This window comes from Vibrio sp. OPT18, assembly GCF_015163615.1.
In the GTDB taxonomy this organism is placed as follows: Bacteria; Pseudomonadota; Gammaproteobacteria; order Enterobacterales; family Vibrionaceae; genus Vibrio; species Vibrio coralliirubri.
In genome coordinates, this window is sequence record NZ_JADDYK010000028.1 from 80,975 (window position 1) to 131,020 (window position 50,046).

A 50,046-nucleotide genomic window follows, 5' to 3' on the forward strand; every position below is an offset into this window, starting at 1 on the left:
TCACGGTGCACTAACACCATGGCGCTTTGTTATCGCGCAAGGTTCAGGCCTACAAAAGCTTTCAGACATCTTGGTGCGCGCCGCTGAAGCGGATGACAGCGAAGAAGCGGTTATCGAGAAAGTAAAAAAAGCGCCATTCCGAGCTCCTATGGTGATCACCGTGATTGCCAAAGTAACTGAGCACGAGAAAGTGCCTGCTATCGAACAACATCTGTCTGCGGGTTGTGCTGCACAGGCGATGCAAATGGCCGCAGTCGCACAAGGTTTCCAAGGCTTTTGGCGCTCAGGTAAATGGATGTTCCACCCAGAAGTACACCAAGCATTTGGCCTAGAAGGCGACGATGAAATTGTTGGTTTCCTTTATTTAGGTACTCCAGGCTGTACACCAATGAAAGTGCCAGAGCGCGACTTCTCTAAGTTTGTTGAGTTCTTATAAAGAGCACTACGTTGAAAATGACTTAGGTCTGTGGGGAATTGTGAACTTGTTGGTTATGAATTCTATTGAGTTGAATATTCAGTGCAGCACATCATTTTTAGAAAGAACCTTGCTAGACAGGACTTCATGAAAGCAAGCAGTGATACAGCCCACTAGGGGCTGATTCGATCACTAGACGGTTAGCGTACTTGTTAAGTCCAACATGATGAGTGGTATAAGCACAAGATAGTAGATTGTTCTTGCCACGTTGAGTAAAACAGTTGTTAACTCAATCAACTTCATAAACACCGCCTTTGTTATGCGATTGTCGAATGTTGTCTTTAGCGTGAACTTTGATATGATTATTAATGTAATACGTCATCGTACTCTCAGTTCAGAAGACTGCAATCTTCTTGCTAAAAACGTGTATGTGACTGATAAATCAGCCCGCCTTTGTGTGGGCTTTTTTATTGCTTAGATTCTTGCATCTTACCTCCCGTAATTCGATTTGTCCTTAGTACAACATGTTGTGTTCGTTTGTTTTTTTTGTCCTTTATTTTGTGTTACTTATCTGCTTTCTTGTGTCGTATTTAACGAGAACCACCAACTTTTAGTTTTGATTCAGATCAATAAAAAGAGAACGCTGAATAAGATCAATTCAATATTATTACGCTAGTTCTCTCTTTAGGAAAAAATAAATAAAACCAATAATATAGTGTAAAAATCGTTGCTTTTTCTAGAGCCATTATAGGCTGTGGCCGCATAGTCATTGGTAGATTCAAAACAAGGCAGCTAGTTACGAAAGTTTGTATAAGGCATGTTTTAAGTAGTGCATATTTGGTAGTCAGTAGTTTTTTGAATGCTAACTGTATAAACAACCAGTTTTTCTTGATTTATGGGGGCCACATTAGATAATGTGACCCTAATTGTTTGTAGCACCTGGAAATACATGTCTCGTCTTATCATTGCTGAAAAACCAAGCCTCGGCCGCGCGATCGCCGCTGCACTGCCTAATCCACAGAAGAAAGACCAAGGGTTTATCAAATGTGGCAATGGGGATGTGGTGACTTGGTGTATTGGACACTTATTGGAGCAGGTTGAGCCGGATGCTTATGATGACCGTTATAAGAAGTGGAACTTAGCCGATCTTCCTATCGTGCCGGAGCAATGGCAGCTAAGACCGCGTAAGACTTCAAGCAAACAGCTCACGGTGATCCGAAAGCTATTGAAGGACGCGACCCAAATTGTCCATGCGGGTGACCCGGATAGAGAAGGACAGTTGCTGGTTGATGAAGTGATCGATTATTGCAAGGTCTCTAAGGCCAAGAAAGAGTCGATGGACAGGCTACTGATCAGCGACTTGAACTTACCTGCCGTAAAACGTGCACTTTCTCAAATGCGTAGCAACCGTGACTTTATTCCACTGTCTATTTCTGCATTAGCACGCTCTAGAGCCGATTGGCTGTATGGCATGAACATGACTCGTGCTTATACTTTGCTTGGTCAAAAAGCCGGTTACCAAGGCGTATTGTCGGTTGGGCGTGTGCAAACGCCAGTACTCGGTTTGGTCGTAAGGCGCGATGAAGAGATCGAAAACTTTATTCCGAAAGATTACTTCACTTTGCATGCTTTGATCCCTTACCAAAACAACGGTCAGAGTTTTGATATTCGTGCTCGTTGGAAACCAAGTGAAGCGTGTAAGCCGTGGCAAGATGAAGAAGGGCGTGTGCTCAATCGAAAGCTGGTTGAGAATGTGGCTAACCGAATTGCGAATCAACCCGCGACGGTGACGGAATCAGAGCAAAAGCAGAGTAAACAAGCTGCGCCACTGCCTTACTCGCTGTCAGCTTTGCAGATTGATGCGTCTAAGCGTTTTGGTATGAGTGCTCAGCAGGTGTTAGACACTTGTCAGTCTTTGTACGAGAAGCACAAACTCATCACTTACCCGCGTTCTGATAGCCGCTATCTACCTAAAGAGCACTACTCGCAGCGAGAATCGATCGTTGATGCTATCGCTAATAATGCGAAAGAGCTACAAAGTGGCGCGCAGGGCACAGATCTCTCACTGAAATCAAAAGCATGGAACGACAGTAAGGTCGATGCTCACCATGCAATCATCCCAACACCGAAGAAATCATCGGTGAATGGTTTGTCTGCCAATGAGATGAAAATCTATCAACAAATCGCCCGCCAGTATCTGATGCAGTTCTACCCACCGGCTGTGTTTGCGGACGCTAAGTTAGTGTTTGATATTGCTGGTGGCGTGTTCATCGCAAAAGGACGTCAGCTTATCAACCCAGGTTGGAAAGTGTTGATGGGCAAAACGGACACCGAAGAGAAAGGTGATGGCACGGATACGGTTCCTCCATTGGATAAAGGGACTGTGCTCACCTGTCGTGAGGGTGTGATTGGCGATAAGAAAACAGAGCCGCCAAAGCACTTCACGGAAGCGACATTGCTCCAAGCGATGACAGGTATTGCGCGTTTTGTTGCGAACAAAGACCTCAAAGCCATTTTGAAAGAGACCGATGGCCTTGGCACAGAGGCAACCCGTGCAGGCATTCTAGATACCCTTTTCAAAAGACAACTGCTAACGCGTCAAGGTAAGAGTATACATAGTAGCCCTGCGGGTAGAGGCTTGATTCATGCTCTACCGGAGGACTCTACCTTTCCTGACATGACGGCACACTGGGAGCATCAGTTACAAGGCATGGCTGAACGAAATCAAGCATACCAACCTTTTATGCAAGCGTTGGAAAGCAAGATAGATGGCCTGATGGGTAAGGTAAAAACGGGAGAAGTTCCTGAATCACTCCGCCACCTTCCTAAAGTCGAAAGACCAGCGTTTAAACGTCGTAAAGGTGGTGGTGCTAAGAAGTCTTATGCCAAGAACGGTTCGTATGCCAACAAAGGTACGTATGCTAAGAAAGGCTCTTCCGCTAAAAAGGGCACTAAAAGCTAAGACTTATTGAGGTTAGGATTAACGTCCGACTTTACGCCCACAACGTTTAAACAGTTGCTGCCAATAGTCCACATGGCGGCGAGTTGATGCGCGAAAGGCTTGGTGCGTATCTTTGATGGGAAAATAATAGCTGTGAAGTTCTGGCTGAGCATCAAACATAACAAGCTGCGATGCTAACTGCTGATAGTAGCCATCCAGCTGAGCCATGTAAGGCTGAACCTTGCCAATATACTGTTGTTCGAAGACGTTGTTGAGATAACGAAATTTAGTGGTGTCTCGTTGCTTACCACAGATGATATTGTCATCAAAAGTTGTCAACTGTTTGGTGATGGTATCAAGTTCGGCCGAAGCTCGCGTGAGCGAGTAGTATAAATCCCCGAGCGTAGAGCTCTTTTCTAAGATTTCTTGAACCTCAGTGGTTTTGCCGGAAACGAGCGGAACGATTAACGCTTGATTGATATGTTGTAAGGCATCACTGGTTTGTCGTACCTGATCGCCGATATCAGCGCGTAACCACTGACTACCCCGCATTTGTGACTGCATCGCATCGCTAGCATAGATGAGATTCCATTGATGTAGTGGAAACTGTGCGAGTTTCTGTTGCTCAATTTCTCTTAGCAATTCTACGATCTCTGGGTCTAATTCATTACTGGATAAACACTTGCCCACGCCTTCAAGTAGCGCGACTTGATAATCGTAGTTACGAAACTCATCCGCTACCTTGCCTAGAACCGAATTTCTTTCTGCTATCAGATTGAACAATCCACACTGACGAAGCTGGTAGCTGTCGATGAGGCCGATAGAGAGTGAGGGCACGTCAAGCAGCAGTTCTCGTTTTCTAGGCAGGCTTTTAAATTCCCATTCATCTTTTATCTCGTCAGCATCTTGTACTCTGGCTATCTTGGTTTGATAGTCGTCAAACAAGCCGCCGGGGCCTTCACCAAAACAGCCAGCTAGCATCACTGTCAGACAAAACAGTGTTGAGTGCTTTACTAGGTTTGAGAGAGGACCATCATTCATCTGTGGATTACCAGTCTATTTCGCTGCCATCGAAATTGAAGAAGTGACCACTTACTTCGGTATTCGCTGACTCGATGACTTTTATAAGGCCAGAAGCTGAGGTGTCGGTGTCGATCAGAGCATTAGGGCCGCCCATTTCGGTCTGTACCCAACCTGGATGCAGTGCTAACACCGTAAAACCATTCTCGGTTAAGTCGTTGCTTAGGCTCTTCACCACGGAGTTTAGAGCGGCTTTAGAGGAGCGATAGATATAACCGCCGCCTGAGGTGTTCTCTGACATACTGCCGACCCTAGAGGACAAACAAGCGACCTTTTTGATATGGCTGTTTTCTAGTAGCGGCAATAGCGTTTCGACAAGCTTTAGTGGAGCGATGGTGTTGACTTCGAATACACGACGCCACTCTTCAACATCGGTATTACCCAGCCCATAGCCTTTAGGACCATAGTAGCCAGCGTTGTTGATCAAGATATCAATAGACTCTATTTGCGATGTGAGGTGGCTCACCGCTTGGTAATCGGTTATCTCTAATTGAATGCAGGTCAGATTGCTGTTGTGGTCTGCGAGAGAGAGCAGTTCTTTTGCTGAATTGGCATCACGATAAGTCGCGTACACCTTGTGGTTACCTTCCAAGTATTGTTGAGTCAGGCTTAAGCCAATGCCGCGGTTCGCCCCAGTAATAAAAATAACGCTCATGGTGATTCCTTTTCAGTTCAATTAGTTAAGTTTGATGGCTTAACACGAGAAAATCAACGCTCCACCAACTGGCCATTAGCATTCCTACAAAAATCATTACTGCTGCCGCTGAGCCGCAGATCACCCCAAAGATGAGTATTACGTTTTTCATTGTTGTCTCTTTTCTTTAATTGATAGTAACGATAATCATTATCATTAATTGGGGTTGTCGCCAAGTCTGAGACTGTTATGATTTTGAGAAAGATACGCAATTAGCCTGATTATGATTCCTTTAATTTACCACCCAATCTATTCACAATTACCTTTACCCGAAGGTCATCGTTACCCAATCAACAAATATCAGTTGTTGCATAGTGCTGTTGAGGCGCTGATGAATAGTGAACCTCGATGGAAGAGCAAATTTGAAGTGTGCCAACCAACGCCAGTTTCAGTTGAACAAGTAAAACAGGTACACGATAGCGAATATGTCGATTTGCTCGTGTCTGGTAATTTGCCTGCGGCTAAAATGAGACGCATCGGTTTCCCGTGGAGCGAGCAACTTATCGAAAGAACACTCTACTCAAGTGGTGGAACCTGCTTGGCCGCTGAAATGGCAATAGAGAGTGGTTTAGCGATTCATTTGAGTGGTGGTTATCATCACGCGCATCATGATTTTGGCAGTGGCTTTTGTTTGTTGAACGATTTGGTTTTAGCGGCAAAACACGCGCTGACCTTTGAACATATCGATAAAGTGCTGATCGTTGATAGCGACGTTCATCATGGTGATGGCACAGCAACTCTTTGCCAAGAGAACGACGACATCATTACTCTATCATTCCACTGCGACAAAAACTTTCCAGCACGAAAGCCGCTATCTGATTTAGATGTGCCGTTAAGTCGTGAAACAGAAGATGAAGAGTTCTTACGTTGTTTTGAACAAGTCACTAAGTTAGCGATTGCTCACCATCAACCTGATCTGATTATTTATGATGCGGGGATCGATATCCATCAAGACGATGAACTGGGTTATTTGAATGTCTCGACACAAGGGATATTTGAACGCGACTGTTTCATGATTGAATTAGCGAAATCAGAGTCTATTCCGATGGCATGCGTAGTCGGTGGCGGATATCGAACTCAGCACCAAGATCTGGTTCCAATTCACATGCAGCTGTTAAAAGCGGCTTATCATGTTCACGGTTAGCTTCCTAAATTAACGACTGATAGCTCATTAGAAATGATGGCGTTTACCAAGTGCTTCTTGCACCATAAAAGACACGGTTGCACCATTGTGATTCATATAAAGTACTTTTTTATTAATTAGTTACGTATTTGTGTGATTAATTGTGGTCTGTAAATTGCTTTACCCATGTGTATATAAAAACACAAGGGATAAAAATGAACCTGACGGACAAGGAACGTAGTTGGCTTAATTGGTTTGGCGCAACAGGAAAACTGGCTATGCGCAGAGCTTGTTTCCTCAATCGAAGTAGGACGGAGGAGCTTGAACAAGCTTTTGAAAGTATTGCTCACACGCGAGTTCAACTTCTGCATAACTGGGTCAAGAATCAATGGGGTTTTTTAGAAGACTCTGCGGTTTATTTAGCAAGTCGAACGGAAGAACAAGCTCAGGGGACGTTAGCTAGCCTTCTTAAACGAAGTACGGATTTTTCTGAGTTGGCGATCGTCGATGCTAAGGGGATAGCACAAGCATCGAGTTATCATGAGCATGTAGGGGTTACTCTTGGAGATAAGAAGGCTTTAGTTGAAGGAGCTTCAAAGCGTTATCTTCATGGGCCTTATATGGACCAACGCACGTTGAACGTAGGGGCGTCGAGTTCATCGTTTCATGACCAAGTGACGCTGATGTTTTATGTCCCCTTTTCTAGGAATGAAGGGGCGCAACAATTCCTATGTGGCCGAGTTCCAAATGATGTTATTGGTGACATTATTCAAAGAGAAGCGGGGCATATTTATAGCGAGTCAGGTGATAACTATATCTTTATGGTCGACCCCATTCATGATCCTCATACTCAACCGGGTGTTGCGCTCTCTCGTTCTCGCTTTGAAGATAGTACTTTTTCACACGGCGAGAACTTAAAGCAAGGGATTCATACTGATTGGGGAACGGTTAAGATCCAGCAGCACACCGAATTTGAGATTCGCTTTACGGACCCAGCCACTAATCAGCTTCACCCTGGCGTAAGAGAAACCATTAAAAATGGCAGTAACCTGTTTATAGATTATCCCGGGTATTCCGACTATCGCCACATACCTGTTATTGGCAAAGGTATCACCTTTCAATTGGATGGTTCACCAGATACCTTTGGCATGATGTGTGAGTCCGATTTAGAAGAGGTCTACAGAGACCGAAGCCTAAGTTATACCTTATCTAAGCACTTCATCAGCTGCATGTTACTGCCTCTATTTGTTCCATTACTGTTTGCCAACCTTTATACACTCACACCTTTTATGCAGAGTGGCATTATGTTCGCTTGCGCGTTGCTTTCATTGGGCTTATTCCGTTTAATTAGCGCCAAACCACTAGCGAAGAAGATTCACGAAATGACCGGGGTAATGCAGACATTAGCCGAAGGTGATGGCAACTTAAGTCGGAGACTTGATCCCACCACATTCAGTCATAATGAACTTGGCAACTTAGGGCGCTGGACTAACAGTTTTATCGACAATTTAGATAACACGGTGAGTGAGTTGATCCATGCGAGTCACGAAGTTAGAGAGGTTTCGGAATCGATGTTTCGTCGCAGCGTCGTAATGAAACAAACCAGTGATGATGCATCACAAGCGTTAAGCAATATGCTTCAGTTGAGTCAGTATCAACAGAGTGAAATTACTCATGCGAGTGTCTCAGCTACGCAAATGGACACGGTGATGAAGCAAGCCGTTCTGAGTGCGGAGAAGGAGTACAATCAGTCCGTCGAAGGCATGGAGATTGTTCGCAATATCGTAGAAAGCTCGGCGCATAGCGTGAATGAGGTCAATAATGAAATGACCAAGGTGTCTGACATTATAGATATCATTACTGACATTACCGCGCAGACTAACCTTTTGGCCTTGAATGCGGCCATTGAGTCGGCAAGAGCAGGTGAACACGGGAGAGGGTTCTCTGTCGTCGCTTCTGAAGTAAGAACTCTGGCTGACCGCACTTCACAAGCCGCTAACCATATTAGTGACCTAATGAAAGAGCTGCATAGTAAGTCTCGTAGTGCTGTTGAGTCCATGGAGCGAGGTGTGGAGAATGTGAGTAAAGGAAACTTAACAGTCGACTCAAACGCCCGCAGTGAACAAATTCAATCAGCGGTGAGTGACCTCTTTACCACGATGTCTAACTTAGATGAAAACAGTCAGAAAAATGGACAAACGGCAGATAAAGCCCAACGTTCAATATCTGACTTACAACTGTCTACTAAGCAACTCGCACGTCGAGTTTCTTTGATGGGCAATGCATTGAGCCGCTTAGACCAATTGATCGGGCGTTTTGAAGTGAGCCGAAAGGTGGCGTAGTAGAAACTACGTAAGTTCTTTACGTAAACGCCAGATACAAAAAAGCCGCTGATTTCTCAGCGGCTTTCTTTAATGTGGTGGAGGGATAGGGATTTGAACCCTAGAACCGCTATTAACGGTTGCCGGTTTTCAAGACCGGTGCTTTCGACCACTCAGCCATCCCTCCAATGGCGCGTATATTATAAGGGTGGCTTTCGCTTGTAAATACCCTTATTAACTGACTGCTTTTTTTATGAACGCTTTTTGGTGTTTTTGTTCTGAATGATTATTTATTGTTCGGTTTATTAAGAGGCAGACAAAATCTAATATTCAACAAGCCAAGTATTCCCAACTTTTGTTATACGTGAAGTGTTTCAGTGTCATTAAAAAAGAAAGTATCTAATTGGCTTGGAGGTAAAGTTATGAGGGGAGTGGCTTAGGAATAAGAGCTTTCAGCTAGGGACTTTTAACTAGGAACTTTTAGCTTAGAACTCTGAGCTTGGAATTTAAAACTAGGTATAAAGTGAATGAGTTTGAAACTGGGACTGTAGAGAGTTTTGTTAGCTGAGCTGTATATTTTAGATAAGCTTCAGATGCAAGAAAGCCGCTGATTTCTCAGCGGCTTTCTTTAATGTGGTGGAGGGATAGGGATTTGAACCCTAGAACCGCTATTAACGGTTGCCGGTTTTCAAGACCGGTGCTTTCGACCACTCAGCCATCCCTCCAGTGGCGTGAATAATATAAGGGGTGGAGGATCTTGTAAACCCTTAATTTTCATAATCTTGTTTTGTTGCTTGTTTTCTAATCATTCACGGCAATAAAAAAGGGAAGCCATTGGCTTCCCTTTTCTGTTTGCTGATTATTTAGTCATTTTTTGTGTAGAAACGCTGTAGCTCAGTCAGGCCTTGCATCAACACGGGTAAGCGAGGGCTTACATTTTTCAGGCGCTTATAATTCTGGTCGTACAATTTGTAGTTACCGAATTTATCTAACACCGTTGTTTGCTGATCAGTAACAAGCGCAAGTTCACGAGAGTCGCCCGCGAGAATCCACTTTCTGTTACGTTCATTAAACAGGCTGCGACCACTACTGAAATCCGTTGGGTTCGAAGATACGCCCAATAGCTCTTGCATCAGTGTTACTGACACGTCTAGGTGACTAGAACGGTGAGTGTATTCAGAAGCAGACTTACCAGGCCAGCTGATAAACAGTGGTACTTGTAACTGATAACGACTGTAGTTGGAGTTTGCACCCCAGCTGTTGGTTTTGGTTTCGTTAAACTCAGTACCGTGGTTAGAGGTAATGATAACCACCGTGTTGTCGGCAAGCTCTAAACGTTCCAGTTCAGCGTAGATAGTTGCTAGCTGAGCATCGGCCGCTGTCGCTGACTTTTGATAGTCTGCAGCAAAACGCTCTGCTGTCGTAAGCGTAGAGTCCGACTCTGAACTTGAATCGTAGCTGGCGAAGTTATCCAGTGTGGTCAATTCAATAAAGTTAAACCAAGGGCGTTTAGCTTGCGGTGATTGAATCCAGTCAGACCAAGCTTTTATGGCACTCTGGTCATCATAAGTTGCTTGCTCTGGCATCACATCACGGCCTCGGAAGATAATATCCGAGTACAGTGCATCGCTAAAGTTGTCGCCACTAAAAGCAGCAAATTTGTAATCGTGATTCTCTAAAACATCGAGCAATACTGAGCTTGACCCTTGAGCTTCAATGCTGCTTGCGTAGCTGCTCGGTAGGCCGTAGAACAAGCCAAAAATACCAAACATATCGTTACTTGAACTGTAGTGGTTGGTGAAGTTGATCGACTGTTGTGCGTAGGCATAGCTGTTTGGCATCGCTGTCGCATTAAGTGCGTCAGAGCGAAGGTTGTTCACACTCACCATCAGGATGTTAAGATCGTCACTGCGGCGGTTGTATTGAATTTTTTCTAGCGGGTAGCTAACTAGGTTTACGGTCTCTTTATTCGCTTCTAAACGCTCAAGGTACTCTTCACGGTCTAATAGACCATGTTTTTCCATAAAGCTTTTCGCTGTCATTGGGTAAGACAGTGGGAAGTTCGCTTTCTGGCTAGTAATTGGGTTATAGAAATACGCATCAGCCCACATGTAGGTCAAGTGGCTGCTGATGAAACACAAGAAGAAGACGGCAGTAATCGGACGGCCAATGTGTTTATGAGACAGTTTACGCTGCTTACGCCAAACCCACTCAGACAGACCAAGCTGTAGTAAGAAGATAAATGGCATAACAATGAAGAGGTGCTGCAAATCAGACGTGAATGCAGATTCCTCTCCACTGAATAAAACCTCCCACACGACAGGCGTCAGGTGGAGGTTTATATTTTGATACGTTTGGGTATCAATCAACAGGACAGTTAAACCTATGGTCGCGAAGATAACGGCAACCAAACGTAATAACTTCCTCGACGGAAGAATAAAAGTGAGCGGGAACAGCACTAATAGATAGAGCGCGAACACTAAAAAGCCAAAATGACCAACCCACGATGCAGCCAAATAGAATTGGCCTAGCAAGGTTTCTGGCCAAGCAGATTGAGTAATATAACGAGTACCAATCAACATCGCAGCAATGATGTTGAAAAATGCAAACCAGTGACCCCAACCAACCAGTCGAGATACACGATCGCTATATGAGTTTGCGCTGTCTACCATTTATAATTCTTTTATCCGTCAATCAAATTTAGTGAGACTTTTTATCTTCAAGAGAAGAAATTAAAGCCTCGGCAAATTTTTCAGCAATTCCTTTGCGTTGTGAAGCAGCAACATTCTGATTTAAGACATTGGTTGCGATATTTCCAGCGATCATCAGTGAAAGTTCTGGCGAAGCTTTGTGCTTAGTTAGTACAGCACCTACTTCAGCTAGGATTTTTTCAACTTGATCATCTGTGTATTTAGATATAATCGGCATAAGGACTCTAATAATGATAGTAAAAGCGGCTTATGATAACCTACTATGCACGACAACTGAAACCTGAACGGTAATATTTTCACTATGAGCCTTCACCTTTCCAACGTAATTTTACACCAGCTGAGCAAGAACGATCAGGATGAGCTGATTGTTAACTATCGTGCTGAATCTCTAGAAAACGATGCTTCATCTGAAAGCCTAGTTGCTGAACTTCACCGTGTTTTTAATTCAAAAGCAGGCAAAGGATTTGGTTCTTTCAAATCTGACAGCGAATTCCAGCAGTGGTTGCATCAACTTCGTGCTGGTGAGACAAACTTTTACGATTTTTCTCAAAAGAGTGCGCAACGTCTAAAAGACGAACTATCAAAGTACCCATTCGCTGACGAAGGTATCTTGGTAATGGCTGAATATCAGTCACTTGCAACAGATTACCTTTTCATTGGTTTATTGCCTTCAAACCAAAGCCTAAAGGTAACTGAAGGGCTTGATATTAGTGCGACTGACTACCTTGATATCTCAAAAATGGATATCGCGGCTCGCCTAGACCTTTCAACTTATGAGACTGATAAAGAGTCAAACCGTTACTTAACTTATATTAAAGGACGTGTTGGCCGTAAAGTCGCGGATTTCTTCTTAGATTTCTTACAAGCTGAAGTTGGTTTGGATGCGAAACAGCAGAACCAAGTACTGATGCAAGCGGTAGAAGACTTCGTTTCTGACTCCAAATTAGAGAAAGAAGAAGCGATCAGCTACAAAAAGCAGGTTGCGGATTACTGTAACGAGCAGCTTAAAGCGGGCGATGAAGTGCAAGTTCGTGAACTTTCTGGTGAGTTGCCAGCAAGCACAGATGGCACAAGCTTCTTTGACTATACTAGTGAGCAAGGCTACGAGTTAGAAGACAGCTTCCCAGCCGATCGCGCAACTATGCGTAAACTAACAAAATTTGTTGGTGCTGGTGGCGGTTTGAATGTTAGTTTTGATAGTCTGCTTCTAGGCGAACGTATCTTTTACGATCCGGAGACAGACACGCTAACGATTAAAGGCACTCCACCGAACTTACGTGACCAACTGACTCGCAATAAGTCATAGTCCGAAGTTAACGGATAAAAGCGGCAGCAGGACGTTGTCGCTTATTTTGTGCTTAATCTTTTAGCTACGGTCATGGCTTCAAGTTAACACGCACAAGGAATATAGATGGAACAATCAGTAGCAAAGCCCAAACGCTTTAAAAAACCAGCCACTTTCTTGGTTGTGCTCTTGGCTCTGTGGCTACTTCCTTCATTGGCTCTTCTTAATCTAAGCCGTTCCTACACCAATTCTCTAGCTCAAATCGAAGAGCTCGGTATTCGAGTCAACGAATTGAGGCAATCGCTTTATTTCTCAGAACCGCTTCGAGTCTCTCGTATCAATGAACTGGCACTCGATGCTCAGTTGGTTTATTCGATCCGACTGCAGATTGAATCTGATTTCCAACACGCCTTGTTTCGACCCGATGTGAACCAACTGTTGTACGTAGCTGATCAGTTCCTAGAAAAGTTTGATGAGTTCATTCCGATAGAAAGCCAAGTTCAAGACATCGTTGATAACATTAAGATCTTGCGTGCTGATAAAGAGCTTTCCCCTAAGCTAAAACCACTACTCAACGAATTCGGCGTTGTGGTATTTGAAGCCATGTATTCTGACAATCAAAGTTCGTCAGCGACTTATCGCGCCTTTGATTCCATTCTGGACAAATCTTATTCGCTAGAAACCGAAGAGCAAGATGCGCTCCAGCAGTTACTGGCTGATGCGTCAGCGTTGTTGAGTGATTATGCTCAGCTTAACTATTTGGTTGATAAAATTAAGAAAAACTCAGTGAATGAGCAGATCATAAAACTCGAAGCTGAGTTCCATGACCGTCAATTCAACCTATTGTTGGTGATGCTGGGCTTAAGCTTGGTAGCGATGAGCGGGATAGTGTTTTGGGGCGTTAGGTCCACAAAAACGATGAAAGAAGCAGACCAAGAACTCAGCTCTGAACTAGAAATTAATTCAAGTAAGGAAGACGCTTCTTCTAGCGATGTTGTTTCCTCAGCAGTGAAACAAGCAGATAGCGACGCTTATGTATCCGAGAACAAGTCAACGAGCCAGTATTCCGCCTCTCAACCTATGCAGAGCGTTAACGTTACAAGCCAACCAGTTGTACCGCAAGACTCTATTCAGCAAGCCTCTGAGCAGGCACCAGTAGTCGAGAAACATGTTGCCAGTGTCACAGATTCAAAGCCTGCGATTGATATCGAAGACATGTTAGAAACGCTCGATGGTGATGCTGAATCTGTCGAACTCTTGCTTGGTGTGTTTGTACAAGACCACGCAGGTGACTACGAGAAGTTTAAGTCTTTGCTGACCAAAGATGAAACCTCCGCGGCTCGCATTGTACATAGCTTAAAAGGCGTGGCTGGCAGTATTAAAGCGTCTCGGTTAGCCATCATTGCCGCAAGTATTGAAATGACAATGAAGCAGTCCAGAGCGATCAGTGAACATGATTTGGCTGAATTAGAGCAGGCCATAAAAGCCTCTGTGGATTCTGCTCATGAATATTTAGACAGTCAGCGTTAACTTTTACAGGATTTTTGACAATACTCTGACGAAGCGCTCATACAATCCGCGCCCTTAGTCTTTGTCAGAGGTTTATATGTTACGAGTTTCGAGTCGAAGTTGGATGGTGTTGGTGCTTAGCATTGTGCTAAGTGGTTGTTCTCTCTTAGAAGTTAAGTTAGATAGTCAAACGACGCCTCTCACTCAACAAGAGTTAAATGCTCGGATCATGACGCGTGAATACGCCAAGATGTTCTTTACACGAGTAGAAGATTCGGCCGATCTCATCGCGCAATCTTACCCTGCTGATGACACCTTGCATCAATCTTATGTGTTGCTTTGGAAGATCCATGCAGAGCAGGGCTTACAACAAGCGGCTTACCAAACTTCCCCAATGTCTGCGTTAATTGACTCGTGGGTTTTCACTGCCCAAATGAATCAGTTTTATAGCCAAGGCGACGGCGCGGATCTGTTCGTGACGGATGATGCGGTAGAGACTGGTCGTTTTCTTGACCAAGAAGCCGAGAAACTGGCAAAGGGTGTATTGAGCTCGAGTGATTTCAAAAGCAGCAAAGCGTTCGTTGCTCAGTTTGCTGCTAGCCACCCATTTAAAGACCTCACATTCAGAAGCACACCTGCTTACCGTGAATGGCTAAGTTACCTTGGTAAAGACGAATCGCAAATCGTTCAGAGCTTAGGCACCATGCCAGAAGCAATGAGTGACGCATCTGATCGGTTAAGCCTTATGGCTGACCAGACACCGAAACTGATGTCGTGGAAGGCGGAGCTGGTCGCATTGAATAGCTCGCTAACGGGTGAAGACCTGTCTATGACATTAGAAAGTCTTCGTCAAACGTCAGCAAGCATGCAAGACTTCATTGAGAACAACCCGGAATACATGCAAACACTGGCTTCTATTATGTCGACAGAAATGCAACCATTGTTAAATGACCTTAGCGATAAAACCGACCAAAAATTAGCGATGCTGAGTGATGAACGTGTGGCGTTAGAAAAAATGGTGACACGTGAGAGAGAAGCTCTGGTAGAGATGATTGCGAAAGAGCGCATCGAGATTGCCGGCATTGTGACTTCAGAAAGAGAACTGTTCACACAAGACCTTGATCGCGTCTCTCAAGAGGTGGTGGTACTGGCGATTGATAAGCTAATGGAGTTAATCAAAGGTGTGATTATTTACTTCATCCTGTTTATCTTAGTGGTGTTCTTTGCACCGTTAGGCATCGGTTACTGGTTGGGTAAACGAACCGCCAATAAATAGATAAATAAGTAAATCAGCAGATCAAAAAAGAGCGCTCTAGGGCGCTCTTTTTGCATTTATCCATTAACGTTTTGAGTTACGTTCGAAAGCGTTAGCTCCTGAACTTAAGCTTGTTGCTTGCTTAACTCTGTCGCTTCTTCAGCTTCAAACGCTGGTGCTGTTGGTTCACACTTATCAACGAACCAACCCATGTAAGATGTCACGATAGTCACGATGATACAGATGAAGCTTAACCACATGAAGGGTGCGTAAGACAGCGTCGCAACACCAAGAATACTCGCCATGTAGATGCCGTTATCACTCCACGGAACCATACCCGACGTTAGCGTGCCACCAAACTCAGCATTACGAGATAGGTTCTTACGTTTGTAGCCTAGACGGTCGTAGTTTTTCGCACAGATTTTTGGCGTAAGGATTAACGATACGTACATTGCAGAACCGAACACGTTACCCATGAAGGCCGTACCAATTGTGCTCGTCGCTAGTGAACCTGCGCTGTTTACGCGGCGCTCAAACACCTTAGCGATTGTCTCTAGTACGCCCACTTTATCCAGTAAGCCACCGAAACCTAGACCAAATACGATAACCGCAACCGAACCCAGCATTGAAGACATGCCGCCACGGTTAAGAATCGAATCAATAAACTCGACGCCAGATGAGATTGAGAACGGTGCCCAAGCAGTGTTGAATGCTGTTAGGAAGTCGATATCTTGGATCATGACTGCCCAGATAATACCCAGCAGAGAACCAAAGCTGATAACCGGGAATGAAGGCATACGGAAAGCCAACAGACCAAGCACGATAAGCACCGGAACGAATGAGTAAGGCGTAATGTAGAACTGAACTTCCATCGCTTTGATGACAGAATCTACTTGGCTCATGTCAACGTTGCCCGCGTAGTGGAAACCAAACGCAGTAAACATGATGCCTGTAATCACGTAGCTGATTAACGCAACTGGCAACATGCCCTTGATGTGTTCAACCACTTCAACACCAGACATTGAAGAAGCTAGAATCACTGAATCAGAAAGAGGAGACATCTTGTCACCGAAGTAACAGCCTGACAGCACGGCACCTGCAGTAATCGGTGCTGGAACACCTAGGCCTTGGCCTATACCCATCATCGCGATACCTGCTGTACCCGCAGCACCCCAAGAAGTACCGGTCGCCAATGCAGTTAGAGAACAGATGATCATGGTCGCTAAAAGGAAGATAGAAGGGTGGATAGCTTTCAGACCGTAGTAAATGATAGTAGGTACGATCCCGCCTGAGATCCAAGTACCAACAAGAGCGCCAACGGCTAAAAGTATTAAAACCGCGCCTAAGCCATTGGATATTCCTTTGAGTGCTGCTTTTTCTAAGTCTTTGTATTGGTGTCCAAGACGAATACCAAGAACCATGATAATGAACCAGCCAATATACAAGGCAAGTTGAATTGGAAGGTCAAGCTTTGCAGTAAAGGAAAAAGCAAGGGATAGAAATAGTCCTAACGCGATGAATACCTGCAATAGGTTCGGTAGGCGAGTTTTACTCTGCTTCATAAAAGCCTCTTGTGATTTCGAGCATTTATAGTGCTTCGTTATAGTGTGTGGTGCAAAACGGACACTACAGTAATTAGTTTATTATATCGAAAAAATACGTCCAAGTTGTGATATTTGACTGTTAACTCAATCAATTGTGGTTTCATAATCTAAATTTTTGTTAAATTCATGATTGTTACATGTTGAAATCTGTCGCACGTTGTTTTCGTTTTGTAAAATAAAACTCTGATTAACTTTGGTTTAAAAGAGGGATTTACTGTTTGTGATGAGCGTCGATTGAATCGATTTTGGCGATGTAAATGTTTGAATTTGACGATAATGAGCGCTTAATCAATGAGGTGGAGATGGAATGTCGATACAGAGATAACTGCACGATTCATTACGTTCACTTAAAAGAAACGAAAAAGTTACACTTTTTGACAAAAAGCACTTGAGTTCTGTTTCTGAAAAACTTATAGATGGGGGAGAGCAATTTTTAATTTATACATGGAGAGTGAGCGATGAGAGTAGGTCTAGTTGGTTGGCGCGGTATGGTTGGTTCTGTACTGATGCAACGTATGGTTGAAGAGAAAGACTTCGACTTGATTGAGCCTGTTTATTACAGCACATCTCAGATTGGCATTCCTGCCCCTGTTCTAGGTGGTAAAGATGCGGGTCTACTTCAAGACGCTTTTGATATTGATAGCCTAAAACAGCTTGATGCTGTGATTACCTGTCAAGGCGGCGATTACACATCAAAAGTATACCCAGCACTGCGTCAAGCCGGTTGGAAAGGTTACTGGATTGATGCAGCTTCTACTCTGCGTATGGACGCTGATTCAATCATCACTCTTGATCCTGTTAACTTGGCTCAAATTCAGCAAGGCATTCACAGCGGCACCAACACTTTCGTTGGCGGTAACTGTACTGTGAGCTTAATGCTTATGGCTCTAGGTGGCCTATACGAGAAAGGCATGGTTGAGTGGATGAGTGCCATGACTTATCAAGCGGCTTCGGGTGCGGGTGCTAAGAACATGCGTGAGCTGATCTCACAAATGGGTGTGATCAACGACAGCGTAAGTTCTGAGTTAGCAAACCCTTCAAGTTCAATTCTTGATATCGATAAGAAAGTGGCTGATACGATTCGTTCATCTTCATTCCCAACAGACCAATTTGGTGCTCCGCTTGCGGGCTCACTGATTCCTTGGATCGATGTGAAGCGTGAAAACGGTCAGAGTAAAGAAGAGTGGAAAGCCGGTGTTGAAGCGAACAAGATTCTTGGTCTAGATGGTCAGCCAATCCCAATTGATGGTACTTGTGTACGAATCGGTGCAATGCGTTGTCACGCTCAAGCACTAACGATCAAGCTTAAGCAAGACGTGCCAATGGACGAGATCGAAGAGATCATCGCAACGCACAATGATTGGGTTAAAGTGATTCCTAATGACCGCGACGTCACGGCACAGGAGCTAACACCAACGAAAGTAACAGGTACAATGTCTGTACCAGTAGGTCGTCTGCGTAAGATGTCGATGGGTAACGATTTCCTAAACGCCTTCACTGTTGGTGACCAACTGCTTTGGGGTGCTGCAGAACCACTACGTCGTACTCTGCGCATTATCCTTGCTGAGAAAGCGTAACTGCCTCATTTTTGAGAATAATTAACGAAGAAGCGCCTTAGGGCGCTTTTTTTGTTTCTGATGACAGAAGCCTGACTTTAAAACCTTACCTTTCGTGCGTCTTAAAGTTGGAGCTAGAAAATGAAAGCAAACCTTAAAGGTTTTACTCTTATCGAGTTGATTGTTGTTATCGTCATTATTGGTGTTTTAGCCGTTGTCGCAGCACCTAGGTTTTTAAACATACAACATGATGCTAGGGCTTCGGTTATGGAAGGGTTAGGAGCATCTGTCCATACTGCGGCTGATTTGGCGTTTGAAAAAGCCGCCGTGGAAGGTATGGAAGACCAAGAATCATATTTGATTCCTGAGTATGGGCGAGTGAAGTTTGGTTACCCCGCGGTTGAAAAAGGGGGAATGGAAAACTTTTTAGCGATTGATTCAGGGTTTCATGACCTGACGACTGAATGGACATGGGCAGCGCATAATAATGGCCCAGTGAGTGACCCAGACCTGTGGCTGATTACCCGATCGGAGTATTTGTCGGAGGTTCTTCCTAATGACTTCAATACCGCTATCGAGAAGACCCAATGCTATGTGAAATACACGGCTGCAATGGAAGCCAATGATGACTACCAAGTGGAAGTTTTCACAGACGGCTGTTAGTTGCTTTAGTTAGATAGTTAAGAAAACAAAAAGAGCTCTTAGGAGCTCTTTTTTTTGGTTTTTATTCGGTCTCGTCGGTGACGACCCGCTTGTCTGGATCTGCTAATTCGCTAGCACAGTGCTTGCAATACATCGCGTCCGAATCATGGCCCGCTCGGTTGCAGTTAGGACACTTAACCAACTCTTTGTGCGAGTTCATCTCATTACTGAGTTCTGCAGTAATGATCCCGGTCGGCACCGCTAAGATAGAGTAACCCAATAGCATGGTTAGTGATGCTATGGCTTTACCAAGCGTGGTCTGCGGCACCATGTCACCATAACCTACCGTAGTGATAGTCACGATGGCCCAATAGATACTGTGAGGGATACTGGTGAAGCCATTGTCAGGACCTTCAATAACAAAGATCAGTGCGCCAAAGATAACCACCAAGATGCCGACGGTGCTAAAGAAGATCAGTATCTTTCGTCGTGCCATTAATAGTGAGCGCAACAGAATATTGGAATCTTGCAGGTAGCGAACCAGCTTTAGGATTCGGAAGATACGCATTACACGCAGCAGTCTCACCACACCCATAAATGAAGCGCCTGGGAAGATGATCGCTAGGTAGGTCGGAAGAATCGCCAATAGGTCAACGACACCATAAAAGCTGGTGGCGTAAGATTTTGGTTTTGGAGAGCAATAGAGCCTTAACAAATACTCAAGAGTGAAGAGTGCAGTAAAGGTGTATTCGATATAACGCAGCTGTTGTGACCATTCGGTCATCACATTAGGGATAGATTCTAAGATCAGAACCAACAGCGAAGCCAAGATTGCAACGATCAGAGATATATCAAATGCACGTCCGGCTGGCGTGTGAGTACCAAAGATAATGACGTACAAATGATGCTTGAGTGGCTTGCGTGACATAAGGAGAGGTTCGTCTTCTGTTAAATGCATTAACAGTCATTATACAAGCTTCATAATAACGAGGCGAGTGAAAGCCCAATTGCTTTACCCGCCTCATCTATATTTCAATATTGTTGCCCTTTATAAAGCAACCGAAATGCCGTTAAACGTTATGCCAAACCTGGGAACAGATTACGTAGGCCATTGGCGATAAACTCGATGCCCAATGCACCAAGAATCAGGCCCATGATACGAGTGATCACGTTGATACCCGTTTGACCTAAAAAGCGAACGATAACCGGCGCTGAACGGAACAAAAGCCAAGAGCATGTTGCGAATGCGATGATACTAATGCCGATACCGACCGTATCAATAGCAGCAGGGTAGCGAGACCCGTAAACAATCGTCGAGCTGATTGCACCCGGACCTGCCATTAGCGGCATAGCAAGTGGGACAACGCCGATTTGCTCTTTGCTGATGTATTCAGATTTCTCTTGTTTGTTCTGCTTATCTTCACCGAGTTTACCGCTCATCATCGAGAACGCGATGCTCAGTAATAACAAACCACCTGCTACACGAAATGAGTCTAGTGAAATGCTGAACATATCAAGCAGCATTTGCCCCGCAACAAGTGACACAATCAAGATCACGGCAACAGCAATGTTTGCTTGTAAGGCTGTCCTGTTCCTCTCTTCTGGCGGCATATGAGCAGTAAGAGAAACAAAAACAGGCATGATGCCGATAGGGTTTACGGCAGCAACAAGCCCAAGGAAGAATTGCATAAAGATAGCGAGTTCTAAGCCTTGCATGAGAGCGATCTCCAGTTAGCGTACTTTAAGGTTGAAGGGTTGATCTGTGAATAGTCTAGGCGCGTAATGTAAGGGACAAACTACATTTTCACGAATGAAAAAAACTAACTTGAAATGGGTGATTCTTTTTAGAAAAACTAATTGAATCTCACTTTTGTTTTAAGCCTGTTGCAAGCTAGTTGGTAGTGTTTCATTTTGTAATTTATTATTGAGTAACTGTTAACCGACGCACGAAATTAATAAAAATTATGTCAGAATCTAGCCCGTGCAACGGTATGGATATACTCTCAGTAGCACGAATATAGCTGTATACATGTAATTTAACGGACTAAAAATGAAACTTTTTTACAGTTTATTACGCTATGTAGAAAAAAGTTGTCTGTTTGCTTGTTTTTTGCGCGAACGAAAAGTGTGAGTTTAATCTATATAAATCATGCTCTTAAGTTCATTTTTGCGATTGCCTTACTACTTTCTGGTTAATTCTTTTTGGGTAACTGATCTGGGTCAATTTTTTTCACACTGTGAAATAATATACTCAGCCCTGAAAGCAATTTACTAAGAACGCTGATGTTTAAGGTTAAAGGCAAGCAGCGAATTTAATAAAAAGTTTTTAATATTTATTATTTTAGGAGATCCACCATGCCTGTAACTAACTTAGCGGAACTTGATGCTCTAGTAGCTCGCGTTAAAGCAGCACAAGAAGAGTTTGCAACATTCTCTCAAGAGAAAGTAGACGCAATCTTCCGCGCAGCTTCTCTTGCTGCTAACCACGCTCGTATTCCACTTGCTCAACAAGCAGTTGCTGAATCTGGAATGGGTATTGTTGAAGATAAGGTTATCAAAAACCACTTTGCATCTGAATTTATCTACAACAAATACAAAGACGAAAAAACATGTGGCATCTTAGAAGAAGATGACAACCTAGGCACAATGACTATCGCTGAGCCTGTAGGTATCATCTGTGGTATCGTTCCAACAACGAACCCAACTTCTACAGCAATCTTCAAATCTCTAATTTCTCTTAAGACACGTAACGGCATCATCTTCTCGCCACACCCACGTGCAAAGAACTCAACTAACGACGCAGCGAAACTAGTTCTAGACGCAGCTGTTGCAGCTGGTGCTCCAAGAGACATCATCGGTTGGATCGACCAACCATCTGTAGAGCTTTCTAACGCGCTTATGAAGCACGACGGTATCGCACTTATCCTTGCTACTGGTGGTCCAGGCATGGTTAAAGCAGCATACTCTTCTGGTAAGCCTGCTATCGGTGTTGGTGCTGGTAACGTTCCTGTAGTTATCGATGAAACAGCTGACATCAAACGTGCTGTAGCATCTATCCTTATGTCTAAGACTTTCGATAACGGCGTAGTATGTGCTTCTGAGCAAGCTGCAATCGTAGTTGGTGAAGTATACGACGAAGTGAAAGAGCGTTTCGCTTCTCACAAAGCTCACGTTCTATCTAAAGCTGACGCTGATAAAGTACGTAAAGTTCTGCTTATCGACGGCAACCTAAACGCTAAAATCGTAGGTCAACCTGCTCCAGCAATCGCTGAAATGGCTGGTGTTAAAGTTCCTGCTGATACAAAAGTACTTGTAGGTGAAGGTCTTGGTAAAGTTTCTTACGATGACGAATTCGCTCACGAGAAACTATCTCCAACTCTAGGTCTATTCCGCGCAGACGACTTCGAAGACGCAGTTGCTCAAGCGGTAACTATGGTTGAAATCGGTGGTATCGGTCACACATCTGGTCTTTACACTAACCAAGATACTAACGCAGACCGCATCCGTTACTTCGGTGACAAGATGAAGACTGCTCGTATCCTAATCAACATCCCGACTACTCACGGTGGTATCGGTGACCTGTACAACTTCAACGTTGCACCTTCTCTAACTCTAGGTTGTGGTTCATGGGGTGGTAACTCTATCTCTGAGAACGTAGGTCCTAAGCACCTTATCAACAAGAAAACTGTAGCGAAGCGAGCTGAAAACATGTTGTGGCACAAACTACCTAAGTCTATCTACTTCCGTCGTGGTAGCCTTCCAATCGCAATGAGCGACCTAGAAGGTAAGAAACGCGCATTCCTAGTAACTGACCGTTTCCTATTCAACAACGGTTACGCAGATGACGTAGTTAGCCTGCTTAAAGCACAAGGCATCGAAGTTCAAACTTTCTTCGACGTAGAAGCGGATCCAACGCTATCTGTTGTTGAGAAAGGCGCTGAAGCAATGAAGAGCTTCCAACCTGACGTAATCCTTGCTCTAGGTGGCGGTTCTCCAATGGATGCTGCTAAGATCATGTGGGTTATGTACGAGCACCCAGAAACTCACTTCGAAGAACTAGCAATGCGCTTTATGGACATCCGTAAACGTATCTACAAGTTCCCTAAAATGGGTCAAAAAGCTGAGCTTGTATGTATCACTACAACTTCAGGTACAGGTTCAGAGGTTACTCCATTCGCTGTTGTTACAGACGACAAGACTGGTGCTAAATACCCACTAGCTGATTACGAAATCACGCCAAACATGGCTATCGTTGATGCGAACCTAGTAATGAACATGCCTAAGTCTCTAACAGCGTTCGGTGGTTACGATGCAGTAACTCACGCTCTTGAAGCTTACGTATCTGTTCTAGCGAACGAGTACTCAGACGGTCAAGCTCTTCAAGCACTTAAGATGCTTAAAGAATACCTACCATCTAGCTACAAAAATGGTGCGGCTGACCCAATCGCTCGTGAGAAAGTACACAACGCAGCAACTATCGCTGGTGTAGCATTTGCGAACGCGTTCCTAGGTGTGTGTCACTCAATGGCTCACAAAATTGGTGCTGAGTTCCACCTACCACACGGTCTTGCTAACGCATTACTTATCTCAAACGTTGTACGTTACAACGCGAACGATAACCCAACTAAGCAGACTGCATTCTCTCAGTACGACCGTCCACAAGCACGTCGTCGTTACGCTGAAGTTGCTGACCACCTAGGCCTAAGCCAAGCTGGTGACCGTACTGCTCAGAAGATTGAACGTCTACTGACTTGGTTAGAAGAGCTTAAAGTTGACCTAGACATCCCACTATCTATCCAAGCTGCGGGTGTTAACGAGTCTGACTTCATCGCTAAACTAGACGAGCTAGCTGTTGAAGCGTTCGATGACCAGTGTACAGGTGCTAACCCACGTTACCCTCTAATCACTGAGCTAAAAGAAGTGCTAACAACTTCTTACTTCGGCCAACCATACGTTGAAGGCGAAACTTTCGAAGGTACTACAGTTATCCTTAAGAAAGCAGACCAAAAGCCAGCTGAAGCGAAAGCGCCAAAAGCTAAAAAAGAAAAAGCTAACGCATAATAAGTAAGCATTAGTTTTGAGATAAGTTTTCGCTAGCACGATACTTATCTATCGGGAAAAGATGAAAGCCCCAGTCGAGAGACTGGGGCTTTTTTTATGTTTGGTTCGTTTGTAAAACGGATTGAGAGGCAATAGCTCTGCTACTCAATATGAGCTGAGCCAGTCATGTTCAATTGGAATAGGGAGTTAAACCTCAGCTGCGACAACTCGCCCACTGAAGTAGTCATTCGAGACAATGTATTCAGTGGTTCGGGTCAGCTCGTCTTGCAGCTGAGCCCAGTGACATCGGTTGAGCTTGCCATCGGAGTTATGAACGGCGGGAACAACACCACCGACTCGAATACCAAAGGGAGTCAGCTCTTTCGCCCAACTATGGGTAAAGCCTGTGATCATTGAGTTTGCGCTCTCTAAGCCGGACACATCGTGAAAGTCATCATGAGATATCACATTCACAATCACGCCTTCTTTATCTTCTTCTCGCAATCTCTCAGCACTGATTTGCCCAAATGCGAACAGGGTCGATGCCATCGACGAGAGATCATTAATAAAGCTACTCACAGGTTGATCGCCAATCAGACTTGGCATTGGGGAGCTTATCCAATTATTGACCAGCACATCGGGTGTCGTGTTGAAGGTGGTTTGAATAAAATCATACACGCTGAGAATCGCTTGGCTGTCATTGCCTTTGAGCGTGTAGTGGTAAACCGAGTCGGAAAAGCGGGCACACTGTAGATACGTAGCCTGAAGTGCTTCCGTGTCTTTATCACAAAGGATGACGGTGGCTCCAAGGTTAACAAAGTGGTTCGCTATCGTCCCTCCTAGTCGCGAGCCGGCAGATGTCACCAATATGATTGAGCTTTTTATTTCCATCCCAGTACCTAAACAAATCGTCCATGTCGGATAAGGATGGGTTAAATTTCATACAATGGGTGTGAATTGGTTCAAACTAAGGTGCGCCAATTAATAAGTTTTTATGAACTTAGTGGCACGTCACATTTTGTAGTAACTTCAAGCGGTAACCGACATCTGGTGTTTTTAGGTTGCCTAAGGCTAGTGGTTCATATCATTCGTGTGAATGCTTTGAAGTGTGCGAGTTAGTCGAAGAATAGCTATGGATAGACAGCGAAAAAGGGAAAGTTAGGTGACCACTATACTTGAGCTTGAATTTGATACTGACGTTGCGCGGTGGTTAGCTCATTATAGAGCGTGGCATGTGGCAAATCAGGTAAATGCTTGTTTGCGAGTTTGCGTCGGTCATGACCAGAAAGGTTTTGGTAAACCTCTTCGGGTAAGTCGCTCGTATCTTCAGGCATGAAGGCAAGCGCTTCAGGTTTTAAGTAATGGCTAAGCTTGGCGCTGGCAAGGCTAGCTTGATGAAAATGATTAGATTGCTGAGCTGAAATCTCATACGAAGATTGGTTTGAACGCAGTTGCTGAGGTTCTGCTACGCCAAACTGTTTGCGCAGGCGATCTTCATTTGTCTCTGTGATTTCAATGGTGTCAATTGGCGTGCAATCACGGACATCATTAGAAAACATAGATAACAGCAACGCGAAATCTGCACGGCGACCTTGCTCAACCGCTTGGCTGATCCCGATGCCGAACTTCAGTTCGTTGATGATTCCTGCTTTGTCTAAAGTATGTATTTGCATGCTGCCTCTCATTGGATACACCTTTAACGGCATGGAGTCGGCAAACTTTAGTGTTTAATTACAGGCAAATAGAGAATTTATGTAGGGTTGGGAAGAACGCTATCAATAGTTCGAGAAGTAAGCGCTATTGGCGGGTTTATTACGAAATGTCTAGATTTTGTGGAATACGACAGATACAAAAAAGCTCACGCCGGGGCATGAGCTTTCAATAGATAACTCGCTATAAATAGCGCAGCGTAAGCAATAATTACTTAGCTAGGTTCTCTTCTACGAAAGACCAGTTTACTAGGTTCCAGAATGCAGCCATGTAGTCAGGGCGAACATTGCGGAAATCGATGTAGTAAGCGTGTTCCCATAGGTCAACAGTTAGAAGTGGAGTAACACCTTCTTCTGTTAGAGGAGTAGCAGCGTTAGAAGTGTTAACGATGTCTAGAGAACCGTCAGCTTTCTTAACTAACCAAGTCCAAGAAGAACCGAAGTTGTTGATTGCTGAATCAGTGAATTTCGCTTTGAATTCTTCGAAAGAACCGAATGCAGCGTTGATAGCTTCTGCAACAGCGCCAGTTGGTTCGCCGCCTGCTTTAGGAGCAAGACAGTGCCAGTAGAACGTGTGGTTCCAGATTTGAGCAGCGTTATTGAAAACACCACCAGTAGAAGTCTTAACGATCTCTTCTAGTGTTTTGCCTTCAAACTCAGTACCTGGGATAAGACCGTTTAGCTTAACAACGTAAGTGTTGTGGTGCTTACCGTGGTGGAAATCTAGCGTTTCTGCTGAGATGTGTGGTTCTAGCGCGTCTTTCGCGTAAGGAAGAGCCGGTAGTTCAAATGCCATTGCTCAATTCTCCATTGATATGAAAGAGTTAACTCTTTCGATTGCTTCCAGTGATATTATTATTCATGGCTCGCTATACTGCCAACCATGGTCAATTTGCTGACTTGCGATATAGTTTAGCAAGTTTTTACTTTATTAAAAGCTTATTTCATTACTTTTGTGTGAATTGTTAGCTTAGCTTGTTAACCGCTTTTTTTATATGGTTTTTATTCTTTTAGTTTGGGGTAGAATAAAGGCAATAAAAGCCGTAATCCATTAACGAGGAAGCAATGGAAACTATCGATAAAATCAAACAGCAAATTGAAGAAAACACTATTCTACTGTACATGAAAGGTTCTCCTAAGCTACCTAGCTGTGGTTTCTCTTCTCAAGCGTCTCAAGCTCTAATGGCATGTGGCGAAAAATTTGCTTACGTAGATATCCTACAAAACCCTGATATCCGTGCAGAGCTTCCTGCTTACGCACAATGGCCAACTTTCCCACAACTTTGGGTTGAAGGTGAGCTAATCGGTGGTTGTGACATCATTCTTGAGATGTTCCAAAAAGGCGAACTTCAGCCAATCATCAAAGAAGCAGCGGCTAAAGTTGCTGGCGATGACGCTGAATAAGTTCTAGCCTTTGCGCTGAATAGTTAAAATGAGGGGCCTTAATTAGGCTCCTTTTTTGTTTGAATTGATCGAATCATTGACTCGATAAGGAATGAACAATGAACGTAAAACTTCATTATGTGCATGATCCAATGTGCAGCTGGTGTTGGGGTTACAAGCCAACACTTGAGTTATTGAAACAACAATTGCCTGCGAGCATTGAGTTTAACTATGTAGTGGGTGGTTTGGCCCCGGATTCTGATGAACCAATGTCAGAAGAGATGAAAGGCAAGCTGCAAGCGATTTGGAAGCAGATCGAAGCTAAGCTAGGTACTGAGTTTAACCATGAGTTTTGGACTGAGTGCCAACCCGTCCGCAGTACTTACCCTGCGTGCCGTGCTGTGATTGCCGCTGGTTTTCAAGACCACTACGAGGCGATGCTTGAAGCGATTCAACATGCTTACTACCTTCGTGCGATGCTGCCTCATAGCCAAGACACACATTTGCAGTTGGCTGAAGAGCTAGGCATGAATGTTCAACAGTTCGAAAATGACCTTTCTAGCAAGTTATTGGAAAGTGAGTTAGATGACCAGCTAGGCTTTAAAGAAGCGATGGGTGTATTTTCTTACCCAACCTTAATGCTTGAAGTGAACGGCATCTTTAGTGAAGTTGAATTGGATTACCATTCAACGGAAGGGACGCTTAAGTCTATTCGCGAAATTCTCGTGAGTAATGCTCCCGCTGCGTAATTCAGCGAGAGTCATCTGTATTCGCAATGATTTCTAAGGTTTACTCATCAGAGTAAGCCTTTTTTGTTTGGTGTCGCTAGTTCAATGAGAGTGAGCGGAAGGAAGAGTAGAATGAATCTCAGAGACAAAAAAGACCGCACGAGGCGGTCTTTATAAAAGTGAGCGTAGGACTGTTTAACTAGAGAACCTAATTACAGAACCATGGCTGCAATCCAACCGAATACGATCAGTGGGATGTTGTAGTGTAGGAACGTCGGTACTACGGTTTCCCATACGTGTTCGTGTTGACCATCAGCATTAAGACCAGATGTTGGACCTAAGGTCGAGTCAGAAGCAGGAGAACCCGCATCACCAAGTGCTGCAGCTGTACCTACTAGAGCGATTGTTGCCATAGGCGAGAAGCCAAATGCTGCTGCTAGTGGAACGTAGATAGTTGCAAGGATTGGAATCGTAGAGAACGAAGAACCAATACCCATAGTTACCAGTAGACCAACAATTAGCATAAGTAGTGCTGCTAGAGGTTTGTTGTCGCCGATGCTTGTTGAAAGTGCTTCAACCAAAGATTCAACGCCGCCAGTTTGCTTCATTACTGCTGCGAAACCTGCTGCTGCAATCATGATGAAACCGATCATTGCCATCATGTGAACGCCCTTGGTGAAGACATCTTGTGTCTCTTTCCAAGCAATAACGCCACCGAAGGTAAATACCATGAAACCCGCTAGAGCACCGATGATCATAGAGCCAGTCGACAGTTGAACTGTTAGCGCTGCTACGATACCAGCTGCTGCAACTAGGATGTGCTTCTTATTGATCTCTTTCACTTCTGTTGAAACAACAGTGTGAGAGGTTTCTTTGTATTGGCGAGGCTTACGGTAAGTAAAGAATACTGCAGTAAGAAGACCGAAGATCATGCCTGCTGCTGGTAACAACATTGCCATAGGTACTTGGCTAGCTACAACGTTTTCAAGACCATTGTCGTGAAGGTTTTTAAGCAAGATGTTGTTTAGGAAGATGCCGCCAAAACCAATTGGTAACACCATGTAAGGCGTAATCAGACCAAAAGTAAGTACACACGCAACTAGACGACGGTCTAGGTTCATTTTTGCGAATACGCCTAGTAGAGGTGGGATTAAGATTGGGATGAAGGCGATATGTACCGGAATCACGTTTTGCGAAGACATGGTCACTAAGATCAACGACACAAGCATGCCGTATTTAAGACCAGTCGATGCTGCACTGTTCTCTTTGCCGTGAATGCGTTTGATAACACTTTGAGCAAGGAGATCTGTGATACCAGAACGTGAGATAGCAACAGCGAATGTACCAAGCATAGCGTAGCTAAGTGCAATCGTTGCACCGCCGCCTAATCCACTTTCGAAAGCCGCGACTGCGTCGTTCAAGCTCATACCAGAGGCTACGCCACCGATAATTGCACTGAACGTCAGAGCAACGACTACGTTTACACGCATCAAAGCTAAAACAAGCATGATGCAAACTGAAATTACAACAGGATTCATATTATTCTCGGGATGTTGTGTTTTTTATGAAGGCAATACGAAAAAACGTTTACCGACTCTATTTTTTATTCTTCGTCAACAAGAGGCCAACCACCAAGGGCTTTCCATTTGTTTACAATGCCGCAAAATAACTCTGTGGTTTTTTGCGTATCATACAAAGCAGAGTGTGCTTCTTTGTTGTCAAATTCCATCCCTGCAGTGCGGCAAGCTTTAGCCAAAACGGTTTGACCGTAGGCAAGACCACTAAGAGCTGCAGTGTCAAAAGTAGCAAATGGATGGAAAGGGACGCGTTTAAGCTTACAGCGCTCACTTGCCGCATTAACGAAGTTCAAATCGAATGTAGCGTTGTGAGCAACCATGATTGCGCGACTGCAATCTGAAGCTTTTTGTTCTTTTCTCACTAGCTTGTAGATTTCTTTAAGGGCTTCTTGTTCCGACACAGCACCACGTAATGGGCTAAATGGGTCTTTAATTCCGTTAAAGTCTAATGCTGCCTGCTCTATATTTGCGCCTTCAAAAGGCTCAATGTGAAAATGAAGCGTTGATGCAGGGTGCAGATCTCCGTTCTCATCCATTTTTAATGTAATGGCACAGATTTCTAATAATGCATCGGTTTCAGCGTTAAACCCTGCGGTTTCCACGTCGATGACCACTGGAAAATAGCCGCGAAAGCGTTTTTTTAGGGTCAGAGCTTCGTTTTCTACAGTCATGTTAGCCCAAATAAGTGTGATTAAGGCTGCATTATTGCAGATAATAGCAGTGATAAAAACTAGGGAAGGGCAATAAATCTTAAATTACCTAACCCATTGCGGCTTGATAATTGCATATTTAAACGTGAGAGAAAAATGCGGCAATTGGCTGCATTGTTAAACGAATTGCTTAAGAGATACTCCACTTTATGAAGAAACAACTCATAACAGGTTCAATGCTATTTTCGCTACTTGTGTCATCATCGGTCATGGCACAAGAAAAGCGTTACGGAGCATCTCCTCAACAGTCGACATGGGAGATGGTGGCCAACACGCCACTTGAATGTCGCTTGGTCCACCCAATTCCAAACTTTGGTGATGCTGAGTTCTCATCTCGCGCGAGCAAAAAAATCATTTTGGACTTTGAGCTTAAAATGCGCCGCCCAATGGGTGCAACGCGTAATGTAAGCTTGATCTCTATGCCGCCACCTTGGCGTCCGGGTGAAAGTGCTGATCGCATGACAACCATTAAGTTCTTCCAGCAATTTGACGGCTATGTCGGCGGTCAAACAGCTTGGGGCATCTTGAGTGAGTTAGAGAAAGGGCGTTATCCGACATTCAGCTACCAAGAGTGGCAGAGCCGAGATCAACGTATCGAAGTGTCGTTGTCGTCGGTGTTGTTCCAAGAAAAATATAATGTGTTCAGTGACTGTGTTGCTAACCTGCTGCCTTACAGCTTTGAAGATATCTCTTTCACTATTTTGCATTACGACCGCAACAGCGATCAGCTGAATAAATCGTCGCGTAAAAGGCTGAGCCAGATTGCCGATTACGTTCGCTACAACCAAGACATCGACCTTGTGCTGGTGGCAACGTACACCGACTCTGTCGACAGCAAAGGTATTAGCCAAAACCTTTCAGAGCGCAGAGCGGAATCGTTAAGAGAGTACTTCAAATCTCTAGGCCTGCCAGAAGATCGTATCCAAGTTCAGGGCTATGGTAAACGTCGCCCGATTGCAGACAACAATTCGCCAATTGGTAAAGACAAGAACCGACGCGTTGTGATCTCTTTAGGTAGAACACAGGTTTAAGCTAAACAATAGCTCGTTTTGAAATGACAAAGCCCGTCTTGATGACGGGCTTTTTTATGTTTTAGATTTGGAGTCCTTGTTTGGACGTAACTTGTTTAATTCAAGCGGAAGCGGGCGATCATTTCACAGTTGGTCGCGGTATCGATCTTTTCCACCATAGAGGCAATTTTAGGGTTTGGGTGGCGCTTCATGAAATCGATCAGCGCTTTCTTACAGCAACCAATAGAATCGATAAAGCTTGAACATTGAGTATTAGGGCACTGAGGGATTAGTGTGAGTACCTTTTCGGAAGCCAGTTGAAGATACTTGAGCTCGTATTCAGTGTCGCCAGCCCAACGCCAGAATTGAGCAAGATTGTGGCAAGAAATCACCGAAATCAGTAAGCGTTCATCGGCTTGAATATCGGTGCGTTCTGTAATTTCTTCACTTAAGTTCAAAGCCTGCTGATAATGAAGAATACTTCGTACAGGATCGTCGAGCTGCAATGCCGTATCGGCAAGTAACGTGTGTTTTTCCCATTCGCTAATCATTGTATTACCTCATTAATCAATAGGTGGTTAATTTAAATGATAATCATTATCATGTAAAGTTTCATCAATGTGATTGTTAATAATAATTGGTGAAGCATATCGATTATGGGGAGAGTGATAAAAAGAAGCGAGCATAGTGCTCGCTTCTTTTTTATTTCATCAGGCGTTCAAACTCAACTTCTCAAAGAGGTTAAGGAATTAACCTTCTAGACCTGCGCTTGCTTGTTTGTTCTGAATCAGCTCAATCATGTAGCCATCAGGATCTTTAACGAACGCAATGTGTGTAGAGCCGCCTTTAACCGGACCCGCTTCTCGCGTTACGTTGCCGCCAGCGGCTTTAATCGCATCACACGTTGTGTAGATGTCATCAACACCGATAGCAACGTGACCAAAAGCAGAGCCAAGGTCGTATTCCGTGGTGCCCCAGTTGTAAGTCAGCTCAATCACAGCGCCTTGAGATTCGTCGCCAAAGCCAACGAAAGCCAGTGTGTATTCGTATTCTTTGTTTTCGTTCTTACGTAATAGCTGCATGCCCATTACATTGGTGTAGAACTCGATAGACTTGTCTAGATCACCCACGCGTAGCATGGTGTGTAAAATACGACCGTTTGACATGATTTGCTCCTAGCTTGTTATTGGTTGTTTCTTTTATAGCACTATATATGAGCAAGCTCATAAGCAACACCAAAGAGATGATGAGTTTGGTCATATTTTCTTATTCTCATCATCTATCTTACTCTCCCCCTCTACCTTTTTTCTTATTTGTATTACAAGAAATTAAAAGGCGACGGCCTTATTAATTTGTCAGTCACTAGCACTTAATTCGAAGTTTTGCATAAATAGTAAGTTTGAGTGTTGGTCTTTTTTGTAATGGCCAAGAATGGCCTTGGTTGTTGAATTGTGACTTATATCTCCATCTTGTTGCTGATTTCCTTTCGTTTTTACAATTGGCATCTAACTTTCCATTTTATCAATTTATGATTACGCCAACATACCCCTTTTTTTAAAAAGGTTATTCCGATGTTTTACTTCGTTATTAAGGAATTTTCGATAAAATACGCTAATAACCAATGGTTTTTACGAAAATATAAAGGGTGTCTATTTTTTGTACTTATCTTTTTTTAACAATAGTTTGGGCTTGTATTGTTTGTTTTATGTTTGATGTTTGGGGTGGTTGTGTTTTCAAAGTAGTTGTCAAGTGTGTATCAAGTGTATCTTTTGCGATCTTTGCTAAATAGACAATCCTTACTATATAGTTTTTCAAGCGCACCAAATCGATTAAATATTCACTTTTGATTTGTGCGATTTTTCTATCATATAAGAATAAGTATTATTTTATTACATTAGCCTCGGCGTGAGGCATTGATGTGGAGTACTCAAATGACGAGTAAATGGTTTACACAACAAAGTTCAGATGTTTTAAACGAACTGAACGCAGATCAAACGACAGGTTTATCAACTTCTGAAGCGGATGTACGCTTAGAGAAGCACGGCACTAACGAACTGACTGCACAAGAGTCAGCTTCTGCGTGGGAACTGTATATTCATCAATATAAAAACCCACTGATTTTTATTCTAGCTGTTGGTGCAATCGTTTCTTGGTCTACTGGCCACGCGATTGATGCTATTGCTATTGCAGTGATTATCCTTATCAATACTGGTATCGCGTTCTGGCAAGAATTTAAAGCTCAGAAAGGGATGGAAGCGCTAAAAGAAATGGCAGCTCCAGAAGCCGAAGTGATGCGCGATGGTAAATGGATCAGTGTTCCAGCTAAAACCCTCGTTCCTGGTGACATCATCAAAATTAATACCGGTGATATTCTGCCTGCTGATGTTCGTATTCTTGAGTCAAACCGTCTGACGGTAGATGAGGCTGCACTGACCGGTGAATCTGAGCCAGTGAACAAGCAGTCTGAACGCCTTGAAGATGAGACCCTTGGTCTTGGCGATCAGAAGAACATGGGCTTCATGACAACAATCGTGACTACAGGTACAGGCCTTGCTGTTGTAACAAGCACAGGTATGCAAACTGAAGTTGGTCACATCGCTGATATGATGAACCAAACGGAAGAGACGAAAACACCAATGCAAGAGCGTATGGACACCATCGCACTCGCGTTATTGGTTGTTGCTCTTGTGGTTGTTGCTATTGTTTGTGCTATCGGTGTTTACCACGGTATGCCATGGTTAGAAATCCTAACAACAGGTATCTCTTTATCGGTTGCCGCTATTCCTGAAGGCTTACCAACGGTGGTTACTATCGTATTAACGATGGGCTCGACTAAGATGGTTAAGAATAATGCTTTGGCTAAACAGCTAGCAGCAATCGAAACGCTTGGTTCTACAACCGTTATCTGTTCAGATAAAACCGGTACGCTAACACAAAACCAAATGCAGGTAATGAAAGCGTACGATGTGTCTGGTCGTTACTGGGATGTGTCAGGTAAAGGTTTTGATCCTAAGGGTGAATTCATTACCAAAGGTCACAATGTCGAAGCGACAAACAGCCCTGCAATGATGAAAGGTCTTGTTGTTGCAACGCTTTGTAACGATGCTGAATATGTAAATGCTGATGGTAAATGGACGGTTCGTGGCAACCCGACAGAAGGTGCACTAATTGTTGCAGCTGCAAAAGCAGGTCTTAAACAAGATGAAATGCTATCAACGGGTGGCTACTCAATTGTTAAGAAGTTCCCGTTCGATTCTGGTCGTAAGATGGCTTCTGTTATCGTTCGTGACCCACAAGGTAAGCACTTCCTAGCATTGAAAGGCGCGCCAGATGTTGTTCTTGGTAAATCAACCAGCTTCATGGTTGACGGTGGTTTCGTACCAACGGTTGGCTGTGAAGTTTCAGGCAACTTGGCTCTCGATACCGCACCGTCTCAAGAACTTCATTTAGACTTTGAAGCGGCAATCCAAACCTTTGGTGGTGATGCTCTGCGTACACTTGCCGTTGGTTTCCGTGAATTAAAAGAAGAAGAGCTTGAGTTAGATTTCCCTGAGCTTGAAAAAGACGTCAGCATCCTGGGTATCTATGGCATCATGGATCCACCACGTCCAGAAGTGCGTGATGCAGTAAATAGCTGTTATAGCGCTGGTGTTCGTACGGTAATGATTACCGGTGACCACGCAGTCACGGCAGCAGCGATTGCTCGTGAAATCGGAATCATCCGTAGCGAAGACGATCTAGTGGTAACGGGTGCAGAGCTTGATCAAATGGATGACGAGAAGCTTTTGTCTATCTGTTCTCAGGTTGCAGTATTTGCACGTGTTACTCCAGAGCACAAGCTGCGTATCGTAAAAGCGCAGCAAGAGAACAACGAAGTTGCCTCTATGACCGGTGACGGCGTGAACGATGCGCCAGCACTGCGTCGTGCAGACATTGGTGTTGCGATGGGTATTACAGGTACGTCTGTTGCGAAAGACTCAGGTGACCTTATCTTGTTGGACGATAACTTCAGTACTATCGTGAAGGCGGTACGTCAGGGGCGTCAAATTTTCGATAACCTACGTAAGTTTATCCGCCAAGCACTTACAGCGAACGTGGGTGAGGTTTCGGTAATCCTATTTGCATTCCTACTCATGGGACCAGATGTAGTACTTCCGCTAACTCCACTAATGATTTTATGGGTTAACCTCGTTTCTGATGGTCTACCAGCACTCGCACTCGGTGTTGAGCCAGAAGAGAAAGATCTCATGGAGCGTAAGCCAGGCAAACGTGACCAAGGCTTCTTCTCTAATGGTCTGGGCGCTCGTATCCTAACTCGTGGTCTCGCATTAGGTGGTCTAAGTTTTGTGACATTCTCTTACGCACTCGACGGTGGTTACAGTGCTCAATACGCACAAACCGTTGCGTTTTTAACACTGATCTTTGCTCAACTTTGGAGTTTGTTCGATGCACGTACGTTTACAACGATTTATCGTAAGAACCCGTTCACTAACCACTACCTACTTGGTGCGGTGGCAGTATCGGCTATCTTGTCTTTAAGCGTTGTTTACACAAGCTTTGGTCAGCTGGTATTCAGCACAGAAGCATTAGAGTTTAATCACTTAATATCGTTAATCTTCATTGCAGCAGTACCAACATTTGTTCTATCTGCTATCAAAGAAGTGACTAAAGTGAAGTTTATCTAAGACAGACTTCTTAGCTAAATAATTGAATCCCGCCTTAAAAAGCGGGATTTTTTATGCCTGTTATCTTGGTAACGCAGAATTGGAAATGAAAACTGATGTAGAGGCGGCTTCTAGAGAGTGGCAATAAAAAAGCAGCGCTTTAAGCGCTGCCGTATTGATTAATCGTTGTGAACGGAAAGACTAATCTTCGCTCTTTTCTTTGAACTCAATTTATATTCACTAAAAAATAATCTTACTTAGTGAGTGAGTGAGTGAGTTTCCAAGTATACAAGGGCTCACAAGGCCTTTCTATCTAGACTTTCCTTTACGAAAATAGAAAGATTTGTAAACCTAGTGCTTTAATGGATGAATTCTGTTCAAAATTACCTCCATTATTCTTTACAAAAATAGTAGCAAATTAAAAACGACTGCTCTATAAAATTTCTTTCCAGAAGGCTTTGTAAGGCGATGGCCTCACTGCGTGAAACCATCACCCTGCTAAAAGGGTATTTAGGGGAATGATGGTAAAGTAAAATAATAAAGCCACTCCTGACGCTCGCACAGCTCACTACTCGCTAGGCATATATGATTTTCCTTGACCATCGGTATAACACTCGTATAAGAGCCTCCGTAACTCGCTTTTGGACAGAAATGAGACAGAGTAAAAGCTCTAATGCATCAACATTTGATAATCATACCTTATAAGTCAGCTCTCAATTTCTTCGGATAAGCGGAGGGCGTCCTCCACCTCAACACCCAAATATTTGATGGTGTTTTCGATCTTGGTATGCCCGAGTAAAAGCTGAATCGCTCGAATATTTTTAGTCTTCTGGTAAATCAATGTCGCTTTAGTTCGGCGCAGTGAATGAGTTCCGTAGAGATCAGGGTTATGACCTAAAGCAAGAGCCCAACTCCGAATAACTCGACGGTAATATGAGTAGCTTAGAGACTGATGAGGCTTTCGTGGGCTTGGAAAAAGGTAGTGTTTAGGTTGAAGCTCTTGGTCTTTAATCCAATGACTCAGAGTTTGCTGTGTTCTCTGAGTGATTTCAAACTGAACGTTATTACCAGTCTTTTTCTGAACATATTGGACGCGGTTGAATACTAAGAAGTTAGATGAAACATCTGACACCCTTAATGATAAGAGGTCATTTGAGCGCAGCTTACTATCGATTGCAAGGTTAAGTAGAGATAGTTCCATAAGATTGTCACTGAGCTCTAAACGAGTCCGAATCCGCCAGATTTCCTCTAATCTAAATGGCTTTTTTACACCCGTTTTTTTGCACTCCATATGCTCCCTCGTTGTACTGTTGTTAACAGACATCTAAACATGAAGTTTTATGAAAAAAGAGCGAACGTACTCGTTCGCTCTATGACATCTAGATCGTGGGATTATTTTTTAGACCAAGCAAACTTTTCAAATATTTTGTCTACTGGCGTGTGAGCTACGTGGTTTACGTAGTTGCTGATCACTTTTTGCGATAGACCAAGAATCACTTCTAGAACCTGCTGCTGGCCGTAACCTGCCGCGAAGAATGCCGCTAGGTCTGCTTCTGATACATTGCCACGTTCACGAACTACAGAAAGAGTGAAGTCTTTTAGTGCTTGAAGCTTTTCAGTTGGCATTGCTTCATCGTTACGCAGTGCTTCAGTTAATGCAGGGTCAACCTTCATTGAGTGCGCGATCCCAGTGTGTGCAGGGACGCAGTAGTGACACTCGTGTTCAACATTGATGGTTTGCCACACAACGGTTAGCTCTTCAGCGTCGAATGATGTGTTGGTGAATTGCTGATGTAGTTGCGTGTACGCTGTTAGGATTTGAGGAGACTCAGCCATTACTGCGTAAAGACCAGGAATCATCCCCATTTGCTTTTGTGCACCTTCAAGGATTGCTTTGCTTTTTTCTGGTGCTGACTCAACAGTGTGTAGTTTAAATTCGCTCATTTTCTCTTTCCTGTTCTCTAACTTATTAACTTTACTGACTTATTTTACTTCTGGCTCTAGCAGCACTTTGGTTACGAACAGACGAACCGCTGGTGCTACAAGGGCTAAAATTAACAGTGCAGATGGCACCATTTGTGAAACTGCGTTTAACCATGCATCAAAGAATACGCCTTGCTCTGGCAGTGTTTTCGCTACCATGATGGCTGGCATGCTAAGAAGCATAGTAGGTAAAACCATAGAAACCATTAGTGGGTATTGGAACTTACGTGAAAACTTTTTCATGATTGACTCTCTTATGCCTGACTTCGATTGGCTAACTGATGGGGTTATATTAGCCCCGCCCATCACAATCAAAAATAGACAACATTGAACTTGAATCTTTCATATTTGAATGATTAACTCAGAGTGTAATCCTCAAGAGCGATCAATTATGAAAGCAAAAGACATCTCCAATCTTTATCTGTTTTGCCAATCTGTCGAGTGCGGTGGCTTTGCAGCAGCGAGCCTTAAAACACACGTTTCAGCCCCGACGTTATCAAGGGCGGTAGCAAGTCTTGAGGATAAACTGGGTGAAAAACTGGTACATCGTAATGCAAAACAGTTCCAGCTCACGACAGCTGGCGACGAATATTACCAGCGCTTCGCTGCCCTATTCATGCAGCTGAATGATGAATGGACGCAGCTCTCGAATAGTCAGCCCGTATTAACGGGTGAAATCCGAGTATCTTGCCCTGAGCCATTTGCTGATAATTTTCTGCAAAAGATGGCAATTGAGTTTATGCAGCTTCACCCAGAGGTCACCGTCACCATTCAATTTAGCGCAGGAACAGAGCGTTTCTTTGATGAGCAGATTGACCTTGCGATTGTGACGACCCCACCTCATGCCAATCATTTAATACAGCGTCAGTTGTTTGAATCATCATTAATGCTAGCGGCATCACCCAGCTATATCGAAAAACATGGTCAGCCAGAACGAGCAGAAGAGTTAATTAACCATCAGCTACTCTCAGGTAATAACTTGCCATATTGGGAGCTAAAAGAAGATGGCAAGGCGATCCGCATTCCCTATCAGCCTCGTTACTCAATCAGCAGCCTGCGTTTAAATATTGATGCGACAATAGCAGGAGCAGGGATCTGCATGATGCCAAGAGCAGCCTTTGAAAAGCATGCAGAAAGAAAAGAGTTAATAGAGGTATTGCCAGACGTTGAATACCCAACCGGTAAAGCATTTTTGGTGTGGGCAGACAGAAAGCTGATAGCGACCAGAGTGGTTGCCTTTAGAGATATGATTTTTGAACGGTTTGGGCAATCGGCGGAGTTTCTGGCTTCAATTCACTCAGAGCGAAACTCGTAGTTATTGTATTTATGAAATGAAAAACGCCAGACTAGACGAACTAATCTGGCGTTTACTTTGTAACTTTAACGATTACTTTTTACGAATATATAGGAATGCATTTAACCAAGCTAACCCAAGAATGATCAGTGTCATTACCGGTGGTTTAGACTGAAGCGGTAGCACTTCGGCCGGCACACTTGGCAATAGGTGAACATACACCGCGACGATCATAATTGCGGTCGTTAATAGCGTTGATAATTGCATCGCTTTATCTTTAATCGGTGCTGCGAGCGCCTTATCACCAATCATCACCACCAGTAGCAGTAAACCTGCAAAAATCTCACCTAATTGACCCGCCCAACGAGACAAAGTTGGGAAAGGCAGTTCACTCAGTGCGATTTGTTTTGCGAACATAGTCGTAAACGGGTCAAAGAATTTTACTGTTCCCGCCATCACCATAAAGGCACCAAGAAGACCCGTTAAGATCTTTTGAACTTTCGTCCCTACGCCATCGGTTTTGTCATAGCTACGGACCAAAAAAACACCCGTAACGAGTAGCATTGTGCCGATAAGAGATAGCTCAAGAATTAGTTGTGATGTGCTCATAGGAAACCTTCATTATGTGTTAGCAAGTTGATGGCGCTATTCTACGAAACACAATAGAGTTCAAAAATAGACAGGCTTGATTCTTATTCATTCAAAAATGAAAGGTTGAATTGGTTATATATTTACTTCCTAGACCGTTTTGGGGCACTTTCGTTCTAAACAGTGCCGATTGAAACTGTTCTGGACAAAACCTATTGTTTGCACCGCACACTCCTAGTTGTAGTGTAAATTCGATGAAATCACATTACTTATCATTATGACTTGAGTTGCTTAATCAACAAGAGCAATATTGGGGGAATAAAACCTTACCACATACATGGTAAATCAAAGGATTAGAATGGAAAACTTAATAGACGCAGATTTGTTTTCTCAAGTAGAGGAACATCTGAAATGTACCGAACAAAGCTGGTTGATGGGCGCAGGTATTAGTTTTGACGCTAAGCTGCCACTTATGTATCCGTTGACAAATAAAGTTAAAAAGGACTTGAAAGCGGGTAGCAAGGACGTATTCGATAAGATTGTTGAGCCCTTATTCAAAGAGTTGCCACAAGAGTGTCATATTGAGCACATTCTCAGTCACTTAGGTGACTACGCAGCCTTGGCGGAAAGGAGTAAAGATAAAAAGGCCAGCATCAATGGAGCTGAGGTCAAGTTAGATGAGCTTCAAGAAGCCCATCGTTTAATTCTTGACTCGATATCCAATGTCATCAGGTGTGGTTACGTTGAAGGCAAGACCGAAGAAACAGACGAAGAAGGCACACTATCGAAGCCGATAGTAGAAATTGACTCACATTTCGACTTCATTGACACTTTATTCAATCACGCAGGCGCTGGTATTTATGAACGGAGAAAACCCGTAAACATTTTTACCACCAACTATGACACCTTGTTAGAAGATGCTTTGGCCTTAAACAAAACTTCGTACTGGGATGGTTTTTCTGGAGGTGCAGTAGCTCACCGAACTCAGCGTTATGGCGAACCTGTGCCTACCAATGGTCAACGTGCCAACTTAATCAAAATGCATGGTTCAATAGACTGGTTTCTTTGTGAAAAGGGGCATGTCTGGAGAGTCAGAGATAATGATCGCTATCCAAAAGCTGACCGTCGAGTTCTCATCTACCCTCAAGCTACAAAATATATAGCAACCCAACAAGATCCATTCTCTGCACAGTTCGACCTATTTCGTAAAGCTCTAAACTCTCCGAATAGTAATGTGTTAGCTGTGTGTGGATATAGTTTTGGTGATGACCATATCAACAATGAAATTGAGTTCGCCCTATCTAAAGACGACAACAGAACCGTTTTAGTCGCTTTTCTTGAATGCCGAGAAGAAATTCCATCCTGTCTAGAGCAATGGCGCAAGTCGAGTTATGGCTCGCGAGTAATTATTGCATCTCTTCATGGTCTCTATGTGGGTGAGCAAGGCCCCTATAAAAGAAAAAACGATGATGATTATTGGTGGACATTTAAAGGTGTCACATCAGTACTTAAAAATGGATGTGAGGTATAAATTATGTTTACACCAACTGATGAGCTGAAAATAGGCCAAGTTGTTGAGGTCTCTGGGACGAGTATCAAAGTTGAAATTTCAGATAAAATCTCTGAGTTAACTAGAACTTTCAACGGTCGAGTTTATCCCATAGGACAAATCGGCAGTATGGTGAAGATCCATTATGGTCGAAAGGTTATTTTCGGTCTAGTTACAATGCTTCGAATGCGCTCTGAAGAGTTGCTAGAGGCTGGTATGCCTATAAGCACTGATTCTGACCAACGACTAATGGAAGTGCAGCTATTGGCTGAAGGTAGTTGGAATAACTCTAGTTCCCAACTGTCCTTTAAGCGAGGTATTAAGACATACCCACTACCTCAGCAAGGCGTATTTCTATTAACAAACGATGAGATTTCATGTGTTTATCGTTCTGCTGAAGGTGAACGAGAAGAGAAGGTAGATCCATTAGTTCCATTTGCGGTATATAGCGCATCAGAGTCAACAGCTTGCCGAGCGAATATAAATAAAATGTTTGGAATGCACTGTGCAGTATTAGGCTCAACAGGTTCAGGGAAGTCGGGAACTGTCGCAGCAATAATTCATAGTGTTTTGGAGCATAACAGTGGAGAAAAGAACTTCTCTCCACAAATAGTTGTAATTGACCCACATGGCGAATATGGCGCTGCATTCAGTGAAAGGGCTGTACAGTATAGAGCATATGACATCGCAGTAGGTGAAGATAAGCAAGAGCAGATAAAGTTACCATACTGGTTAATGTCAAGCGATGAATTTACTAGTTTGATAGTTGGCAAGACTGAAGAAAGTGCTACTAGCCAAAACAACATCGTTCAAAAAGCTTTAACACATGCTCGTCTGGTTGCGGCTGGCATTGTGCAACCGTGCCCTAGAGAGTTTGCTACCGACATATTGAAAGAACTAGAAAACCATGATGATCCAAACCTTTGTGATAAAAAAGATACATCAGACATCCTTGAGTTTGACAGAGATAAACCAAGACCATTTTGCTTAGATGAGTTTGAGAGTCATATAAGATTCATACAAGGAGGGCGCTTTAAAAAAGGTACTAAAACCCTTGAGACATTGCCACCTACAGATTTAGGGAAAGCTCGTATTCCATCAGTCTTAGATAAGGTGAGAGTTCTCCGAAGAGATAAGCGACTCTCTTTCATGCTGCAATGTTGGGAAGGTGAACAAGATGAAATTAGACTTCACAAGGTTTTAAACCAGCTTGTCGGGGTTCCTGTTGAAGATGAAAAAGACATTAGAATAATAGATATTTCAGGGCTGCCTAACGAAGTTGCAGGCCCTTTAGCTGCCTTGATTGCCAGATTATTGTTTCAATATAAAGTATTTCAAACACAAGAAGAGAAGGAAAAAGATCCAATTCTGCTCGTATGCGAAGAAGCACATAGATATGTGCCTGATCATGGAGAGGCGCAATATGCAGCAGCACAAGGAGCTATAAGACGCATTGCAAGAGAGGGACGAAAATATGGGATTGGCCTTATGCTTGTTAGTCAAAGACCCGCAGATGTAGATAGCACTGTTATATCACAATGTGGCACTTGGGTCGTATTAAGGCTTACTAACTCTGCTGATCAACAGCATGTCGCCCGTTTTCTACCAGATGGTTTGTCTGGAATGGTTGGCGCGCTACCGATTTTGTCACAACAAGAAGCCATATTTGTTGGTGAAGGTGCTGCACTTCCCTCTAGAATCAGAGTTAGAGATCTTCAGAAAAACCAACTTCCAAAATCGAATACAATACCATTTGCTGAAGGTTGGGCTAATGGTCGTCTAGATCTCAAAAAACTTGAAACTATTGCTGAGCGAATGTGTAGCTGAACAAGCCAAAGATCAGTGCTTATTGCTTGTCTAGTTAGATGCAAGAATGTGGTCAACTGATATTGGCCACGAATTAGTGAATTTGGTCACATCGTTAGATGTTCTAAGCATGAGGAAAAGTAAGACAAATTGACGAGTTAAAAATCAGATTCAAGCTCTTGCTGACTCATTTTGGGGCAGAAGCAAGCTTGCCACATACAGTTCTTAGCTTTAAACTAACGTTGAGAGCCTCGGGTATCCCTGCTTTTTCTTGGATGTACTATTTACTGTCTGGCCAGAAGTAATTGTATCGAATTGAACTTGGCTTAATTGCAAAGCAGACCACCGAGGACATATGATAAGTCTAGGTGCTTTCCCTTCCATATACTTTGGTGATAAAACACCCGACGCTGCACACAGAATGTGTTCCCTCTTCGTTTTGAATGACAAACATTCTGTAGCTGTTTACAAAGCCATAGGCATTGCCTGTGGCTTTGTCGTATCTGGGACTAAAAAAACTGGTGCAACAGGCTTACACACAAATTAATCTATTGATAGTTTCTTATGCTCTAAACGTTTAGGGGCAAAAGTGTGTCGCTTCGCGCAGTCAACACAATAGTCTGCCCCTATAGTGTGTTAATCAGAAGCACGTATCCCCCTTCTTACAGAAAGCAATATTTCAGGTGGTTTTAACTTCACATCGCAACCTGCGCATCGCAACTTGCGATGTGGGTAATCACTTAAGAAGCACCCGCGTAAACTACAAAGGATTAGTAATTAAAGTCAATAACTTAAACCTAATAACACTATGGTATTACTAATAATTAGGCTTCGAGTTGAGAGAGCACATCGCATAAAAAAGCTCTCCAGAATTGAGAGCTTTGATGGGTTATCGGTAGTATTGGTTTTGGCGCTTCGAGTTATACTTCCAACTTTTTGCTAGGCCATACACATAAGACGGGTAGTCGTCCCATGGGTTAGCTAATGCTCTTCCTCGCGTGGCGCGCAGCTTAACTGGGTACTCTCTGCACTCAATCTTATGAAGAAAGTAATAGCTCTTTTCCTGCTTGGTAGAAAAGTGCTTGTGGGTTCCACTACGAACGCTCGGATAAAGATCCAAAAGGTGTTGGCGCTGGTATTTAATGCGCTCTCGGTACTGCTGTTTTAGCTGTTTCATTTGCCCTCCAGGTTTACATTACCTAGAAGGGGTCCTCTGCAAAGTAATTCATTCTGGCCTCCCCAATGTGCCTTTAGTGAAAATGTAGCCTATGGTTTCTTCAATTACATGGAAGAGAAAGCCGAGATCACTCTCTGCTTAAATGCCCCAAGTCGAAGCTCATCAAACATTCCTAATGCTCCATAGAGACTATTTGAACTTTCTGTACTGCTTTCCCAAGATACTGTTGTTCTCGCGCTGTTTTGGGGCTCAAGCGGAGGCGCGACACTTAAGCTATTTCGTCGACCAGAGAACTCTGTTTCGATAGGTTTCCCCATACTTACATAGAGACGAGACTCAGGAATATCCTGTTCAATCCTTTCAGAAAACTCAATCAGGCTTTGCTCTGCAAAAGTGAATAACCACGCTTGTTGGTTTATTGTATTATTCACACGAAGTATTCGTCCGAGCACCTGCCTGAAATACAATTCAGTTTTGACTGAACTCATATGGCAACATACTTGAAGGCGCGGAATATCAGTACCCTCACTGATCATACCTACACTAACAATCCATTGTGCGTCGCTTTGTCGATAACGCTCTATTTCTGCTAGCGGCTCTTCATGTCGATAAGTGACGATAGAAACGGTTTGCCCAAACTTTTGAGATAGTATCTCTTTGATTGTTTGCGCATGTTGAACCGAAGCTGCAACAATCAGCCCACCGGCATTGGGTGATCTGAGACGTACTTTTTCTAGCTGCTCACATCCTAAACCGAGTAGATATTCCATCGCCTCTTGGTTGTGAATAACACTCTGGTAGGATGCTTTTGTCTGTTTAAGCATCTCTAATATTGATGAAAAGGATTCGACTTTTTCTCTACTACTAACAGACAAGTGTTCATTATCAACCAAGACGATTTTGGGCGTTCTACAAACACCATCAGCTATAGCTTGTTTAAGAGTGTATTGGTAATCGACAAGAAGCTGCCCGTCTGGGTCGCTGTACTCACCCATCACAATGGGTAAAGAGTCTGAACGCCACGGTGTACCTGAAAGTGCGAGGGTAAAAGTAGCAAGCCCTTGAATCTTAGTGAGAACTTGCTGCCCCCAAATGTTCGCATTTTCAACCTCAGAGCCAGAGCAATGGTGTATTTCATCAAAGACAACAAAGACCCTGTGATTCCGCAATGTTTGCCAAAATTCGTCATTGAGGAATTGGATAGATTGGTATGTTAAAGATTGCCCGACAGATCCCATGCCACCATTAAACGTACACTTAAGTCTCGACGAAAAGGTTCTTTTTATACCATCAGAAACCGTCAACGATGGTGAGAAGCACAATACAAGGTCTACCATGTCACTTTGTAACAACCTTGACGCAATATTAGCGGCAAGCACTGTCTTACCTGCTCCAGGTGTAGCTTGGCAAAAGAAATGGGAGCAGTTGGATTGATATTTTTTCAACGCTCTGTCAGAGCATTCACTTTGCCACTTCCTTAACACTGTTCATTTCCTTCATAGAGAGTATTAAGAACCTTTGTTAAAACGTTCACTTTTCCGAGCAATAAAGCGGCGCGCTCTTTAGCCTCTTGATGCAAAGGGGCCAGTTTATTCTCTAGCTCAGGAAATCGAGATACGATCGACTGATACTCGTCAATCTCCCCAAGTATTATTTCCAATTCGCCCTTATATTCGTTACGTTCATTGCTTAAAATGGAATAGTTTTGAATGGGTACTTTAGGCTTCATATCCGCTTGGTTATTCGTTGTTACATTGTTATGTAACTCTTTAAATTGTTGCGTTTGAAAGTAGCGTTTTTTCCGGCCTGAGCCCTCACTTCGCAACCAACTTTTCTTTTCAAAGTGAAAAATTGCTCGGTACACCTTTTTGTGAGCTTCGGCAGAATTGGAGTCCACATTATCAAGGGATAGCCACAAATCTCTCGCTTCTAGCACGGTGAATCCATCTAACCCATTTTCTATCAATAACTTGTGCATGACAGCACTGATTCTTCGAGCCCGTTTCATTTCCAAAATTACACCAACCAAAAACTAAGGATTGCTTAGTATACAGAAATCCATAAAACTAAGAAAATCTTAGTTAACTTGAGATCAGAGAAATGAAATCTAAGTGTCATTTAAAAACCCAATCCCAGAGCGACTCAAACAAGCTCGAAAAAAAGCAAAGCTCTCTCAAAAATCCCTGGGAGAAAGCATAGGTATGGATGCAAGTTCAGCAAGCCCTCGAATGAATCAATACGAGAAAGGCAAGCACGCCCCAGATGTTCAAACCTTAAAGCTAATCGCCGATGAGCTTGGTGTGCCGCTCAATTATTTCTTCTGTGAAGATGAAAGCTCTGCTGAACTGGCGTGCATGATCTATGAAATGACAGAGAGCGAAAGAAAGAAACTTATTGCAGCACTGAGCCAGAAGAAAGACTTATAATAAGAGAGTTTACTTTAAGTAATACTGATGTTGCTTATGGCGGGAGAGTGAAGTAACGGCAAATTCAAAAGTTATGAACAAAGCTCTGGGTTTAGGTATGCTTATTAAGAACTTAACAGGTAGGTTATGTGAGGTAAGTGATTCCAGCCTGATTTTAAGTAATAACGTAGTGATAGCGTCTTATGCTATCCAAATTGTCTATGAGGTTCGTATCTATGCAGTTTCTGGACATAAATCAGTTTCGGAAAATCGAATATTAGCAACCCATGAATAACTTCAAGTATGGCAAATGAAGTTTTACTCGTTTTTCGACCTACCCAGAACCGGGCTAATCACTTACACAGTCTAATGCCTTAAGAATATAACTAAGGCGAAGTTACCACTAAATATGATCGCATAATTTACATATAGAAGAATCAGACTTGTTCAACACTCGGGATTAAGTTTATTCACGCGCCATGGCTTTCATAAAATTTGTCACATCCTCGAATTCTGGAAAATCGCTTCCCTGTCTTCCCCAAAACTCACCTACATCTACAAACAATAGGTACAAGTAAAAGTGATACTTTAGATAGAAATCGGTTAAGTTGAGGTCTTTAGTACGCTCATAAGACGCATGACCAGCAACCTTGTTACGATAAACCCTAAAGTCCTTTGCAAATGATTCTGGTATAGGTAGAAGTTTTTCATAGTGCGATATGTCATTTTCATAACTTGGAGCCTGTCCACGACTAATACGGTCAATTCTTGCATTTACCGCACGATAAGCATCCTCTTCAATTAGTGAGTCTATGAAATGATTTTTCTGAGGACCTTTTTTGTCGGTTATATTTTTATTTTCAAAGTCTCTTGCGTGGCAAGCAATGAGAAACTCGTACAGGTGATGTATAAAATATGAATATGAATTGTATGTTCGATAAGATTTGTACTTATCATGACCGGACAGAATTAAATGTTCGGCGGATTGCCGAAATTGTTCAAAAGCATCGCGACACTTGAAGTATTCATGTTTAATTGCGATACACTGGTGGTAATCCGCCTCTGTACCTGTTTTTATCTTCATATGCTGAACTCCAGATAAACTTAAGATTTTATTGTGTGCCTGTTCCTGCATAGTGATCTTGGACTATTTCCATAGCAGACTTTATGGCGGCACTATGGTCATCAAACGTTTGTTTATAGAAATAGAAAAACGCGACCCCAAACTCAGCTAACTCTATGAATATAAAATTATTTGTAGAATGAAAGAAATGAAAGTCTTTGTTTGTAGTATGGATAATACAAAGGGAATTAAGCTTATCAGCCTTTGATTTCACACTCAATACTTGCAATGCCGAACGAAAATTTGAGAACACCTTTGCAGGACTCGTATCCATAGAGCCTTGGAACATAGCAATAGGCATTTTGCCAATAAAAGGAATGTACTCTGCACCTTTTACCTTATTTAAATTTCTGCGAAGGTCGAGTACTTGAAATTTGTATTCTAGAGTTTCTAACCATAGGATGATTAACTCTAAGGTCTCTTGTGAGAACTCTTGGTGACTAACATCGACTTTTTCAAATTCATGCTTCAAATGTCTCTCCAAATAACCAAGGAGATTCGAGTTACAATCTTTGCATGCAGGTAGTGTGGTTTTATTGTAAGTCTGAGAAATACCGTTAGTTGTTGTTTCGAATGTTCGTTTCGTACAACGATTATAGACCCATTGAGGTATCACATGCTCTCTAGTCAATTGATCTTGAGAACCACAAATTATGCACATTTCTGCTGAGTGATCGTCAATGATTGCGCTAGTTACTTTCTTTTTATTTGCTCTGATTTTCTTTCGAAGTTGAACCAACTTTAACTGAATACTCATGTAAGACATGACTCCTAACTCGCTCTGGCACATAACGCTATCTGTACGACTATACTTCGTATTTTATGTACATATAATGCAACCTTTCTTCGGGAACTTCAATTTATAATCAATAGGTTAGTGGCTATGTTGATAGGTTAGACCACACTGTGAAGTATAATTTATAAATGTGCTGCATTCGGATAAGTTTTGGTAGGTCAAACGCACATTAACAGGATATGTATGAGTAATAGGTCTAATGCAAAAAGGGGCATAAACGAGTTTTAAATACCTACTGCAACAAAATACTACTGCAACAGCTTTTCCAGGTAACTGTTCCTCTTATGAGAGTGGCTAAGTGCTTCGGTAATCTGCTTCATTTCCTTGCTACTACCGACAATATGAATTTCACTTTCAGCCCTCGTAATTGCAGTATAGAGCCAAGCTCTATCAACTATTCTTCCTTTTTGCAGGGCGATAATGATGCGCGGGAACTGTGATCCTTGAGCTTTGTGCAAGGTGATTGCATAACCCAACTCCATGCAGTCTAGAACGGTTTGTGTTACCTCGACCTTTTCACCCGTATCCAGTAACTGTCACCAGAAGGCTTGACGCTGGTTAGAGTGCCAAGAGAGCCGTTCTGAATGCCTTTCTCGTAATGATTCTGCGTGAATAAAACCGCATCATTCAAGCTAAGTGGTAGAAAGAACTTGTCGCCATTGATTTCGAATTCAAGGCTATCGCTGTTTGGATTGACCGCTTGTTGGGTGAGTTTATTAATTTCTGATACGAGCGCCTTGGTTGGAGCCATGACACGACTGCTTTCAGGGGACTCTTGGTAAAGCTCACAACAGACTTTGGCAATGTCTGTTGTGCTGGTTTCGTGAAAGTGTATTGTCCCCGTGCTTAATTGATCAGGTATCACACCTTGATTGATGAGCATTGAGTATTCAGGGATACCCGTTGAACCCTCCTGTCTCTTGACGATATCCAGCATCGTATTAGCCACCGTTTTTGCTTTAACGATATCTGCCAGTACCTTACCACAGCCGATCGGTGGTAGTTGGTCCGGGTCGCCAGTGAATATCAATCGTACAGAGGGATGAATGTGATTCACAAGGCGATACATCGTCGGCAAGTCAATCATGCTCGCTTCATCAATCACCAGTAGATGATTCGGCTGCTCAACACTTGGCTCAATCGGTTCCTTACGAAGTAACTTAGCAATAGTTGAAGTGATAAAGCCGATTGACTCATGTAGCCTCATTGCAGCGCGACCACTGAGCGCAACCGCGTGTATCTCAAAGCCGAGTTGACGGTAAGCCCTGAGAGCCGTTCTAAGTACCGTTGTCTTGCCAGTCCCAGCACCGCCAGTAATGCAGCTTACAGAGTTGTCCAGGCATGTTATTGCGGCCTCGATTTGCTTGG

General features: G+C 43.3%; 44 protein-coding genes and 2 tRNA genes. 18 read left to right on the plus strand and 28 right to left on the minus strand.

Annotated elements, in window-relative coordinates:
• Together IQQ51_RS05295 and IQQ51_RS05300 are read left to right on the plus strand one after the other, a co-directional pair.
• A partial coding sequence (locus IQQ51_RS05295) for an NAD(P)H nitroreductase (RefSeq protein ID WP_228012685.1) occupies window positions 1-436 on the plus strand: 436 nt, incomplete at its 5' end.
• Between the two features lie 928 nt (window positions 437-1,364).
• Window positions 1,365-3,377: a DNA topoisomerase III gene (locus IQQ51_RS05300; RefSeq protein WP_193840544.1), complete on the plus strand. Its 2,013-nt coding sequence runs from the start codon at window positions 1,365-1,367 to the stop codon at window positions 3,375-3,377.
• 18 nt (window positions 3,378-3,395) lie between these two features.
• Here the strand turns inward: IQQ51_RS05300 and IQQ51_RS05305 are convergent, their stop codons facing one another.
• The 3 genes from IQQ51_RS05305 to IQQ51_RS27740 are packed head-to-tail and all read right to left on the minus strand — an operon-like array spanning window position 3,396 to window position 5,242.
• A complete protein-coding gene (locus IQQ51_RS05305; protein ID WP_193840545.1) occupies window positions 3,396-4,397 on the minus strand; it encodes a DUF3080 domain-containing protein in 1,002 nt (333 codons plus the stop codon).
• A gap of 7 nt (window positions 4,398-4,404) precedes the next feature.
• Entirely contained in the window at window positions 4,405-5,091 is a 687-nt protein-coding gene (locus IQQ51_RS05310) for an SDR family oxidoreductase (RefSeq protein WP_193840546.1), read from the minus strand.
• Between the two features lie 25 nt (window positions 5,092-5,116).
• On the minus strand, window positions 5,117-5,242 hold the full coding sequence (locus IQQ51_RS27740; RefSeq protein WP_017063447.1) for a hypothetical protein: 126 nt from the start codon (window positions 5,240-5,242) through the stop codon (window positions 5,117-5,119).
• A gap of 111 nt (window positions 5,243-5,353) precedes the next feature.
• On the opposite strand from IQQ51_RS27740, the gene IQQ51_RS05315 reads away from it, so the two are divergent.
• Together IQQ51_RS05315 and IQQ51_RS05320 are read left to right on the plus strand one after the other, a co-directional pair.
• A complete protein-coding gene (locus IQQ51_RS05315) occupies window positions 5,354-6,274 on the plus strand; it encodes a histone deacetylase (RefSeq protein WP_193840547.1) in 921 nt (306 codons plus the stop codon).
• A 194-nt stretch (window positions 6,275-6,468) separates the two neighbouring features.
• Window positions 6,469-8,595, plus strand: coding sequence for a methyl-accepting chemotaxis protein (locus IQQ51_RS05320; RefSeq protein WP_193840548.1), 2,127 nt, complete (start codon window positions 6,469-6,471; stop codon window positions 8,593-8,595).
• 75 nt (window positions 8,596-8,670) lie between these two features.
• Here the strand turns inward: IQQ51_RS05320 and IQQ51_RS05325 are convergent.
• The 4 genes from IQQ51_RS05325 to IQQ51_RS05340 all read right to left on the minus strand — a co-directional run bounded on the left by IQQ51_RS05325 (window position 8,671) and on the right by IQQ51_RS05340 (window position 11,502).
• Window positions 8,671-8,761, minus strand: a tRNA-Ser gene (locus IQQ51_RS05325).
• A 447-nt stretch (window positions 8,762-9,208) separates the two neighbouring features.
• Window positions 9,209-9,299 (minus strand) — tRNA-Ser (locus IQQ51_RS05330).
• A 138-nt stretch (window positions 9,300-9,437) separates the two neighbouring features.
• Window positions 9,438-11,246 carry a DUF3413 domain-containing protein gene (locus tag IQQ51_RS05335; RefSeq protein WP_193840549.1) on the minus strand — a complete coding sequence of 603 codons (1,809 nt, stop codon included), beginning with the start codon at window positions 11,244-11,246 and terminating at the stop codon, window positions 9,438-9,440.
• A 28-nt stretch (window positions 11,247-11,274) separates the two neighbouring features.
• A complete protein-coding gene (locus IQQ51_RS05340; RefSeq protein WP_004734063.1) occupies window positions 11,275-11,502 on the minus strand; it encodes a YejL family protein in 228 nt (75 codons plus the stop codon).
• A gap of 84 nt (window positions 11,503-11,586) precedes the next feature.
• Between IQQ51_RS05340 and yejK the strand changes: the two genes are divergently transcribed.
• From yejK to IQQ51_RS05355, 3 genes are all read left to right on the plus strand, one after another.
• On the plus strand, window positions 11,587-12,591 hold the full coding sequence (yejK, locus tag IQQ51_RS05345; RefSeq protein WP_017061190.1) for a nucleoid-associated protein YejK: 1,005 nt from the start codon (window positions 11,587-11,589) through the stop codon (window positions 12,589-12,591).
• A 105-nt stretch (window positions 12,592-12,696) separates the two neighbouring features.
• A complete protein-coding gene (locus IQQ51_RS05350; protein ID WP_193840550.1) occupies window positions 12,697-14,100 on the plus strand; it encodes an Hpt domain-containing protein in 1,404 nt (467 codons plus the stop codon).
• 76 nt (window positions 14,101-14,176) lie between these two features.
• The gene (locus IQQ51_RS05355) at window positions 14,177-15,355 is read left to right on the plus strand and encodes a chemotaxis protein (protein WP_193840551.1); all 1,179 of its coding nucleotides are present in this window, start codon (window positions 14,177-14,179) and stop codon (window positions 15,353-15,355) included.
• A 104-nt stretch (window positions 15,356-15,459) separates the two neighbouring features.
• Here IQQ51_RS05355 and nhaC read toward each other — a convergent pair whose 3' ends face one another.
• Window positions 15,460-16,896: a Na+/H+ antiporter NhaC gene (nhaC, locus tag IQQ51_RS05360; protein ID WP_017063453.1), complete on the minus strand. Its 1,437-nt coding sequence runs from the start codon at window positions 16,894-16,896 to the stop codon at window positions 15,460-15,462.
• Between the two features lie 500 nt (window positions 16,897-17,396).
• Between nhaC and asd the strand changes: the two genes are divergently transcribed.
• Both asd and IQQ51_RS05370 read left to right on the plus strand, forming a co-directional pair.
• Window positions 17,397-18,515 carry an aspartate-semialdehyde dehydrogenase gene (asd, locus tag IQQ51_RS05365; protein ID WP_193840552.1) on the plus strand — a complete coding sequence of 373 codons (1,119 nt, stop codon included), beginning with the start codon at window positions 17,397-17,399 and terminating at the stop codon, window positions 18,513-18,515.
• Between the two features lie 120 nt (window positions 18,516-18,635).
• Complete coding sequence (locus IQQ51_RS05370) at window positions 18,636-19,157, plus strand: prepilin-type N-terminal cleavage/methylation domain-containing protein (RefSeq protein WP_193840553.1); 522 nt, start codon at window positions 18,636-18,638, stop codon at window positions 19,155-19,157.
• A gap of 61 nt (window positions 19,158-19,218) precedes the next feature.
• On the opposite strand, the gene IQQ51_RS05375 is transcribed toward IQQ51_RS05370, so the two are convergent.
• Together IQQ51_RS05375 and IQQ51_RS05380 are read right to left on the minus strand one after the other, a co-directional pair.
• Window positions 19,219-20,064, minus strand: a complete 846-nt coding sequence (locus tag IQQ51_RS05375; protein WP_193840587.1) for an ion transporter — start codon at window positions 20,062-20,064, stop codon at window positions 19,219-19,221.
• 149 nt (window positions 20,065-20,213) lie between these two features.
• Complete coding sequence (locus tag IQQ51_RS05380) at window positions 20,214-20,852, minus strand: YchE family NAAT transporter (RefSeq protein WP_004734056.1); 639 nt, start codon at window positions 20,850-20,852, stop codon at window positions 20,214-20,216.
• A 639-nt stretch (window positions 20,853-21,491) separates the two neighbouring features.
• Here IQQ51_RS05380 and adhE point away from each other — a divergent pair.
• Window positions 21,492-24,197, plus strand: coding sequence for a bifunctional acetaldehyde-CoA/alcohol dehydrogenase (gene adhE, locus IQQ51_RS05385; RefSeq protein ID WP_017056490.1), 2,706 nt, complete (start codon window positions 21,492-21,494; stop codon window positions 24,195-24,197).
• 186 nt (window positions 24,198-24,383) lie between these two features.
• Here the strand turns inward: adhE and IQQ51_RS05390 are convergent, their stop codons facing one another.
• The 3 genes from IQQ51_RS05390 to sodB all read right to left on the minus strand — a co-directional run bounded on the left by IQQ51_RS05390 (window position 24,384) and on the right by sodB (window position 26,681).
• Window positions 24,384-25,067: an SDR family oxidoreductase gene (locus tag IQQ51_RS05390; protein ID WP_048611559.1), complete on the minus strand. Its 684-nt coding sequence runs from the start codon at window positions 25,065-25,067 to the stop codon at window positions 24,384-24,386.
• Window positions 25,068-25,345: 278 nt separating this feature from the next.
• A complete protein-coding gene (locus tag IQQ51_RS05395; protein ID WP_265584311.1) occupies window positions 25,346-25,849 on the minus strand; it encodes a VC2046/SO_2500 family protein in 504 nt (167 codons plus the stop codon).
• Window positions 25,850-26,096: 247 nt separating this feature from the next.
• Window positions 26,097-26,681 carry a superoxide dismutase [Fe] gene (gene sodB / locus IQQ51_RS05400; RefSeq protein ID WP_004734050.1) on the minus strand — a complete coding sequence of 195 codons (585 nt, stop codon included), beginning with the start codon at window positions 26,679-26,681 and terminating at the stop codon, window positions 26,097-26,099.
• Between the two features lie 269 nt (window positions 26,682-26,950).
• Here sodB and IQQ51_RS05405 point away from each other — a divergent pair, with 269 nt between their 5' ends.
• Together IQQ51_RS05405 and IQQ51_RS05410 are read left to right on the plus strand one after the other, a co-directional pair.
• A complete protein-coding gene (locus tag IQQ51_RS05405) occupies window positions 26,951-27,289 on the plus strand; it encodes a Grx4 family monothiol glutaredoxin (protein WP_004741702.1) in 339 nt (112 codons plus the stop codon).
• 98 nt (window positions 27,290-27,387) lie between these two features.
• Window positions 27,388-28,017, plus strand: coding sequence for a DsbA family protein (locus IQQ51_RS05410; RefSeq protein WP_086971159.1), 630 nt, complete (start codon window positions 27,388-27,390; stop codon window positions 28,015-28,017).
• A gap of 191 nt (window positions 28,018-28,208) precedes the next feature.
• Here the strand turns inward: IQQ51_RS05410 and IQQ51_RS05415 are convergent, their stop codons facing one another.
• Entirely contained in the window at window positions 28,209-29,534 is a 1,326-nt protein-coding gene (locus tag IQQ51_RS05415) for a Na+/H+ antiporter family protein (RefSeq protein ID WP_050620893.1), read from the minus strand.
• Between the two features lie 65 nt (window positions 29,535-29,599).
• On the minus strand, window positions 29,600-30,244 hold the full coding sequence (rnt, locus tag IQQ51_RS05420) for a ribonuclease T (RefSeq protein WP_017061178.1): 645 nt from the start codon (window positions 30,242-30,244) through the stop codon (window positions 29,600-29,602).
• A gap of 188 nt (window positions 30,245-30,432) precedes the next feature.
• On the opposite strand from rnt, the gene motY reads away from it, so the two are divergent.
• Entirely contained in the window at window positions 30,433-31,314 is an 882-nt protein-coding gene (gene motY, locus IQQ51_RS05425) for a flagellar protein MotY (RefSeq protein ID WP_017063457.1), read from the plus strand.
• A gap of 95 nt (window positions 31,315-31,409) precedes the next feature.
• Here motY and IQQ51_RS05430 read toward each other — a convergent pair whose 3' ends face one another.
• Window positions 31,410-31,844, minus strand: coding sequence for a DUF2753 domain-containing protein (locus tag IQQ51_RS05430; RefSeq protein WP_004734047.1), 435 nt, complete (start codon window positions 31,842-31,844; stop codon window positions 31,410-31,412).
• 198 nt (window positions 31,845-32,042) lie between these two features.
• Window positions 32,043-32,459 (minus strand): lactoylglutathione lyase, encoded by a 417-nt coding sequence (gene gloA / locus IQQ51_RS05435; RefSeq protein WP_004734046.1) that lies wholly within the window; start codon window positions 32,457-32,459, stop codon window positions 32,043-32,045.
• Window positions 32,460-33,224: 765 nt separating this feature from the next.
• On the opposite strand from gloA, the gene IQQ51_RS05440 reads away from it, so the two are divergent.
• Window positions 33,225-35,978: a cation-translocating P-type ATPase gene (locus tag IQQ51_RS05440; protein ID WP_193840554.1), complete on the plus strand. Its 2,754-nt coding sequence runs from the start codon at window positions 33,225-33,227 to the stop codon at window positions 35,976-35,978.
• A 685-nt stretch (window positions 35,979-36,663) separates the two neighbouring features.
• Here IQQ51_RS05440 and IQQ51_RS05445 read toward each other — a convergent pair.
• From IQQ51_RS05445 to IQQ51_RS05455, 3 genes are all read right to left on the minus strand, one after another.
• Window positions 36,664-37,248: a tyrosine-type recombinase/integrase gene (locus IQQ51_RS05445; protein WP_086969194.1), complete on the minus strand. Its 585-nt coding sequence runs from the start codon at window positions 37,246-37,248 to the stop codon at window positions 36,664-36,666.
• Window positions 37,249-37,349: 101 nt separating this feature from the next.
• A complete protein-coding gene (locus IQQ51_RS05450; protein ID WP_048617575.1) occupies window positions 37,350-37,901 on the minus strand; it encodes a carboxymuconolactone decarboxylase family protein in 552 nt (183 codons plus the stop codon).
• 39 nt (window positions 37,902-37,940) lie between these two features.
• The gene (locus tag IQQ51_RS05455) at window positions 37,941-38,183 is read right to left on the minus strand and encodes a hypothetical protein (RefSeq protein WP_048606969.1); all 243 of its coding nucleotides are present in this window, start codon (window positions 38,181-38,183) and stop codon (window positions 37,941-37,943) included.
• A 148-nt stretch (window positions 38,184-38,331) separates the two neighbouring features.
• Here IQQ51_RS05455 and IQQ51_RS05460 point away from each other — a divergent pair, with 148 nt between their 5' ends.
• On the plus strand, window positions 38,332-39,255 hold the full coding sequence (locus tag IQQ51_RS05460) for a LysR family transcriptional regulator (protein ID WP_048606971.1): 924 nt from the start codon (window positions 38,332-38,334) through the stop codon (window positions 39,253-39,255).
• Window positions 39,256-39,327: 72 nt separating this feature from the next.
• Here the strand turns inward: IQQ51_RS05460 and IQQ51_RS05465 are convergent, their stop codons facing one another.
• Entirely contained in the window at window positions 39,328-39,843 is a 516-nt protein-coding gene (locus IQQ51_RS05465) for a hypothetical protein (RefSeq protein ID WP_048617572.1), read from the minus strand.
• 337 nt (window positions 39,844-40,180) lie between these two features.
• On the opposite strand from IQQ51_RS05465, the gene IQQ51_RS05470 reads away from it, so the two are divergent.
• Together IQQ51_RS05470 and IQQ51_RS05475 are read left to right on the plus strand one after the other, a co-directional pair.
• Entirely contained in the window at window positions 40,181-41,353 is a 1,173-nt protein-coding gene (locus IQQ51_RS05470; protein ID WP_193840555.1) for an SIR2 family protein, read from the plus strand.
• A gap of 3 nt (window positions 41,354-41,356) precedes the next feature.
• Window positions 41,357-43,198, plus strand: a complete 1,842-nt coding sequence (locus tag IQQ51_RS05475) for an ATP-binding protein (protein WP_193840556.1) — start codon at window positions 41,357-41,359, stop codon at window positions 43,196-43,198.
• Window positions 43,199-44,066: 868 nt separating this feature from the next.
• On the opposite strand, the gene IQQ51_RS05480 is transcribed toward IQQ51_RS05475, so the two are convergent.
• From IQQ51_RS05480 to IQQ51_RS05490, 3 genes are all read right to left on the minus strand, one after another.
• Window positions 44,067-44,354 (minus strand): hypothetical protein, encoded by a 288-nt coding sequence (locus IQQ51_RS05480; RefSeq protein WP_061026029.1) that lies wholly within the window; start codon window positions 44,352-44,354, stop codon window positions 44,067-44,069.
• A 104-nt stretch (window positions 44,355-44,458) separates the two neighbouring features.
• Entirely contained in the window at window positions 44,459-45,838 is a 1,380-nt protein-coding gene (locus IQQ51_RS05485) for a DEAD/DEAH box helicase (protein WP_061026027.1), read from the minus strand.
• Complete coding sequence (locus IQQ51_RS05490) at window positions 45,832-46,362, minus strand: hypothetical protein (RefSeq protein ID WP_061026026.1); 531 nt, start codon at window positions 46,360-46,362, stop codon at window positions 45,832-45,834. Before IQQ51_RS05490 ends, IQQ51_RS05485 begins: the two co-directional genes overlap by 7 nt.
• 103 nt (window positions 46,363-46,465) lie before the next feature.
• On the opposite strand from IQQ51_RS05490, the gene IQQ51_RS05495 reads away from it, so the two are divergent.
• Window positions 46,466-46,780: a helix-turn-helix domain-containing protein gene (locus tag IQQ51_RS05495; protein ID WP_061026023.1), complete on the plus strand. Its 315-nt coding sequence runs from the start codon at window positions 46,466-46,468 to the stop codon at window positions 46,778-46,780.
• A gap of 445 nt (window positions 46,781-47,225) precedes the next feature.
• Here IQQ51_RS05495 and IQQ51_RS05500 read toward each other — a convergent pair whose 3' ends face one another.
• From IQQ51_RS05500 to IQQ51_RS26670, 4 genes are all read right to left on the minus strand, one after another.
• Window positions 47,226-47,843 carry a hypothetical protein gene (locus IQQ51_RS05500; RefSeq protein WP_102336715.1) on the minus strand — a complete coding sequence of 206 codons (618 nt, stop codon included), beginning with the start codon at window positions 47,841-47,843 and terminating at the stop codon, window positions 47,226-47,228.
• 28 nt (window positions 47,844-47,871) lie between these two features.
• Window positions 47,872-48,639 carry a hypothetical protein gene (locus IQQ51_RS05505; RefSeq protein WP_102336708.1) on the minus strand — a complete coding sequence of 256 codons (768 nt, stop codon included), beginning with the start codon at window positions 48,637-48,639 and terminating at the stop codon, window positions 47,872-47,874.
• Window positions 48,640-48,926: 287 nt separating this feature from the next.
• Window positions 48,927-49,160, minus strand: coding sequence for an ATP-binding domain-containing protein (locus tag IQQ51_RS26665; protein WP_228012686.1), 234 nt, complete (start codon window positions 49,158-49,160; stop codon window positions 48,927-48,929).
• A gap of 20 nt (window positions 49,161-49,180) precedes the next feature.
• The coding region (locus IQQ51_RS26670; RefSeq protein WP_228012687.1) for an ATP-dependent DNA helicase at window positions 49,181-50,046 on the minus strand (866 nt) is incomplete at its 5' end.

Bases quoted from the DNA above. Each gene is read 5' to 3' on its own strand.
- motY (WP_017063457.1), top strand. From the start codon at position 30,433: ATGAAGAAACAACTCATAACAGGTTCAATGCTATTTTCGCTACTTGTG.
- adhE (WP_017056490.1), top strand. From the start codon at position 21,492: ATGCCTGTAACTAACTTAGCGGAACTTGATGCTCTAGTAGCTCGCGTT.
- IQQ51_RS05335 (WP_193840549.1), bottom strand. From the start codon at position 11,246: ATGGTAGACAGCGCAAACTCATATAGCGATCGTGTATCTCGACTGGTT.
- sodB (WP_004734050.1), bottom strand. From the start codon at position 26,681: ATGGCATTTGAACTACCGGCTCTTCCTTACGCGAAAGACGCGCTAGAA.
- IQQ51_RS05505 (WP_102336708.1), bottom strand. From the start codon at position 48,639: ATGAGTATTCAGTTAAAGTTGGTTCAACTTCGAAAGAAAATCAGAGCA.
- rnt (WP_017061178.1), bottom strand. From the start codon at position 30,244: ATGACTGTAGAAAACGAAGCTCTGACCCTAAAAAAACGCTTTCGCGGC.
- nhaC (WP_017063453.1), bottom strand. From the start codon at position 16,896: ATGAAGCAGAGTAAAACTCGCCTACCGAACCTATTGCAGGTATTCATC.
- IQQ51_RS05475 (WP_193840556.1), top strand. From the start codon at position 41,357: ATGTTTACACCAACTGATGAGCTGAAAATAGGCCAAGTTGTTGAGGTC.
- IQQ51_RS05405 (WP_004741702.1), top strand. From the start codon at position 26,951: ATGGAAACTATCGATAAAATCAAACAGCAAATTGAAGAAAACACTATT.
- IQQ51_RS05450 (WP_048617575.1), bottom strand. From the start codon at position 37,901: ATGAGCGAATTTAAACTACACACTGTTGAGTCAGCACCAGAAAAAAGC.
- IQQ51_RS05370 (WP_193840553.1), top strand. From the start codon at position 18,636: ATGAAAGCAAACCTTAAAGGTTTTACTCTTATCGAGTTGATTGTTGTT.
- IQQ51_RS05500 (WP_102336715.1), bottom strand. From the start codon at position 47,843: ATGAAGATAAAAACAGGTACAGAGGCGGATTACCACCAGTGTATCGCA.
- IQQ51_RS05315 (WP_193840547.1), top strand. From the start codon at position 5,354: ATGATTCCTTTAATTTACCACCCAATCTATTCACAATTACCTTTACCC.
- IQQ51_RS05355 (WP_193840551.1), top strand. From the start codon at position 14,177: ATGTTACGAGTTTCGAGTCGAAGTTGGATGGTGTTGGTGCTTAGCATT.
- IQQ51_RS05470 (WP_193840555.1), top strand. From the start codon at position 40,181: ATGGAAAACTTAATAGACGCAGATTTGTTTTCTCAAGTAGAGGAACAT.
- IQQ51_RS05305 (WP_193840545.1), bottom strand. From the start codon at position 4,397: ATGAATGATGGTCCTCTCTCAAACCTAGTAAAGCACTCAACACTGTTT.
- IQQ51_RS05350 (WP_193840550.1), top strand. From the start codon at position 12,697: ATGGAACAATCAGTAGCAAAGCCCAAACGCTTTAAAAAACCAGCCACT.
- IQQ51_RS05455 (WP_048606969.1), bottom strand. From the start codon at position 38,183: ATGAAAAAGTTTTCACGTAAGTTCCAATACCCACTAATGGTTTCTATG.
- asd (WP_193840552.1), top strand. From the start codon at position 17,397: ATGAGAGTAGGTCTAGTTGGTTGGCGCGGTATGGTTGGTTCTGTACTG.
- IQQ51_RS26665 (WP_228012686.1), bottom strand. From the start codon at position 49,160: ATGGAGTTGGGTTATGCAATCACCTTGCACAAAGCTCAAGGATCACAG.
- IQQ51_RS27740 (WP_017063447.1), bottom strand. From the start codon at position 5,242: ATGAAAAACGTAATACTCATCTTTGGGGTGATCTGCGGCTCAGCGGCA.
- IQQ51_RS05395 (WP_265584311.1), bottom strand. From the start codon at position 25,849: ATGCAAATACATACTTTAGACAAAGCAGGAATCATCAACGAACTGAAG.
- IQQ51_RS05415 (WP_050620893.1), bottom strand. From the start codon at position 29,534: ATGAATCCTGTTGTAATTTCAGTTTGCATCATGCTTGTTTTAGCTTTG.
- IQQ51_RS05390 (WP_048611559.1), bottom strand. From the start codon at position 25,067: ATGGAAATAAAAAGCTCAATCATATTGGTGACATCTGCCGGCTCGCGA.
- IQQ51_RS05300 (WP_193840544.1), top strand. From the start codon at position 1,365: ATGTCTCGTCTTATCATTGCTGAAAAACCAAGCCTCGGCCGCGCGATC.
- yejK (WP_017061190.1), top strand. From the start codon at position 11,587: ATGAGCCTTCACCTTTCCAACGTAATTTTACACCAGCTGAGCAAGAAC.
- IQQ51_RS05320 (WP_193840548.1), top strand. From the start codon at position 6,469: ATGAACCTGACGGACAAGGAACGTAGTTGGCTTAATTGGTTTGGCGCA.
- IQQ51_RS05445 (WP_086969194.1), bottom strand. From the start codon at position 37,248: ATGGAGTGCAAAAAAACGGGTGTAAAAAAGCCATTTAGATTAGAGGAA.
- IQQ51_RS05490 (WP_061026026.1), bottom strand. From the start codon at position 46,362: ATGAAACGGGCTCGAAGAATCAGTGCTGTCATGCACAAGTTATTGATA.
- IQQ51_RS05340 (WP_004734063.1), bottom strand. From the start codon at position 11,502: ATGCCGATTATATCTAAATACACAGATGATCAAGTTGAAAAAATCCTA.
- IQQ51_RS05440 (WP_193840554.1), top strand. From the start codon at position 33,225: ATGACGAGTAAATGGTTTACACAACAAAGTTCAGATGTTTTAAACGAA.
- IQQ51_RS05465 (WP_048617572.1), bottom strand. From the start codon at position 39,843: ATGAGCACATCACAACTAATTCTTGAGCTATCTCTTATCGGCACAATG.
- IQQ51_RS05310 (WP_193840546.1), bottom strand. From the start codon at position 5,091: ATGAGCGTTATTTTTATTACTGGGGCGAACCGCGGCATTGGCTTAAGC.
- IQQ51_RS05380 (WP_004734056.1), bottom strand. From the start codon at position 20,852: ATGCAAGGCTTAGAACTCGCTATCTTTATGCAATTCTTCCTTGGGCTT.
- IQQ51_RS05480 (WP_061026029.1), bottom strand. From the start codon at position 44,354: ATGAAACAGCTAAAACAGCAGTACCGAGAGCGCATTAAATACCAGCGC.
- IQQ51_RS05430 (WP_004734047.1), bottom strand. From the start codon at position 31,844: ATGATTAGCGAATGGGAAAAACACACGTTACTTGCCGATACGGCATTG.
- IQQ51_RS05460 (WP_048606971.1), top strand. From the start codon at position 38,332: ATGAAAGCAAAAGACATCTCCAATCTTTATCTGTTTTGCCAATCTGTC.
- IQQ51_RS05375 (WP_193840587.1), bottom strand. From the start codon at position 20,064: ATGTCACGCAAGCCACTCAAGCATCATTTGTACGTCATTATCTTTGGT.
- gloA (WP_004734046.1), bottom strand. From the start codon at position 32,459: ATGTCAAACGGTCGTATTTTACACACCATGCTACGCGTGGGTGATCTA.
- IQQ51_RS05410 (WP_086971159.1), top strand. From the start codon at position 27,388: ATGAACGTAAAACTTCATTATGTGCATGATCCAATGTGCAGCTGGTGT.